The 55,970-nt window shown below is 59.3% G+C and carries 46 protein-coding genes and 1 pseudogene; 24 read left to right on the top strand and 23 right to left on the bottom strand.

The features are described from left to right. Positions 1-62: 62 nt before the first annotated feature. Complete coding sequence (locus C5J26_RS30605; RefSeq protein ID WP_105405192.1) at positions 63-656, bottom strand: hypothetical protein; 594 nt, start codon at positions 654-656, stop codon at positions 63-65. Between the two features lie 264 nt (positions 657-920). On the opposite strand from C5J26_RS30605, the gene C5J26_RS30600 reads away from it, so the two are divergent. Beyond that, on the top strand, positions 921-1,139 hold the full coding sequence (locus tag C5J26_RS30600) for a helix-turn-helix domain-containing protein (protein ID WP_105405191.1): 219 nt from the start codon (positions 921-923) through the stop codon (positions 1,137-1,139). Positions 1,140-1,253: 114 nt separating this feature from the next. After that, a complete protein-coding gene (locus C5J26_RS30595) occupies positions 1,254-1,862 on the top strand; it encodes a J domain-containing protein (protein WP_105405200.1) in 609 nt (202 codons plus the stop codon). 101 nt (positions 1,863-1,963) lie between these two features. Here the strand turns inward: C5J26_RS30595 and C5J26_RS30590 are convergent, their stop codons facing one another. From C5J26_RS30590 to C5J26_RS30565, 5 genes are all read right to left on the bottom strand, one after another. Next, positions 1,964-3,058 carry a GSU2403 family nucleotidyltransferase fold protein gene (locus C5J26_RS30590; RefSeq protein ID WP_105405190.1) on the bottom strand — a complete coding sequence of 365 codons (1,095 nt, stop codon included), beginning with the start codon at positions 3,056-3,058 and terminating at the stop codon, positions 1,964-1,966. 127 nt (positions 3,059-3,185) lie between these two features. After that, positions 3,186-6,443: an error-prone DNA polymerase gene (locus tag C5J26_RS30585; protein WP_105405189.1), complete on the bottom strand. Its 3,258-nt coding sequence runs from the start codon at positions 6,441-6,443 to the stop codon at positions 3,186-3,188. Continuing rightward, positions 6,440-7,951 (bottom strand): DNA polymerase Y family protein, encoded by a 1,512-nt coding sequence (locus C5J26_RS30580; protein ID WP_172746209.1) that lies wholly within the window; start codon positions 7,949-7,951, stop codon positions 6,440-6,442. The genes C5J26_RS30585 and C5J26_RS30580 overlap by 4 nt, the downstream gene beginning before the upstream one ends. Next, the gene (locus tag C5J26_RS30575) at positions 7,872-8,624 is read right to left on the bottom strand and encodes an ImuA family protein (protein WP_105405188.1); all 753 of its coding nucleotides are present in this window, start codon (positions 8,622-8,624) and stop codon (positions 7,872-7,874) included. Before C5J26_RS30575 ends, C5J26_RS30580 begins: the two co-directional genes overlap by 80 nt. Before the next feature lie 408 nt (positions 8,625-9,032). After that, a complete protein-coding gene (locus C5J26_RS30565; RefSeq protein WP_172746208.1) occupies positions 9,033-9,545 on the bottom strand; it encodes an SOS response-associated peptidase family protein in 513 nt (170 codons plus the stop codon). A 51-nt stretch (positions 9,546-9,596) separates the two neighbouring features. Between C5J26_RS30565 and C5J26_RS30560 the strand changes: the two genes are divergently transcribed. The 4 genes from C5J26_RS30560 to C5J26_RS30545 all read left to right on the top strand — a co-directional run bounded on the left by C5J26_RS30560 (position 9,597) and on the right by C5J26_RS30545 (position 14,565). Further along, positions 9,597-10,187, top strand: a complete 591-nt coding sequence (locus C5J26_RS30560) for an SOS response-associated peptidase (protein ID WP_105405187.1) — start codon at positions 9,597-9,599, stop codon at positions 10,185-10,187. A 228-nt stretch (positions 10,188-10,415) separates the two neighbouring features. Next, positions 10,416-13,088 carry a DNA ligase D gene (gene ligD, locus C5J26_RS30555; protein ID WP_105405186.1) on the top strand — a complete coding sequence of 891 codons (2,673 nt, stop codon included), beginning with the start codon at positions 10,416-10,418 and terminating at the stop codon, positions 13,086-13,088. Between the two features lie 57 nt (positions 13,089-13,145). Beyond that, positions 13,146-14,057, top strand: a complete 912-nt coding sequence (locus tag C5J26_RS30550; protein ID WP_105405197.1) for a hypothetical protein — start codon at positions 13,146-13,148, stop codon at positions 14,055-14,057. Between the two features lie 13 nt (positions 14,058-14,070). Further along, the gene (locus C5J26_RS30545) at positions 14,071-14,565 is read left to right on the top strand and encodes a DUF4334 domain-containing protein (protein WP_371681968.1); all 495 of its coding nucleotides are present in this window, start codon (positions 14,071-14,073) and stop codon (positions 14,563-14,565) included. A gap of 145 nt (positions 14,566-14,710) precedes the next feature. On the opposite strand, the gene ligD (C5J26_RS30535) is transcribed toward C5J26_RS30545, so the two are convergent. The 3 genes from ligD (C5J26_RS30535) to C5J26_RS30525 are packed head-to-tail and all read right to left on the bottom strand — an operon-like array spanning position 14,711 to position 17,466. Further along, positions 14,711-15,745 (bottom strand): non-homologous end-joining DNA ligase, encoded by a 1,035-nt coding sequence (ligD, locus tag C5J26_RS30535; RefSeq protein ID WP_105405183.1) that lies wholly within the window; start codon positions 15,743-15,745, stop codon positions 14,711-14,713. Beyond that, positions 15,742-16,554 (bottom strand): Ku protein, encoded by an 813-nt coding sequence (locus C5J26_RS30530; RefSeq protein WP_105405182.1) that lies wholly within the window; start codon positions 16,552-16,554, stop codon positions 15,742-15,744. Before C5J26_RS30530 ends, ligD (C5J26_RS30535) begins: the two co-directional genes overlap by 4 nt. A gap of 12 nt (positions 16,555-16,566) precedes the next feature. Continuing rightward, positions 16,567-17,466: a Ku protein gene (locus C5J26_RS30525; protein WP_105405196.1), complete on the bottom strand. Its 900-nt coding sequence runs from the start codon at positions 17,464-17,466 to the stop codon at positions 16,567-16,569. A gap of 377 nt (positions 17,467-17,843) precedes the next feature. Here C5J26_RS30525 and rpsU point away from each other — a divergent pair, with 377 nt between their 5' ends. After that, positions 17,844-18,098 (top strand): 30S ribosomal protein S21, encoded by a 255-nt coding sequence (rpsU, locus tag C5J26_RS30520; protein ID WP_105405181.1) that lies wholly within the window; start codon positions 17,844-17,846, stop codon positions 18,096-18,098. Between the two features lie 507 nt (positions 18,099-18,605). On the opposite strand, the gene C5J26_RS30515 is transcribed toward rpsU, so the two are convergent. From C5J26_RS30515 to C5J26_RS30495, 5 genes are all read right to left on the bottom strand, one after another. After that, the gene (locus C5J26_RS30515) at positions 18,606-22,361 is read right to left on the bottom strand and encodes a caspase family protein (RefSeq protein ID WP_105405180.1); all 3,756 of its coding nucleotides are present in this window, start codon (positions 22,359-22,361) and stop codon (positions 18,606-18,608) included. Positions 22,362-22,412: 51 nt separating this feature from the next. Next, positions 22,413-22,955 carry an OmpA family protein gene (locus C5J26_RS30510; RefSeq protein WP_105405179.1) on the bottom strand — a complete coding sequence of 181 codons (543 nt, stop codon included), beginning with the start codon at positions 22,953-22,955 and terminating at the stop codon, positions 22,413-22,415. Continuing rightward, the gene (locus C5J26_RS30505; protein WP_172746207.1) at positions 22,952-24,349 is read right to left on the bottom strand and encodes a C1 family peptidase; all 1,398 of its coding nucleotides are present in this window, start codon (positions 24,347-24,349) and stop codon (positions 22,952-22,954) included. The genes C5J26_RS30510 and C5J26_RS30505 overlap by 4 nt, the downstream gene beginning before the upstream one ends. 336 nt (positions 24,350-24,685) lie before the next feature. Next, the gene (locus C5J26_RS30500) at positions 24,686-24,928 is read right to left on the bottom strand and encodes a DUF982 domain-containing protein (protein WP_105405195.1); all 243 of its coding nucleotides are present in this window, start codon (positions 24,926-24,928) and stop codon (positions 24,686-24,688) included. A 193-nt stretch (positions 24,929-25,121) separates the two neighbouring features. Beyond that, positions 25,122-25,769, bottom strand: coding sequence for a hypothetical protein (locus tag C5J26_RS30495; RefSeq protein WP_172746206.1), 648 nt, complete (start codon positions 25,767-25,769; stop codon positions 25,122-25,124). Positions 25,770-26,012: 243 nt separating this feature from the next. Here C5J26_RS30495 and C5J26_RS33460 point away from each other — a divergent pair, with 243 nt between their 5' ends. The 7 genes from C5J26_RS33460 (at position 26,013) to ampC (ending at position 35,990) form a co-directional block, all read left to right on the top strand. Beyond that, positions 26,013-26,252: a helix-turn-helix transcriptional regulator gene (locus C5J26_RS33460; RefSeq protein WP_105405176.1), complete on the top strand. Its 240-nt coding sequence runs from the start codon at positions 26,013-26,015 to the stop codon at positions 26,250-26,252. Between the two features lie 354 nt (positions 26,253-26,606). Next, positions 26,607-28,271 (top strand): class I SAM-dependent DNA methyltransferase, encoded by a 1,665-nt coding sequence (locus C5J26_RS30485; RefSeq protein WP_105405175.1) that lies wholly within the window; start codon positions 26,607-26,609, stop codon positions 28,269-28,271. Then, on the top strand, positions 28,261-29,292 hold the full coding sequence (locus tag C5J26_RS30480) for a hypothetical protein (protein WP_105405174.1): 1,032 nt from the start codon (positions 28,261-28,263) through the stop codon (positions 29,290-29,292). The genes C5J26_RS30485 and C5J26_RS30480 overlap by 11 nt, the downstream gene beginning before the upstream one ends. A 299-nt stretch (positions 29,293-29,591) precedes the next feature. Then, on the top strand, positions 29,592-30,056 hold the full coding sequence (locus tag C5J26_RS30475; protein WP_105405173.1) for a hypothetical protein: 465 nt from the start codon (positions 29,592-29,594) through the stop codon (positions 30,054-30,056). Next, positions 30,053-33,124, top strand: coding sequence for a class I SAM-dependent DNA methyltransferase (locus C5J26_RS30470; RefSeq protein ID WP_105405172.1), 3,072 nt, complete (start codon positions 30,053-30,055; stop codon positions 33,122-33,124). Before C5J26_RS30475 ends, C5J26_RS30470 begins: the two co-directional genes overlap by 4 nt. Then, positions 33,121-33,834, top strand: a complete 714-nt coding sequence (locus C5J26_RS33005; RefSeq protein ID WP_172746205.1) for a hypothetical protein — start codon at positions 33,121-33,123, stop codon at positions 33,832-33,834. Before C5J26_RS30470 ends, C5J26_RS33005 begins: the two co-directional genes overlap by 4 nt. 962 nt (positions 33,835-34,796) lie before the next feature. Then, complete coding sequence (ampC, locus tag C5J26_RS30450) at positions 34,797-35,990, top strand: class C beta-lactamase (protein WP_172746204.1); 1,194 nt, start codon at positions 34,797-34,799, stop codon at positions 35,988-35,990. On the opposite strand, the gene C5J26_RS33755 is transcribed toward ampC, so the two are convergent. Continuing rightward, positions 35,987-36,256: a hypothetical protein gene (locus tag C5J26_RS33755; protein WP_371681969.1), complete on the bottom strand. Its 270-nt coding sequence runs from the start codon at positions 36,254-36,256 to the stop codon at positions 35,987-35,989. The genes ampC and C5J26_RS33755 overlap by 4 nt on opposite strands. 58 nt (positions 36,257-36,314) lie before the next feature. Further along, positions 36,315-37,142: a MerR family transcriptional regulator gene (locus tag C5J26_RS30440; RefSeq protein WP_206051237.1), complete on the bottom strand. Its 828-nt coding sequence runs from the start codon at positions 37,140-37,142 to the stop codon at positions 36,315-36,317. A 154-nt stretch (positions 37,143-37,296) separates the two neighbouring features. On the opposite strand from C5J26_RS30440, the gene C5J26_RS30435 reads away from it, so the two are divergent. Continuing rightward, positions 37,297-38,577, top strand: a complete 1,281-nt coding sequence (locus C5J26_RS30435) for a 4-aminobutyrate--2-oxoglutarate transaminase (protein ID WP_105405169.1) — start codon at positions 37,297-37,299, stop codon at positions 38,575-38,577. A 3-nt stretch (positions 38,578-38,580) separates the two neighbouring features. Further along, positions 38,581-40,059 carry an NAD-dependent succinate-semialdehyde dehydrogenase gene (locus tag C5J26_RS30430; RefSeq protein WP_105405168.1) on the top strand — a complete coding sequence of 493 codons (1,479 nt, stop codon included), beginning with the start codon at positions 38,581-38,583 and terminating at the stop codon, positions 40,057-40,059. Positions 40,060-40,742: 683 nt separating this feature from the next. Here C5J26_RS30430 and C5J26_RS30425 read toward each other — a convergent pair. Beyond that, complete coding sequence (locus tag C5J26_RS30425) at positions 40,743-41,420, bottom strand: hypothetical protein (RefSeq protein WP_105405167.1); 678 nt, start codon at positions 41,418-41,420, stop codon at positions 40,743-40,745. 1 nt (position 41,421) lies between these two features. Next, on the bottom strand, positions 41,422-42,978 hold the full coding sequence (locus C5J26_RS30420; RefSeq protein WP_172746203.1) for a hypothetical protein: 1,557 nt from the start codon (positions 42,976-42,978) through the stop codon (positions 41,422-41,424). Positions 42,979-43,248: 270 nt separating this feature from the next. On the opposite strand from C5J26_RS30420, the gene C5J26_RS30415 reads away from it, so the two are divergent. Together C5J26_RS30415 and C5J26_RS30410 are read left to right on the top strand one after the other, a co-directional pair. Beyond that, positions 43,249-43,713 carry a hypothetical protein gene (locus C5J26_RS30415; RefSeq protein ID WP_172746202.1) on the top strand — a complete coding sequence of 155 codons (465 nt, stop codon included), beginning with the start codon at positions 43,249-43,251 and terminating at the stop codon, positions 43,711-43,713. 278 nt (positions 43,714-43,991) lie between these two features. Beyond that, entirely contained in the window at positions 43,992-44,501 is a 510-nt protein-coding gene (locus tag C5J26_RS30410; RefSeq protein WP_105405193.1) for a transglutaminase-like cysteine peptidase, read from the top strand. Between the two features lie 875 nt (positions 44,502-45,376). Here C5J26_RS30410 and C5J26_RS30405 read toward each other — a convergent pair. Further along, complete coding sequence (locus tag C5J26_RS30405) at positions 45,377-45,616, bottom strand: hypothetical protein (protein WP_172746201.1); 240 nt, start codon at positions 45,614-45,616, stop codon at positions 45,377-45,379. Positions 45,617-45,936: 320 nt separating this feature from the next. On the opposite strand from C5J26_RS30405, the gene C5J26_RS30400 reads away from it, so the two are divergent. From C5J26_RS30400 to C5J26_RS30375, 6 genes are all read left to right on the top strand, one after another. Further along, entirely contained in the window at positions 45,937-47,220 is a 1,284-nt protein-coding gene (locus C5J26_RS30400; protein WP_105405163.1) for a hypothetical protein, read from the top strand. A 113-nt stretch (positions 47,221-47,333) separates the two neighbouring features. Beyond that, complete coding sequence (locus tag C5J26_RS30395; protein ID WP_105405162.1) at positions 47,334-48,974, top strand: hypothetical protein; 1,641 nt, start codon at positions 47,334-47,336, stop codon at positions 48,972-48,974. A 200-nt stretch (positions 48,975-49,174) separates the two neighbouring features. After that, entirely contained in the window at positions 49,175-49,390 is a 216-nt protein-coding gene (locus C5J26_RS30390) for a hypothetical protein (protein ID WP_105405161.1), read from the top strand. Between the two features lie 263 nt (positions 49,391-49,653). After that, positions 49,654-49,830 (top strand): hypothetical protein, encoded by a 177-nt coding sequence (locus tag C5J26_RS30385; protein WP_172746200.1) that lies wholly within the window; start codon positions 49,654-49,656, stop codon positions 49,828-49,830. A gap of 84 nt (positions 49,831-49,914) precedes the next feature. After that, the gene (locus C5J26_RS30380) at positions 49,915-50,820 is read left to right on the top strand and encodes a hypothetical protein (RefSeq protein ID WP_105405159.1); all 906 of its coding nucleotides are present in this window, start codon (positions 49,915-49,917) and stop codon (positions 50,818-50,820) included. A 219-nt stretch (positions 50,821-51,039) separates the two neighbouring features. Then, on the top strand, positions 51,040-51,255 hold the full coding sequence (locus C5J26_RS30375; RefSeq protein WP_105405158.1) for a hypothetical protein: 216 nt from the start codon (positions 51,040-51,042) through the stop codon (positions 51,253-51,255). A 51-nt stretch (positions 51,256-51,306) separates the two neighbouring features. On the opposite strand, the gene C5J26_RS33000 is transcribed toward C5J26_RS30375, so the two are convergent. From C5J26_RS33000 to C5J26_RS30360, 4 genes and pseudogenes are all read right to left on the bottom strand, one after another. After that, the gene (locus C5J26_RS33000) at positions 51,307-51,459 is read right to left on the bottom strand and encodes a hypothetical protein (protein WP_172746199.1); all 153 of its coding nucleotides are present in this window, start codon (positions 51,457-51,459) and stop codon (positions 51,307-51,309) included. 79 nt (positions 51,460-51,538) lie between these two features. Further along, positions 51,539-52,753: a serine protease gene (locus tag C5J26_RS30370; protein ID WP_172746198.1), complete on the bottom strand. Its 1,215-nt coding sequence runs from the start codon at positions 52,751-52,753 to the stop codon at positions 51,539-51,541. Positions 52,754-53,068: 315 nt separating this feature from the next. Continuing rightward, positions 53,069-53,670, bottom strand: a pseudogene (locus C5J26_RS30365) (RHE_PE00001 family protein); the annotation flags it as partial. Positions 53,671-55,157: 1,487 nt separating this feature from the next. Beyond that, positions 55,158-55,841: a glutathione S-transferase family protein gene (locus tag C5J26_RS30360; protein WP_105405156.1), complete on the bottom strand. Its 684-nt coding sequence runs from the start codon at positions 55,839-55,841 to the stop codon at positions 55,158-55,160. Between the last annotated feature and the right edge of the window lie 129 nt (positions 55,842-55,970).

The following is a 55,970-nucleotide window of genomic DNA, read 5'->3' as shown; positions in this document are numbered from 1 at the left end:
CTCTCTTGCACATTTCGGCCTCCCAAAGACAATGACAGGCGACGGTACCACGACCCACACGCTCAGTTGTCAGCGGAGGAGTAAGTTCGTTCAGGGGTGGTCAAGGTGCGGAGACAACAGCGCTTACGCTTCACCGCGACGCCGGCGACAGATTGAGGCACCGCATTCCACAATTCCTTTGCCAAAGCCTCCTCGACATCTGCGATTTCCTCCTCGGCTTTCTTCGCCCTGGTATATCCGGCCCGCTTGTCCGCCGCCTTCCATTCGCGCCGGCGGGCCGCCAATGCGGCCCTTGCTTGCCGCCGCATTTCATCCTGATCAGCGTTCGGCAGGAGACGGTCTATCTCCCGACCTGAATACGCCCAGATGAAACCACAGTCTTCGGAGAACGGGACTTTCGTGCGGGGGAAACTTCTGAATTGCCGGAGCAACTCACTCTCGAGCTTTTGCTGGCGGCGGCAGGCTTCCCCGCAAAGCCTATGAGCGGCCATCCAATCTCTCCAAAGTGATACCACCGGATCGCCTTGCTCCGATCTCTCCGTCCGCACCATTGCACCTGCCGGGGCGGGCGCGGCTGCGATCGAAGCCGCAGCGCGTGCAAGGAAGTTTCTGCGCGTGGTCTCGGGGGAGGCATCCTTATTGCCGGAGGTGGCCATTGGGACCGCCTCCGATCAGAACGAGATCCGTGAGTATCGCGTTCAGTTTTGCCCACGGTAATTTTCGGCGGATGATTGCAGACAAAGTTCTGCTATTCTCAGAATCAGCCATGATCCAAGCTCCAGAAACCAGGTTGTGGTTGAGCCTCACGCTAAGGGACGAAGGCTGGATTAATTCGTAACAGGGATACGATAACGGCAGATGATTTGCATTTCAACACAAAATCGTAGCGGTGATACGAATTGAAGCCGATCCAGTGCAAAATGGCTCGGACAGCTCTAGGCTGGGGCACGCGTGATCTAGCCAGGAACGCCGGGGTTTCCCCAGACACGATTGCGAGACTCGAACGAGGTGAGAACTTGCGCGCCTCGACAATTACTGCTGTCCAGAGCGCCATCGAAGCAGCCGGTATCGAATTCATCCCGGAGAATGGCGGCGGCGTAGGGGTACGTTTCGCGCGGGCGACGGAGCACGAGAAGTAGCGCACACTGTCCGAGAAGCCCCGACGGCAGGTAGATCCCGCCCCGGACGAGAGCCGGGCATTTCGGTCTCCTTCTATCTTGCCCCGTAAAGCGGGGTCGCCCTATAACGGCGCCATGACCTCTGACTCAAAGATCTTTGTGAGCCTGCGGCCAATCCGCAAAATCCAGCCTCGACATCAGGAACCAAGTGGGCCAAATTGCCAATGGGACGGATGCGAACAGAGCGGCACGCACCGTGCGCCGGTGGGGCGTGAAGCAGAAGGGCTATTTCTGCTATTCTGTCCCACGCATTTGGCGGCATATACCAAGGGCTACAACTTTTCACCAAGCCTGTCCGATCCCGTGACCGCCCGTTATCAGCGAGAGGCCGCCAGCGGTCTTCGGGCAACCATTGGCGTAAAGGTCAATCGAGTTACAGAACCCCCTCTCCCATCCAAGGCCCGATCAGGCTCAGCAAAAGCGATCAATGCGCGAAAGAGTGCAGCCGAGCGGCAAGCGGCAAGCGCCGCGAAACGGGTTCGCAAGCTCAAGGTTCTTGAAGCAAAAGCATTCGAGACGCTCGGCATTTCACCCGACGCGACACCTGAAGAGATCAGGAGGCGCTACAAGGAGAAACTCAAGATGCACCACCCGGACGCCAATCAAGGCGATCGCAATTCGGAAGACGAGCTCCGGGCGGCCATAGAAGCTCATAAGATCCTCAAGCTCAACGGCTTCTGTTGAAACTGGCGACGGTGCTTTTTTCTCTTGAGGACCCGGATTCCTGGCACTCCGTTTGTCCGCGACTTCAAATCAACTGCTTGGCTTTCGAGGCGGAAGACAGCCTACTCTCCAAACGGAAGTTCAATTTCTTCGCGATTTTTCTTTGCCCCCTCGATCAGGACCGTCTTAAGCCGCTCGGCATCTTGTGCCGGCAGCATCCCAGCCCCGGCTCGAATGCCTTCCTGCCACGCAGGCCCGCGTTCCCATGCTTCGTTGTAGACGAGCGCCAATTCTGCGGACCGCCTCGTCTGCAGCAGGGCCTCAAAAAGCAGCGCAGCTTGGCGGACGTCCTTCTCCCGCTTCGCTGCCCCCTGCCCGTCAAGGTGCCGGCGGCTGGCGACGATGAGCTTGTGGATCGCGTACCGGGACGGATCCGGGACAACGACCGGGACACCGCTCCGGTGGAGCAGCATTGTCCTGACGGGTTCCCTGATGAGGAAGTCGAGAAAGCGTAGTGGATCCGCGCTGGCGCCACCAAGGGCAGGCATCGTTGCCGGCTGGTCGATGTAGTCATCCGAACCACGGTTCGACGTCAGGAATTCGACCCGGTAGCCGTCAGCATTTTGGAACGCCGACGAGGCCGCAGATCCCGATCGATGGGGAACCGGCCGGAAGCTGGCGTCGACGCCCTGCAGCAGCCCAACGATCGGAGGCAGGCTGTCTTCAACCTCCCGGCTGATGGCATAATCCTGGGCGATATCCGCATCGCCGGTCAGGATCGCAGCCATGGGAAGGCGCACGCCCAGCAGTCCGGAATAGCACTGAAAAGCCACTGTGCCGATGAGAACAGCCCGGAGCCGAAAGAGACCGCCGTCTGCAAGGGCCTCGACGATGTCGCCCGACATGGCGTCAGGGGCGATCATCCCACCGTCGCGGGTCAAAGTGTTGACCAAGCGCCTGCGAGCGCGGAGATCGTCCTTGTCCCGCTTGTGATCGGCTACGCGCTGCGCGATATCCGGATCGTCGGCAGAGCCGACATAGCGACGTTTTGTACCGCCCTGTCCATCGGGTATATCGAAGTACCAGTACTTGCGCCCCTTGATGTTCGCCGGGGTGAACCGGCCTTCCGGAGGGAAGTCGGCCGTCCAGGCGGCATCGAGCGAGCGCTGGCCCAACTCGGCGAGCATCGTCTGGTACATGAGGTCGATGGACTTCATAGGCTCGACTTTGGCGTTATACTGTTTTTCAAAAACAGTATAACCATCGAGAGGATGCCGCAAGATGGGATCCTAGCTCTAGCGCCTATGCCCGGTTTGAACCAAAGACCAGCTCTTAGATTGAATATCAATGAAAATTCCTGCTCTTCACCTTCAGCGTATCGATATGAAGATCAGGCACGAACATGTCGCGCGCGGCTATAACCGGCTTCGGTTGATCCCGCGGATCCGGCCCACCTCCCCGCGCAAATTCATCACCACGGCCGGCCGGCAGCTTGAACTCTTCGTCACGATCGGCAAGGCCCACAAGGTCGCCTGACAGATCAAACAGCTGCTGGGCGACAAGATGCACGACCTCTCCTTCCCGCTGGATCCGGCCATTGATCGCCATCATCGAGGATCCGAGAACGACCCGCCGGCGTTTTTCAAACAGTGTCGGCCAGACGACGAGGTTGGCCGGTCCGGTCTCGTCCTCGATGGTGATGAACATGACGCCCCTGGCCGATCCGGGCTTTTGCCGCACGAGGACAAGACCGGCGGTATAAACCCAGCGCCCGTCCCTCGAATTCATCGCCTCTGCACAGGTGATGATGTTGCGCGCTGATAAATCCTTGCGCAGGAAGGCGATCGGATGCTGCCGCAATGTCAGCCCGGTATGACTGTAGTCCTCGATGACGTTATGCCCGTCCGTCATCTGCCGAAGTGCCACCTCCGGCTCCTGCTGCTCGGCGATTGCAGCCATTTCCCGGTGGGCCGCAGCGGCAAACAACGGCAGGGGTTCGTCGCGCAGCGCCTTGATCGCCCAGAGCGCATCCCGGCGCTCAAGCTTCAGCGACGGCAGAAAGGCATCCGCCTTGGCGAGCTGGACGAGCGCCTCCGATGGCACGCCGGATCGGCGCCACATATCGTCAACCGAGGCAAAGGCATTGCCCATGCGCGCGGCGACGATCCGCGCGGCGTCAGCGACCGCCAATCCCTTCACCTGCCGAAACCCGAGCCGGACAGCATGCCGATCACTGCTCCCGATCCGCTCCAGGGTGCAGTCCCATCGGGACCGGTTGATGCAGACCGGTCGCACCTCGACGCCGTGGGCTCTCGCGTCGCCGACAATCTGGGCCGGCGCGTAAAAACCCATCGGCTGCGAATTGATGAGCGCCGCGCAGAAGGCTTCCGGATAATGGCATTTGATATAGCTCGACGCATAGGCGATCAGCGCGAACGACGCCGCATGGCTCTCCGGAAAACCATAGGAGCCAAAGCCTTCGAGCTGGGAGAAGGTCTTTTCGGCGAATTCCTGAGTGTAGCCATTCCTCACCATGCCGGACACGAGCTTTTCCTTGAACCGCGAAACGCCGCCGGTGAACTTGAAAGTCGCCATCGACTTGCGCAGCTGGTCGGCCTCGCCACCGGTAAAGCCGGCGCAGACCATCGCGACCCTCATCGCCGACTCTTGAAACAGCGGCACGCCGAGCGTCTTGCCGAGCACCGCTTCCAGCTCGGGCGTCGGATATTCGACGGCCTCCTTGCCTTCGCGCCGGCGCAGATAGGGATGCACCATGTCGCCCTGGATCGGGCCGGGCCGGACAATGGCGACCTGTACCACGAGGTCGTAGAAGGTCCGGGGTTTCAGCCGCGGCAGCATCGCCATCTGGGCGCGGCTTTCGATCTGAAACGTGCCGAGCGTATCGGCCTTGCGGATCATCGCATAGGTCGCAGGATCCTCCTGCTCGATGTCAGACAGATCGAGATCGCGATCCTTGTGCTCGCGGATCAGATCGAACGCCTTGGCCATGCAGGTCAGCATTCCAAGCGCCAGGATGTCCACCTTCATGAATTTCAGGGCTTCGACGTCGTCCTTGTCCCATTCGATGATCTGACGGTCCTTCATCGTCGCCGGTTCGATCGGCACGAGATCGTCGAGCCGATCATGGGTGAGGACAAAACCGCCGGGATGCTGGCCGAGATGCCGTGGCGCGCCCATCAATTGCTGTGCGAGCTTCAAAGTCAGCACAAGACGCCGGTCGTCTGGATTGAGATTGAGCTCGCGGACATTGCGATCGCAGACCTCTTCCGACCAGGACCACATGCCAGACGACAGCGCCTTGATCACGTCCTCCGGCAAACCAAGTGCCTTGCCGACATCGCGGATCGCGCCGCGCGCCCGATAGCGGGTCACGGTGGCGCAGAGCGCTGCCTTTTCTCTGGTATAAGTGCGGTAAATCCACTGGATCACCTCTTCGCGCCGCTCGTGCTCGAAATCGACATCGATATCAGGCGGTTCGTCACGCTCCTGCGATACGAAGCGTTCGAACAGAAGATCATTCGTCGAGGGGTCGATGCTGGTGATGCCGAGAATGTAGCAGACGGCGCTGTTGGCGGCCGATCCACGGCCCTGGCAGAGAATGCCCTGTGACCTTGCATAGCGCACGATCGAGAAAACGGTCAGAAAATAGGGCGCGTATTTCATGGTGCGGATGAGATCGAGCTCGTGGCGCACGACCTTCAACACATCGGGCGGCAGACCTTCGGGATAGCGATCGGGCACGCATTGCCAGACATAATGCTCCAGCGATCCTTGAGCATCCTTGCCCGGTACGATCGCCTCCTCCGGATATTGGTAGGTGAGCTCTTCGAGCGAGAAAGTGCAGCGACGGACGATCTCCATGGTTCGCGCGAGGGCTTGCCGGTATCGCGGAAACAGCCGCTCCATTTCTGCCGGCGGCTTGAGGTATCGGTCGGCATGGCGCTCGCGCTCGAAACCGACCTCGTCGATCGTGGTGCGGGTGCGAATGCAGGTGACAATGTCCTGCAACTGCCGGCGGCCTGGCTCATGGAAGAGGACATCATTGGTGACGACCGTCTTCACCTTGAACCGCGCCGCAAGATTGGAAATCTCATGCAGGCGCAGCTGGTCGTTCTGCCGGCGCCGCAGACAAAGCGACACATAGGCCCGATCACCAAACAGCTCGGCCATCTTGCGCAGCTGGATCGCGCAGACGTCATCCGGCAGGTCCGGCACAAGAATGCCGATCATGCCGCCATTGTATGCGACGACGTCGTCCCAGTGCAGGATACAGTTGTTCTTTCCGCCGCGCGACTTGCCAAGCGTGATGAGGCGGGTCAGCCGGGAATAGGCAGCCCGGTCGGTCGGATAGACCAGCACCGACATGCCGTCGGCCAGATCGAGCCGGCAACCGACAACGAGGCGTAATCCCGTGGCGCGCGATGCTTCAAGCGCCCGCACGATCCCGGCCAGCGAATTGCGGTCGACAACGCCAAGGGCTTCGATGCCAAGAGCCTTGGCGGTTTCGAACAGTTCCTGCCCCGAGCTTGCACCGCGCAAGAAGGAAAAATGGGTCGTGACCTGCAGCTCGGCATAGCTCATGCGAAGATCCCATGGCAGAACCAGCGATGGCTTCCGGTGTCAGGATCGATGCCATCACCGGAGCGAAACACCCAGAGACGCTCGCCCGCCTCGTCTTCGATGACGAAATAGTCCCGCACAGCCTCCATCTCGGCGTCGCGCTGCCACCACTCGCCAAAAATCCTCTCGGGACCATCGGCCCGCTTGACCTTCCGCCGCTTGCCGCGCCAGGTGATCGAGACCGGCGGGCGGTCCGGCAGCAAGGCGATGGCCTCGATCAGCTCCGGACGCGCCAGCAGCCGAACCGGCCGGCGCCAATGACTGACCCAGGTGACCTCTACCGGATCGGCAGCAGGACCGATCCGCTGGACGGAGCGCTCGGGCACGTCGGAGGCAACCGGTGCTACCCGATACACACGCTGGCCGCGGTTGCCGTAGATATCGATCAGCGGTGTGACGTCCTTCACTTCCTCCTCGACCAGCGAGGAGGATTTCTGGCGCTCCTCCAGCGGCTCGGCCATGACGGCGGCCAGGGTCAGCTTCTCGATCCCGAAGCCGGGTTCGATCTTTTCCGTCCGGTCGCGGAACAGCTTCGTCAGCCAGGCGACATCGCGCACCGCCTTCACCGTTCCGGCGCGGATTGCCTGCCGCGAACCGTCAACTTTTTCGACGATCAGGTCGGCGCGCCGAACACCAAGGCCACGCCTTTGCAGCTCCTCGATCAGTTGTACGACCAGCCGGCCGACATATTTGTTGATGGTTTCGGCAGCACCGATCGGCTCGGCGAAGGCTCTGGAGACCTCGATAGTTTCGGCGGTGCGGATCGGATCGATCGGTTCGGAAGCGCGGCCGAACATCTGGTCGAGCCGCCGGCCAATCTCCGGACCAAAACGAAGCGTCAGCGGCGCGCGCGGCGTGTTCGCCAATTCGCCGATCGTCTGGAAGCCGAGCGTGCGCAGATCGCCGACGACTTTCCCCGGAAGGCGCAGCAACGATATCGACAGCTTTTCGACGGCGCGGACGGTCTCACCGGTCGGCACGATGACCGTTTCGCGGCTGATGGCACGGGCGCAGGCATGCGCTGCACCCCAGGTGTCGGCGATCGCGACACGGGCGGTGAGTTTTTTTGCCAGGAACTGATTAGCGATCTTGGTCACCATGGCGAGCTCGCCGCCCTGCAGGTGATCGGCACCCTCGGTGTCCATGACGATCCCGTCGATCCCATCGACGGCGACGATCGGCGAATAGAGCGTCAGCGCCCAAAGGGTAATGCGCTCAAGCGCTGCGGCATCCTTTACAGGATCCGCATCGACCAGCATCAGGCCGCGGAACAGCGCCTGTGCTTTCGCCGCCGGCATGCCGACATGCACGCCGGCTTTTCGGGCGGCGGCGTCGGCGGCCGACACCCAGCGTTTCGAGCCGCTCCTGGCGATCACGGCTATTGCCTGTTCAGGAGGAATAGACGGATCGGCGCGACGAATGCGATCCGTCGGCAGATCCGGAAGATAGATCGAGACGACCCTTGTCATCGCACGCCCTCACGAGAAACTCAGCACATTCACCCGCTTTCACGCGCATCAGTTCCAGCAACCATTGGGCCCTCCCCACACCCGGCACCGGCAATTCCTCCGACGGCATGACGCTCACCCGCCACCGCGTGGCCGACGCCGTCGGCTGCCCGAAATCATTCGCCTCCGTCTGCCGTCGCCAGCGTCGGACGGCAAGCGCCATCGTGCCCGTCCGCTCGGCCGCCAGCTGCAGCCGGCGCGAGCTGACCATCGGTAGGCGGACGAGTTCACCGACCACAGCGCCGAGCCCACCAAAGGACAGCCCCTCCTCCATGTTTGCCAGCACGTCTTCCTCCTTGTCGGATTCGACAAAGATCACCCGGTCGGGATGGAGACCGACCTGGGCGAGTGCAGGAAAGAACAGGTCTGGCCGCGTCAGGCACCAGACGATCGGGCCTTTGGTGCGGGCCGCGATGCCTGCGGCACAGAGCGCTGCTGCCGCGCCATCCACCGTGCCCGATCCGCCACCGGCAAATTCATGCAGGGCGCCATAGGCCAGGCCACCTCCCGGCAGGACCGCATCGATTTCCGGCACCCCAAAGGACAGACAGCCCGCCTTTCTGGCTGACACGCCCTCCAGCGAGGCAATGCGCTCGCGCAGATCGGAAATCACCCTTTCGCGGGCAGCAGTCATCGTTCACGGCTCCCTTCAAGGTCGCGTTGTCGGCCGACATCATGTCAGACAGAATGCAGATGTTCTCTTTCTGTTCCGCCCCAACAAAAGAGTCAAGCAACCGGAGGGATGGGAATATTATCCTGAACATTAGGAATCGGAAGAATACTCAGAAGAATCAGCCCAATAACGGCTGGCAGACTTTTTTGGAGCGCTGCGTGCGCTCGCTACTCCTTGGTGTGAATTGCGGGGACAAGACGGGATCGTCGTAGTGTCTGCAAATTTCTTCTCGATCCCCGCGCATGAGGGCACCCCGCCGACAAAACGTCGCGGATCAAGCGGCCGGACGGTCATGGCCCCCCGCCCGAAGTGTTGCTGTCCTCACTGGCGCAACGCAGGTGATAAGGCGCCGCAGTTGCGGCTCGCGCTTTAGACCGCCAATCTTGACTGGAACGAAGCGTTCGAAAGAGGCTTGACGCGGAATGTACCTGCCGGGAGTGGCCGCAGGATTTCATCTTCCGGTACGACCCCATCGAGCCAGTCCATCCGCCGATCGCGCGTCAGCACCGCCATCTGCCGGTCATGGTAGGGTGCGATGTCGACATTCGCCTCGATCGTCAGGACGGCATAGGCCTCCGGCCAGCCATGGGACGCCTGCCGCCAGATACCCGCGAAATAGAACCAGTCACCGTTCTTGAACGAGAAACAGAAGTTCCTCGCCCCACTGCGATGGCGAAACTCGGATGCCGGCACCAGACAGCGGTGGTGGGTTGGAAACGTCCTTCCTTCAGAGCGGACGACATTGGCCGCGCGTGGGCCGCCATCGAGCCGACGCAACCCCCAGGGCAGCTCCACCATCTCCACATCGCCGTCATGCCGTCTTATGATGACGCGGCGCTCGTCGAGCGGGGCGTCGGACTGGAAAACCTCCGCGTTCATCATATGTAGAACATAGCAAGAACCACGCTTCACAACAAGAACTGCGAGGAAAGCATGTGCAATGATTATCGGCTGATGGTGGACGTGGCGTCGATTGTGGAGGATTTCGCCCATCTCAAGATCAAGATCCGCTTTGGTGAAGGTGCACCGAACGTTGAGGCACGCGAAGACATCAAGATCACAGATATGGCGCCGATCATCCGCACAATCGAGGGAACGCGCGACGAGGCGGACCTCGTCCAGCGCCGATGGAGTTGGCCTGGCCAGAACAAGCGGCCGGTCTATAATTTCCGCTCCGATGGACGCGAGTTCGATTCCAACCGATGCCTGATCGTCGCCGATGGTTTCTACGAGTTCACCGAACCAACCGAAAAAGGCAAAAAGCGCAAGGACAAGTGGCTGTTCACCAAGAAGGACGAACCAATTTTCTGCATCGCCGGAATCTGGCGCCAGACGGATGACGTCGGGCAAGCCTTCACCATGCTGACGATGGAGCCTGGCCCGGATCTCGCGCCTTACCACGACCGGCAGATCGTCATCCTCGAACGGGACGCCTGGGCCGAATGGCTCGATCCATCTGTCTCGGCGAAGTCTCTGATCAGGCCGCTTCCCGCCGGCACCCTCAATGTCAAGCAGGTCGGCTGACGCGCTTTCTGTTTCCATCACCGCATCTCAACGGGCTGAGTTGGAACAAAATGCGGGCTGGATGCTTCTCAGTTCCGAGGTCGCGTGCCGTGTCAACTGGACGTGACAGGGATGATGAAAGCTCTCCTTGCGGCCAACGAAATGGCAGTCGAGCGTCCCACCTCTCCAGCCCGCGCCTCAGTTCCGTCGTCATTCGACGCGGATGGCGGAAGTGTACCGGGGAACGCGATGGCCAGCGACAAGCTCTCAAAATACAAGCAGAAACGCGATTTTCTAAAGACGCAGGAGCCGAGCGGAAAGGCGAAGCTGAAGGCGTCGAACCGCCGTCGCTTCATCATCCAGAAACATGACGCGACGCGGCTGCACTACGATCTTCGCCTGGAACTAGATGGAGTATTCAAGTCCTGGGCGGTGACCAAGGGACCGTCGCTCGATCCACACGACAAGCGTCTTGCCGTCGAGGTCGAGGGTCATCCGCTCGACTATGGCGACTGTGAAGGCACGATCCCGAAAGGCCAGTATGGCGGTGGCACGGTCATGCTCTGGGACCGTGGCTATTGGGAGCCGGAGGGTAACAAAAGCCCGGAACAGGGATTGGCCAAAGGAGATCTCAAATTCAGGCTGGAGGGCGAGCGTCTGCATGGCAGCTTTGTGCTGGTGCGGATGCGCAATGACCGCGATGGCGGCAAGCGCACCAATTGGCTGCTGATCAAGCATCACGATGAATTTTCCCTCGAGGAAGACGGCGCGGCTGTCCTTGAGGACAACCCCACCTCTGTCGCCTCCGGTCGGACGATGGAGGCGATCGCCGCCGGCAAGGGCAAGAAGCCCAAACCGTTCATGGTCGAGAGCGGTGACGTTCAGGCGGATGCCGTCTGGGACAGCAACCACGGCCTCGCCGCCGAAGAACGCAAAGCCGAAACCAAAACCAAAAGGAAAGCCGCGCCGGCCAAAGCTTCCAAGTCAGCAAAGTCAACAATGCCGGGGTTCATCGCTCCGCAGCTCTGCGAAACGCTTGAGCGTCCACCCACGGCGGACGGCTGGATCCATGAGATCAAGTTCGACGGCTATCGCATCCAGATGCGCATCGAAAACGGCGAAGTGACGCTCAAGACTCGCAAAGGCCTCGACTGGACAGCAAGATATCCGGCAATAGCCGCATCTGGTTCCGCCCTCCCTGACGCGATCATCGATGGCGAGATCTGCGCTCTCGACGAACACGGCGCGCCGGACTTTGCCGCGCTGCAGGCGGCGCTGTCGGAAGGCAAGACCGATGCGCTGGTGTATTTCGCCTTCGACCTGCTGTTTGAAGGCAATGAGGATCTCCGACAACTGCCGCTGACCGAGCGCAAGGATCGTCTGCAGACCCTGCTCAACGACGCAGGCGACGATCCACGCCTGCGTTTCGTCGAGCATTTCGAAACCGGTGGCGACGCCGTCCTGAAATCGGCCTGCCGCCTGTCGCTCGAAGGCATCGTTTCGAAACAGGCCGATGCGCCTTATCAATCCGGCCGCACTGAAACGTGGGCCAAGTCCAAATGCCGGGCCGGCCATGAAGTGGTGATCGGCGCCTATGCCAAAACGAACGGCAAGTTCCGCTCGCTGCTCGTCGGCGTCAACCGGGGTGATCATTTCGTTTATGTCGGCCGGGTCGGGACGGGTTACGGCGCAAAAGTCGTCGATACGATTTTGCCGAAGCTCCGCCAGCTGGAAACCACCAAGTCGCCGTTTACGGGGATCGGCGCGCCAAACAAGGATCCTAACATCGTCTGGCTCAAACCGGAACTCGTCGCCGAGATCCAGTTCGCCGGTTGGACAGCCGATGGCCTGGTTCGGCAGGCGGCATTCAAAGGCCTGCGCGAGGATAAGCCGGCGGGGGAAGTCGTCGCTGAGAAGCCTGTCTCACCCGTAGCAGCCGATGTGCCTGATCCGGAGGCAGAGGCCGAAAAGCCAACTCCCGCTAAATCTTTCCGGAAGGGCGGCAAGGCGAACGTCATGGGCGTGTTGATCTCCAATCCGGAGAAGCCGCTGTGGCCCGACGCTGGCGACGACAAGCCGGTGACCAAGGTCGATCTCGCCACCTACTACGAAGCCGTCGGCCCCTGGCTTATCGACCACATCAAGGGCCGGCCGTGCTCGATCATCCGAACCCCCGATGGCATCGGCGGCGAGCAGTTCTTCCAGCGCCATGCCATGCCCGGAACGTCGAACCTGCTCGAGCTGGTGCAGGTGTTCGGCGACAAGAAACCCTATCTGCAGATTGATCGCGTCGAGGGCCTCGCCGCGATCGCGCAGATCGGCGGCGTCGAGCTGCATCCCTGGAATTGCGAACCGGAACTACCCGAAGTGCCGGGTCGCCTGGTGTTCGACCTCGATCCCGGTCCGGACGTCCCCTTCTCCACCGTCGTCGAAGCCGCTCGGGAGATGCGTGACCGGCTGGAGGAACTCGGCCTTGTCAGCTTCTGCAAGACGACGGGCGGCAAGGGCTTGCATGTGGTCACGCCGCTTGCGGTGGCGAAGGGCAAGAAGCTCGCTTGGCCGGAAGCCAAAGGCTTTGCCCATGACGTCTGCCAGCAGATGGCACGCGAAAACCCTGAGCTCTACCTGATCAAGATGGCGAAGAACCAGCGCAACGGTCGCATCTTCCTCGATTACCTGCGCAACGACCGCATGGCGACCGCGGTCGCACCACTATCACCGCGCGCCCGGCCCGGCGCCACGGTATCAATGCCGCTGACCTGGGCCCAAGTGAAGACGGATCTCGATCCGAAGCGGTTCACGATCCGCACCGTGCCGGCGCTGCTGGCGAAATCGAGCGCCTGGCAGGACTATTGCGACGGGCAGCGATCGCTCCAGCAGGCGATCAAGCGGCTCGCCAAGTCGATGAAGCAGGCGGCCTGAGTGATCGGCCGCAGCATGGCGAGTGAACCCGAATTCGTAATTCCGCGTTACAGCACGATGGAACCGGAACCGGACAGCGATGCTCCCTCAACGCCGCGTGCTGGCGCGACGACAGAGCTGCCTCATGATCGCATCACGGTGCAGCGCTTTCGCGAAGCGTTTCCCCGCGCGCGATGGAGCGATCGTCTCAATGCCTGGTTCGTGCCGGGACGGACCGCCCAGAGACGTATCGGCCGCTGGCTCGCCGAGATGGAAGCGGAAGCCGAGGCCTTCGCCGACGAGAAGGGCAGAGATGCCTTCGCATTCGATCCGATCGAAAGCCACTATCTGGACGCGGGGCCTTCTTCCCTTCAAATTCGGACGCCCTATTCCCGCACCATCGTCAACGAGATCCGGGACATTCCCTTCGCGCGCTGGGATGCCGACCGACGGCTGTGGACGGTGCCTTACCGGTCGTTGGACGAACTCCGCCGGCGGTGGCCGGCAATTGAGACGGCCGCCGAACGCAACGAGCCTGAGATGCGGAAGGCGCGGCGTGAAGCAATCAAGGGTACAGAGGAAGACGAGGCGTCGAAGGCACGGACCAGGGAGCGTCGACGGAAACGATATCCCGTCCCGGCCAATGATGGCCCGCCGCTGGAGCGCGCTGTCAGCACCCATGTCGGAGTCCTTTTCTTTACTGGCACGCACGGCGAATTGGCAGATACGGCGACTGTCGATACGTTCTACTTCCCCGCAAATCGCGATAAGAATTATGTCTGGGCATCGTGGCGATCAGGCTCGCTGGAAGAATTGGTGACCACCTGGCCGGCGCGGACATCTCCGGGACCACAAGAACTCGATCGCGGCTGGTGGCTTCCGACGCTGGAGGAACTGCGGACCGCGCGGCGGGACGCCAAATCCAGGAGGCGGACGAGGGAGCGCAGGGAAAAGGAAGCGTCCTCTGAGCGAACAGCAGAAAACCCTTGAGAAGTTTCTAAGCTTGCCGCCGATCAAGCCCAGCGAGATGATCGGGCTATGGCAGGGTCGCGGCATCCCGTCCGGCCATCCGTTCGACGGCGTGTTGGAAAATCTCGGCTGGTTCGGCAAACGGTTTCCATCGGAATTGCGCGCGGACGCGCTCTTGTTTCGATCCGGTCAGCACAGGCTGACACCAATCGATCCCGCGAGGATCCCGCTGCGTCTGGCGCTTCGCTTCCATAAGGTCGGAAGAACACGTCCCGTGAAAAACCTGTTTTCGTACCTTCAGCGCGGGCTGCGGGCAAAAGGGCCGGTTGCGTCGCTGCAGACGATGTCGTTTCACGGAGTGACAAGCGCTGCGATCATCTATGACGAGCAACCGATCGTAGACCACCTTCGCAGGATTGACGAGCACAGGATGATGGGGGCGATGGTGATTGAAGGCGACGAGCGGATCTACTTCTTCGAACTTGAACGGGTCGAGCCGCCATCAGGCTCGGCACGAGCAGACCCTTGAATTCTCCGGCTCGGACGATCATCTATCTGCTGCCACCCGTCTTCGATGATCGCCTGCGCAGCAGCTTGTCTGTCTGCGCGATCGTCCGGGTGTGGCAGGGCGCTCCCCGCAAGGGTCGAGCTCCCTGCCCGTTTCAGCGATCCGGTCAGCCATTCATTTCGAATACAGCCGCATTGTCCTGGATTTCCCGAAGGCCTTTGTAAGATGCATGCCGCAGATTGCCGTCGTCCGTCCAGCCGCGGAATTCGATCTCCGCGATCAACGTCGGCTGCGCAAACACGTAGTTCTTGCCTTTGATCGGAACGGCCGGCGTCCTCGTCTTCAGCTGATCCAGCGTCTTCTTCAGATAGATCGCATCTTTTTCCTTGACGCCGGTGCCCACGGCGCCGACATAGACCCAGTCATGGCCGCGACGGCCAGCAAGCAGCAAGCTGCCGATACCGCCGCGCGCAGCGGCGGATTGCTCGTAGCCGACGATCATGAAGCTATCGCTCTGGACGCATTTGATCTTTAGCCAGTCCCCGGTCCGACCGGAGCGGTACGGGCTGTCGCGGTGCTTGGCGATAATGCCCTCCATTCCAATAGAACAAGCGTTGGCCAACAACCCTGTTCCGTCGCCTTCGATTTCCTCTGAAAGCTGAATGGCGCCGACGGTGCCTTCCAGCAGATCTTCGAGAAGATGCCGCCGGACAGACAGCTCGGTTTTCGTCAGATCGTGCCCGTCGAAATACAGAAGGTCGAAGGCAAACAGGATCGACTCCGTCGAGGATCGTTTGCCGCCGCGTCCGCCGAGCGAACGCTGCAGCGCTCCGAAGTCGGATTGGCCCTCAGCGTTGAGAACGACAGCCTCCCCGTCGAGGATCGCTGTTCCGACCCCGAGTTTCTTGGCCGCCGCGGCAATCGCGGGAAAACGGTGTGTCCAGTCATGGCCGCCACGGGTGATGATCCGCACGCCCTTCGGCTCGATATGGATCGCGAGTCGATAGCCGTCCCATTTGATTTCGAAGGCCCAGTCCGGCCCGACAGGCGGAGCTGTCTTCAGCAAATCCAGGCATGGCTCAACGCGATCGGGCATCGGGTCGAATGGGAGGTTGGGTTGGGCCGGATCGCGCTTGCGCCTCGGCTTGGATTTGGCGGTGAACGCCTCGTCTTGAAGCAGAGGCTTGGCGCGTTTGCTCATTTGCTTGTCCGGGTTTCGGCTGCGACCGACTTCTTCAAGGCATCCATGATGTTGATGACGTTGCTCGGTGCAGGCGCTGAGGCCGGCGTTTTGGCCTTGGCCTTTGACGGCTTTTTCAGGGCCTTCTTCTTTGCTGCGATGATATCGAGGAGCCGGTCCTGAACCGGGTCGACGACCATCTTCGGGTTCCAGTGCTGGGTCTGCTTTTTGATCAGTTGCTCGATCAGCGGCAGCATGTCGGAATCTGCTGTCTCATCACCGATGCCCTCGAAATAGGTCTCTTCATCCCGCACCTCGTCACCATAGCGCAAAGTCCACAGAACGATACCCTTGCCGCGTGGCTCCAACATGACGGCGCGCTCGCGCCGCGTAATAACCAGCCGCGAAATGCCGACCATGTCCTGGGATTCCATTGCGTCGCGTATGACCGAGAACGCCTCCTGGCCGACCGGATCGTTCGGTGACAGATAATAGGGGGTGTCGAGCCAGACCCACTCGATCGTGTCGCGCGGGGTGAAGGTGGAGATATCGATGGTCTTGCTGCTATCCAATGCGACATTTTCGAGCTCATCATCTTCCAGAATGATGTATTCGTCCTCACCGCGCTGATAGCCTTTGACCTCGTCCTCTTGCCTGACTTCTTTCCCTGTCACCGAGTCCACATAGTGACTGACGACGCGGTTCTGGGTTTCGCGATTGAGCGTGTGGAAGCGAACCTTCTCGTTCTCGGAGGTCGCGGGCATCATCTGCACCGGGCAGGTGACCAGCGACAGCTTGAGATAGCCTTTCCAGTAGGGACGGACAGCCATGATATCCTCCGATCAGCTTGCGCGGCGCGCTGGCGTCGTCGCGGCCTTCGATTTCGCTGCACTGGCAGGTTTGGCGACCTTTTGGCGACCGGTGCCTTTGTTGGCGTTGGCGGCTGTGCGTTTCGGCTCGGCCTTGGCTCCGACCCCCGCGCTTTCGCGCAGTGCCTGCAGCAGATCGCTCGGTTTCGATGCGACCGGCGCCTTCTTCTTCGGCAGCGACCGGCCTTCGATCTTGGCCTTCACCAATTCGGCGACCGCGGCTTCATATCGGTCGTCGAAGGTGCTGGCATCGAAACTGCCCTTCTTCTTCCCGATGATATGTTCGGCGAGATCGAGCATCTCGCCCTCGATCTTCAGGTCAGGCAGCTCCTCGAACGCTTTCTCGGATGAACGGACTTCGTAGTCGAAGTTCAGCGTCGAGGCGATCAGGCCCTTGCCATGTGCGCGGATCAGGACCGTGCGCATCCGGCGAAAGAGGACGGTGCGAGCGATAGCGGCGACCTTCGCCGTCTTCATCCCGTCGCGCAGAAGGACGAAAGCCTCCTTGCCCATCCTGTCCGGCGCAAGATAATAGGGCTTGTCGAAATAGACGTCGTCGATTTCGTTGCAGGGAATGAACGCGTCGATCTTCAGGGTCTTGTCGCTCTCGGGTACGGCGGCGGCGACTTCATCGGGTTCCAGAACGATGTATTGGCCGTTTTCGATCTCGTAACCTTTGACCTGATCATCGCGTTCGACGGGATCGCCGGTTTCGCTATCGACGAACTCCCGCTTTACCCGATTGCCGGTCTTCCGATTGAGGGTGTTAAACGCGATCCGCTCGGAGGAGGATGCCGCGGTGTAAAGCGCCACTGGGCATGACACCTCTCCGAACTTGATGAAGCCTTTCCAATTGGCCCTTGGGGCAACCATGACGCTGAACTCCTGACGCAACTTAGGCGATTCAAGCGAATGAGCGGGCAATTGTTCCGAGTCGAAACGAATCATTTTTCAAGGACTTAGCCGTTCGGCCGTGCCCGTTTCGCGAGTCCCGGTTAGCCTGCTGATTCGCATGCATCTTTTGGACGTCGGGTGCGTTAATGGAAAGCATCAACCAGGAAGGAGTCTCGCCATCACCACACGCGAACTGATCGATACCGAAGCGACAAACGGTATGTCCGCAGGGACTCGATGACGGATAACTCTAGCGGCATCTACTAGCATGGTCATCCCTGCCTCCCTTGCTGCAATATTGGCAGAGACCGGCCGTCCGCCTATGAATGGTCCAGAAGATAACATAGGGGTTCGGCTTGCAAGTTCTGGTGCGGGATAACAATGTTGATCAGGCTTTGCGCTTTCTGAAGAAGAAGTTGCAGCAGGAGGGCGTGTTTCGGGAGATGCGCCTCCGGGAACATTATGAAAAACCTTCCGTGAAGCGGGCCCGCGAAAAGGCGGAGGGCATCCGCCGGACGCGCAAGGTGGCGTTGAAAAAGATGAACCGCGAACTTGGAATAACTGCGCCGAAGAAGGCGAAGCCAGCCATCCGTCCGAAACCTGCCGGTTGATTTCCGGCGAGATGTCTAGCTAGGCCTGCCTCAGGTGTTTGCCGCGCCGCACATTCGCTCCGCGGAACGAACTCGCAGACGTGGCGCATGCCTGCAATACGTTAGCCCTCCCCGACTTTCACGCCCGCGGCCAACAGCAGGATCAGGCCCTTCAAAGAGGGCCTGGATTTCGCTGACCTTCTCAACTACGTGCCATCCCTTCCCACGACCTCCCCTCCGCGGAGTGCCGCATGCGGGAGCGTAGCCACTTTCCCCAGCCAGCTTCCAACCGGTTATATGAACCAAATCCGCGTTGCCCTTCGTCCCGATCAATGGACCGATCGACTGAGAATGCGATGAGGATAGGCGGCCTTGAACTGCGATATCATCGCGCACGCCTGCAACACCCGCTCGGCCGTCTCGGGCGTATGCCGTGCAAGTTCGTCGGCATTGACAGGGATTGCCTCGGCCATGTTCGCAGACAGCACCGCAAAGCCTTTGCGGCCTTAGGCGTACGGCCACTCGTGCTCAATGCATCGGAGCAAGGCTGGTCGTCGGGACGAAGCCAATACGCTTGCCGGCGCGGGCGACTTCCGAGCGCCCGCCCGCTTCAAAGACGACCCGGAGCAGGGCGCCCGGCGCGAGTGTTTCGCCTGTTGCAGATGCCTTAGCATCGGTGAGGGGAGCGAGGGAAACGACCACATGGGTCGGCTGCGCCGGGACGAAATCGTCTGCTACAGCCGAGAGGGCGCTCACCGCCTTGCCGATGGCAAAGTCCTCGCCGATCAGCTTCATCTGAGGGACCTGCCGGATGCCGAACTTGCCGTAGGATAGGTCCGGCACCCGCGCGCCGACATGAGACGCGAGCGCCGTCACCTGGATCAGGCCAGTGCGGTTTGAGTCTGCGACGCCTAGCCCCTCAAGCACGCTGTAAGCGAAGATGCCGTGCCCCTGGAAACCTTCCAGTGCAGGACCGTCGTCACTGGAAGCGGCAAGGATTGAACGGCCGGTCGCCCTCGTTAGCCGGTCCAGCGCGGCGAGCCGGTCGAAGCCGCGCGTGGTGCGCTCTTGCGTCAGCGTTCCACTCTCGCAGGTGTCGAACATCAGCAGTGACTTGCGAGTTGCGACACGCGTCATCCAGGCCTGCCAGTGATCCTGCCCGATGCCTTGCGCCGCGATGGAGGCTTCTCCGGAATATTTGAAATCGTGAGGCAAGAAAAAGTACCGGCCATCCAGTGTTTTGCCATGGCCGGCGACGAAGAGGACGAAGACGTCGGTAGAGCGGATGCTCCTGGCGATATCATCGAAGGCGAGACCTATCCCTTCCCGTGTCGCCTGCTCATTGGTGATCAGCCAGCTCTTGACGTCGTCGAACAGGTCGCCGCCTGCGAGCTTGAAGCCCCGTACGATCTCGCTGGCATCGTCGGTCGCGAAATTGAGGCTCAGCCTGCTGTCCCAGTAGCGATTGATGCCTACCGCAAGGACGAAAAGACGCGGCGGCGCCGATGAGGCTGGATCGCCCCAGTTCACATTGATCGTTGCAGGGATCGATGCGATGCCATTCGCCGCATTGAATACGCTCAGCTCGACAAGGTTATTTCCTGGTTCCAGAAGTAGTCTGTCCTCGACAGCGATAGGTTCCCCTTGGCGTACCGCGGCACCTGAGGTGAGGTTGCGGGCCACCCGAACGATGCCGTTGACCCTCCACTCGATACGGCCCACACCGCCAGTCGACGGAATGATGTTTGCCTTGGCAACAATGCGCTCATCGTCCGCGGTTCCGTTGTTTGATGGAGATACAATGGCCACGGTAGGCGGCAGGCCGTCCTTCAGGAGCGTTTTGATGCCTTCCCCCGGATCCGCCTGCCGGTCCGGGGCAACGCCTGAAGCCGCATTCACCACGAGATCGGGCCTGTACAGCGTGTCGAAAAGGCTGTCGACCGTGATCGTCTCATGTACGCTCGGCGCGAGAAACAGGTTTTCCGCCGCGCCCCTCGTCCCGGCGAAATAGCCACCGTCGATGCGGCTCAGCCAGTTTCCATTCTCGCTCAGCACAGTCGTCATGATCGGAGCTGCCCTCTTCGGGTCGTAGAGGAGTATCCCACCGATGTCGGTAACCACAACGAAGCGGCCCTTGTTCTGTGCCCCAAGCGCAAGGACCTCTCCGCCGACCGGCGCGTGCCGTGAGGCCCACTGGTCCGCACCCAGGCGGCCGATTGCCGGACCACCCGCCCCTTGCACTGTGACCAGCTTCTGGTCAGCGAGCGCTATTACACGCCCCCACCTGGCAAAACCTGCGACCGAATCGTTGCTGGCCCAGAGATTCCCTGCTCGTAGCGAGAACTTTCCCTGAGCATAGCTGTAGACGAGCCCTCCGGTGCCCGTGGCGCTGAACAGTGTGTCGTCGCCCGTTTCTGAATCGGGAATGACCCAGCCGACCGATCCCCAATACCAGCGTGTGGTCCGGCCGGACTTGGTCATTTCTAGCTTGAGCTCCTGGCCCGCCACCCGCTTTCCGGAGTCGATATCGATCACGACGGCGAAATGGCCTTCTCCGTAGAGAACGCGCCGGCCGGCATCGGCAAAGCCCAATCCGGAAAGCCTCTCGGCAGTCTTCCTGCGCAGGATCACGCGGCCGGTACTGCGCTCAGCCACGATTAGCGTGTACTCGCTCTTGCCGTCACTATGATCCGAGTAAATGGCGGCCAGGTAGAAGCCGTCGGGCGATGTTACTAGATGAGCTGGGCCATCATCCGAGAAGTTGCCGACCGGGAAGACCACCCCGGTCTCGATATCCATATCCTTGATGGATCCATCCTCGCAGCCGAGCGCGAGGCGCCGGTTGTTGGAAAAGCTAACCGGCGATGTGCTGTTGGAAAGATCGACAGAGCTTCCTATGGTGCAGCCGGAGATCGTCAGGTGGCGGACTTGTCCACTCTCCGTATCGAGCACATAGGCGGAGTCCAGACCTATTCCCACGGCCGTCTTGCCGTCCGGGCTGACGGCCGCCGCAACGAATTCGATGCGGTCGACTGCTCTTGGCGGCGTCAATGCTTCCCCGGTCTGGAGGCGATAACGGAACACGCCGTCGCTACCGACCGTGTAGGCTTCGCCTCGTTGTTCATCGAAACGAACGTGTTTCCCTGTCTGCCCGATATGAGAGATCGTGGTGACGCCGCCGCTCGCGAAGTCCCACCTCAGGATGGATCGGGTTTCTTCGTCGTCATAATGGGCAAGGAGAACACCCGAACCATCCGACGTGAAGACCATTCCCTCTTCCGGATTAATACCTTCGAACTTCTTCGAAAAGAGCCGCTTGCCGGTGCGGGCGTCAAGAACCTGGTAGACGTCCTCCTTCTCGGCGAGATAACGGTCGCCTTGCGGTGCAAGCGTTAGACCTTCCACATCGAAAACCGCGGACAACTGGCGCCCCGTCGTCGCATCGTATGTCCGTATCTCCTTCGGGAAGCCTTTCTTTCCGGATTTCATGCCGTAGGTGAACTCGATCGCCACTAGTGATCCGTCATCCGAAACGGCGATGTTCTGAGGCAGGTTGTCCGGCAGCTTCGAAACCACCCGACGGGCCTCGCGCGTCACGAGATCCACCGCCCACAAGCCGTTCGTCCCGAAGACCCAGACGGCTGTGCCCGTCCCGTCGACTTCGAGATGGCCCAAGGAGAAACTGTCCATTCCGGGCAGAAGGATGAAATCCTCAAGCATGCCCGTGATGGCATCGATGACGACCAGACCCTGCGCCTTGTCGTCCCAGGCGGCAAGGCAAATGATCTCGTCCATGCTGCTGCTGTAGGTGAAATTGAGTCCCGGGGCTCCGGGGAAACTTTTAGCCGGCAATCCGGTGTCAAGGCGGAAGCGTGCAATGTTCGAGCAGCTTCCCGCAAGTACGACATTGTCTTCGGCGTCGATCACGAGCTTGGCCACCCAGTCTCCAGAGAAGGATGGGCGGTCGAACGGGAGGGGATCGTCATAGGGTCCGGCAACCTGCCGCGTCTTCTCATCGATGGCCCGGTCAAGTAGCGATGCCGCCTCGTCGTCATTGCTTACGCGCAGATTGCGGGTCGACGCGAAGCGCGCAAGGCTATCGCGGTAGCCACGGTCCTCCTCGCCGTCGAGGTTGGTTCCCGAGAGTTCGCCTAGCACCCACAGTTTGCGTTTGATTTCGCGGATGTTGTCGGCGGGAAGCGCATCTGGCGCGGCCAACGCGAATGCGAGGCCGATCAGCGCGTATGTCCACAGGCCGGAACCGATCCAGGCTCCACGTTTCATCGCCTCACCCTCCCAACCTTACTAGCGTAAGGCGATAAGCGCACTGTGCCACTACTGGGCGTTGGCGCTTAGATTGATCACCTGTACCCGCCGGTTGATCTGATCCTCCGGCCTGCGGGCATCGAAGAGTTCGCTCTCGCCGAAGCCCGCCACCTCCAGCTTGCCAGAATCTATTTTGAACTTGTCGGCCAAATAGCGCGCCACCGCGTCTGCCCGGCGCTCGGAGAGCCTCTGGTTGTATTCGTCTGTGCCACGGGAATCCGTGTGCCCTGCGATCATGAAACGCGCCGACGCAAGGCTCGGATCAACGAGTGCCGTGCCCAAGGCATCGAGCGTGATGAGGGAATCGTTGAGCAGCTCTGCCGAATTATAGGCAAAGGTAACGTGCAGGCTGACGGCGTTGGGCTTGTCCTCGGCTGGAGCCGGATCGACCGTGACGCCCCTCTTGCCGAAGGGCAAGGAGCGGAAACCCGGCTTGACGCAGGTGGGGTCAAGCTTGCAGCGAATCTGGTCCGAGCTGAGATCCTGGGCCAGCGCCCTTGTTGGGAGGCACGAGAGGGCAGCGGCCAATGCCGCCAGCGGAAATATCTTCATGGTGCTGCCTTCGTTTCAAACTCGATCGTAGACGCCGCGATGACCCGTTCCGGGAGATCCGCACGCGGACGGTAGATCAGCGCCTTGCGCAGCAGCGACAGATATTCGCGCGCGGTCTGGACCTGAGGGAGTGTCTTTTCGAACAATGGGCTGCGTGAGGTCACGACCAGCATCATCTCGCGGCCGAGCGGCGGAGAGACGGTAAATTTAGAACGCCCTTCCTTCCCGTCGCCAAAGCGCAGTTCCTGCCCCGGCTCTAGCTGGCTTCCGGGCCCCTGCGGTTGCGCCAGGTGAACGATGGTCTGGTCGGCCTGGACGTAGCTGACATAGGCATAGCTGAAATGTTGCGGCGCGCGCACTGTCACGTCGAGCAGCCGCCCAGAGTGGAGTGCAGTCACATCCGCGACCGTGACGCCAGGCTTGTCAGGCTCCACAGCCGCCCGCGCGAGGATCTGCTTGAGTTCGCATTGCGGCCAGGACGCAACGGCGAGGCCGTCAATGTTCAACACCGATTTCGTTGCTGCCAGATCCTTGATCCGCTTAAGATCCTCCTCGCTGCCGACGAACCCAGAGACGATGACACTCTCGCCCTCCTTGCGGAACGCGACGTTGGCGCAGGTCCGAGTATTGACGTCGGTTACGAGCTTGGCCAGTTCGACGGTATCGACCGGTTCGACGGGCGGTGTCGGAGTGAACCCTGCGACCCTCAATACCACGGCCTCGACGGCCATGGCAGCGTAGGCGTCGTAGGACAGCCACATATAGCCGCCCTCCCCCCACTTCGTGCCCCAGGAGTTGACGACACGCAGCGCCTGACGACGATCGTCATATCCGGTGGTGACCACAGCGTGGTAGTTTATTTCCCCACTTGTCGATCCGACGCGATAGATCCCGCCGCGATAGTCGTGGAAGCTGGGCCAGATCCTAAGAGACAAGATCACCGGCTCCCCCTGGGCAAGTCGCCCGCGCACATCGTCGACGCGCGTATGGTCGAGCCGTGCTAGGTCGTCTACCTTGAAGGCTTTTGCACGGTTGGCTAGTTCTGGGGCAATGGTTTCGCAGCGATCGGAGTATGGATGATCCGCCAGCGAAAGAGCCCCTTGCCTGAGCACACGTACATTATCTGCCACGCTCGAGCCTTCGTCGCAGGCGCCCCTGCGTGCGCGGTGATAGAGATAACTGGGGCTGACGATGTTGGCATCGGTCAGCGGTTTCCGTTCGGAAGTCGAAGTGTAGTAGCTGCGCGTCGCATAGCCCACTGCCCACGCCGCGCAGGAACCCAGGGCCCCTTGTTGACGAGGGCGCGGAAATCGGGCCGATAGCTCTGCGAATTCCGGCAAGAAAGCTCGAAACCGCGGCAGTTCCGGCACGCCCCGCATCTCTGTATTGGACATCGGCCTCAATCCGGTCGAATAGCGCGTCCCAGGCGGATCGGAGCGTTCAGTCGCGGGCGGTCCTGACTGCGTTTCCTGCGCAAAACAATCTCCCGCCAGTAAGACGGCGATTGCGCATCCATTCAAGAAGCGCAGCCCAGCCTTGCGTTCCGGTCCCATGGTTTCTGAACCCCCAAGCCCAAGTCGAGTAAAACACACCCCCGACGACAGCTCAACATCTGCCGCCTACTCATATCGGAGGCGCTTGCGCAGCGATCGGCAAAAGATACCAAGGTCATGGTCAAGCCAGCGCCGCAGGTTTTGGCGTCACTGAAGGCGGCGACGGCCTGCGGACGCTCAACGAAGAATGCCCGCGTCGCTCGCGGCCACTCTGAAAGCTGACGCAGCCGCGGACGGATCACCTCGACCTTCGGCAGCTTCAATGCAGGCGCGCTTGGCTAAAGCAAAGGAGTCTCCTCCTTTCTGGGGCCAGCAAGTCATCAAGTATGCCAAGGCGTCTCTGCTGCCGCCAATGCTCTTGAAGTGGTCGCCCGGGCCAACAACGATCTCAATCGGCTCATCCCAGAGATCATGGTCCATAACGTGCTCCATGGGTTCTGATTTTTGATGAACGCAAGTGGTCAGGGCTCGTTCCTGGGTTAGGGCTTTGGTCCCAGGTGCGGCCTGGATCACACAGCGCTACCGGCCGTTCCTCGGTTGACCTCGAGCTGATGATCCGGATGCTGATGATCGGCCACTCCATGTGCATATACTGGCCGGGAGGTGGTATTACTCATATCGCATTCGGGCCTGCGCAAATCCGCACAAGATCGGCAAGGATTGTGCGAAGCTCCGGCCACGGCGCTTCCTGGAGGGCAGAGCGTGGATCCTCCATCTCCAGGAGAGAATGCAGCTTCACCGCGACGCCGGCGACAGATCGAGGAGCCGCGCTCCACAATTCCTTTGCCAACGCCTCCTCGATATCTGCGATTTCCTCCTCGGCTTTTTTCGCCCTGGTATATCCCACCCGCTTGTCCGCGGCCTTCCATTCGCTGCGGCGGGCCGCCAATGCAGCCCTTGCTTGCCGCCGCATTTCATCCTGATCAGCGTTCGGCAAAAGACGGTCGATCTCCCGACCGGAATAGGCCCAGATGAAACCACAGTCTTCGGTGAGCGGGATTTTGGTGCGGGGGAAACTACCGAGCTCTCGAAGCAACTCCGTTTCAAGCTTTTGCTGCCGACGGCAGGCTTCCCCGCAGAGCCTGTGGGCGGCTAGCCAATCTCTCCAAAGTGATACTACCGGATCGTCTTGCTCCGAACTCTCCGTCCGCACCATTGCACCTGCCGGGGCGGGCGCGGCTGCGATCGAAGCCGCAGCACGTGAAAGGAAGTTTCTGCGCGTGGTCTCGGGGGAGGCACTCCTATTCGCGGAAGAGGCCATTGGGACCGCCTCCGATCAAAACGAGCTCCCTCAGGATCGCCCGCAGTTCTGCCCACGGTAATTTTCGGCGGGTGATTGCAGACAAAGTTCTGCTATTCTCAGAATCAGCCATGATCCAAGCTCCACACAGCTAGATTGTGGTCAGGCTGCAGGGGTGCTACCAACACCCGTGCAGCCGCTAGTCCGAAACAAGATACAGGCTCGTACGACTATGCGCAATCAAAATCATCATGGCATGGTGATATGAAGGGGATCCAATGCAAATTGGCGCGCGTCGCACTTGATTGGGGGGTACTGGATTTAGCGAACGCAGCGAAAGTTTCAACGCAGACCATCACTCGTCTCGAAAGGGGCGAAGAGTTACGCAAAGCGACACTTCTCAAGATCAAAAGCGTCTTAGAAGACGCGGGGATTGAATTCATTCCAGAGAATGGCGGCGGCGTAGGTGTACGTTTCGCGCGGGCGACGGAGCACGAGAAGTAGCGCTACTTTCTATACGGTCCTAGGCCTGGCGAGCTCCGGGCGGCCATAGAAGCTCACAAGATCCTCAAGCCCAACCGCTTCTGTTGAAACGGGTGAAGGTGCTTCCGCCTTAAAGGGTCCGAATCATCGACCCGAGACCCTGAGCACCTGAATTCAATATGATAGGCCCCCTACCGACCCCACAGCACATTATCGCTCTGAGCTGGGAGTAGGCCATTGCTAGGCGCGGCTTGCTGCAATTCCGCTAGATCGGCAGATTGAAAATAAGAACAAAGAGTAGACAGAAATTCATCAGTATAGGATAGGTATGCGGCAAGAGAGCGAACCCATGCGTGCACGATTCGGGAGCTAGCCGTGACTTTCGTTACCCATCGCGACCCTATCGACACTCCCGTCCTCCGCAAGGAGAGAGGTGCGTTCTTCACGCCTCCAGCGATTACCCGTTTCATTTCGAACTGGGCCATTCGCGGGCCTGAGGATCGCGTGCTCGAACCCGCCGCCGGCGACGCTGCATTCCTGGTTTCCGCGGTCGATCGCCTTCGTGAACTCACTCCCCGCGGGCGATCGTGCCCGATGGTTCATGGCGTGGAGATACACGCCCACAGCGCAGATGTTGCTCGCAAGCGGGTCTCTGATGCCGGGGGCGAGGCCGATATCCTACTGTCCGACTTCTTTGCCGTCACGCCTGATCCCGCGTTCAACGCCGTCATCGGAAATCCTCCCTATATCCGATACCAGGACTTTACCGGGGAGGCCCGTGCCCGTGCCCGGGAGGCGGCCATCAGGGGCGGGATTTCCCTGACGGGGCTCGCATCAAGTTGGGCTGCATTCACCGTGCACTCGGCGTTGTTCCTTAAGAAAGGCGGCCGCCTGGCCTTCGTCTTGCCCGCCGAATTGCTCTCGGTGAACTATGCCGCGCCCGTCCGCAAGTTCCTGTTCAGTCGATTCCGCGACGTGCAGCTCGTATTGTTCGATGAGCAAGTGTTCCCGGAGGCGGAAGCGGATGTCGTGCTTCTTCTTGCTGACGGCTATCTGGAGGGGCCGGCGGATTTTGCAACGATCCGGCAAACCAAGAACGCTGCAACCCTCGACACTTTAGGCCCGGGACTGAGCTGGACACCGGCCGACCCAGCGGGCAAGTGGACCAGCAGTCTCGTCGATATCGACGCAGTGCATCTTTTGCACGCTCTTTCGACAGCAGGCCTCTACACGAACCTGGAAACCTGGGGCGACACAACGCTCGGAATGGTAACCGGAAACAACAAATACTTCACGCTTTCCCCCCAGCGCGTAGCCGAGCTCGGACTGCGCCCAGACGAGTTGCTCAGCCTTTCGCCACCCGGAAGCTCGCATTTGCGAGGCCTCTCGCTTTCGAGTGCCCAGCTGAAGAAACTTGGTGAAGAGGGCAACGCGATCCACCTGTTCTATCCAAATGACCCGCCTTCCAAGGCTGCCGCGGCATATATCGCCGACGGCCACAGGACAGGCGTCGACACCGCCTATAAATGCCGGGTCCGCAAGACCTGGTATCGGGTGCCGCTCGTTTCACCCGCGGACCTTTTACTGACATGCATGAATGCGGACACCCCCCGGATTACGGAAAACTCGGCCAAGGCGCGTCACCTTAATTCGGTGCACGGGGTTTACTTGAACGAGGCATATACTGCCTTGGGCCGCGAGCTCCTCCCTGTCGCCAGCTTGAACTCAATCACCTTGTTGCATGCCGAAATGGTAGGCCGCGCCTATGGAGGCGGGATCCTGAAGATCGAGCCAAAGGAGGCAGACGTGTGGGCCATGCCTTCCCCGACCCTGGTCGCCTCTCGCGCCGATGAGCTTCGCAAGATTAAGCGAAGCGTTGGAAAGCTCCTAGACAAAGGGCGGCTGCTCGATGCCGTTAGTCTGGTTGACGAGGTACTGCTGGTTGACGGCGAGGTTTCGACGACACAAAGGGCAGCCGTCCGGAATGCACGCGCGGAACTGGCGAACCGTCGAAATGTGAGGTCAGCAAGTGGCCGCTAAACCAAGTTCGAAAGCGGAAGCCTGGGAAATATTCGATCATATCGTCGAAGCTGCCGCACCTAGCGGGGAACACAACAATCCATGGGTTCTTGGAACTGATGGCCAGCCGTTCATCAATCCCGATTACGACACCCTTGCGCTATTGCTAGGTGTTCCGCTCCACCTGAAAGTAGGGACGCAAACGGGGGTGCCTGCCCTCGCACTTGATGTTTGGCTCAGCTATGAACTCCGAAGGGCTGGTTTCGGGACGGACCAGGTTTGGCCGCGGCCTGCTAATCCGCGGGTTCTTCCCGCGCCTGTCTCGGCTTTCGTCAAGTCGCTTCCCACAGCGATACGAGCCAAGGCCCAATCCTATCTGACATCGAACACGTCCATTCCCGGCGTGACCTCCTCCTCTGCTTCAATTCTGGGCAAAAACTATCTGAAGCAAGTCGACGTCATCATCACGGATTGGGTGACCGGCCCAGAATTGCTGATATCGACGAAGCGAATGGATTCCTCTTATGGAAAAAATGCGCCGAACCGCATCGAGGAATCCTATGGCGACGCCAAGAATCTCCGCCTACGCCATCCGCTTGCGGCGCTCGGGTTCCTGTTTGGACTAAGGTCCGATATTCTGGAAAAGGAACCCAAGACGGCAGAGTGGTTGTTCGACCTTTTGTCCAAGCTTGGCCGTGAGGACGATGCGTACCACTCCACCTGCCTGGTGTTGATGGAATACTCCACTGATCCGGTACAGCCGGCGGTCGACGAAGAAGAACCCACCGACGGCATTTTAGAGCCAGGCCCGCAGCCGATAACAGATCCGGCCGAGGGTGAAATAGCGCACCTTGCTGAAAGCACGGTCGAGAGCATCGTCAAGGCCCTGCCGAAGGTATCGATCCTCGCAGAACGAACTCCAGATGACCTCTCACCGGCCCGTTTTCTGACGTCGTTGGTTACGCGCGTTCTCGCGGCTACGCCCGTCAACATGCATGAGGAGGCGAGGAGGCGCCGCGCTTCCATCTTATCGAGGAAATAGAAACGACTGCTCAAGTTGCCTGGTCACATGACGATGGCTTTCCCATGCGCAATATGTCCAGCGCCTTGATGGGAGTCGAACTCTCGACCTTCTGTATCGGTAGAAACCAAGTCACTGATTTGTAACAACTTCCTCTTTGACAGATAAAGAGAATGAATTTTCTGGCGCGGCGGAGCTAGTTGTCACCGTCACGGGTCCGCCTTTGGCCGAGCGGCAGATTAGAGGAAGGTTACCGAAAACGTTTGGCAAATCGCTAAAAATGCGGTAAGAATTTTTCTTGTTGTTAGCCACAAGAAAAAATGTCACCAACGACTATACAATATACCAGCGAACAAGCCAGAAGCTTCGCTGATGTCAGTCCCGAGGCTTGGCGCCATTGGCGCAAGGTGATCCCGTGCCTTGCCGCGAAGTCTGGCAAGGGAGCCCGGTTTACCGCTGGCGAATTGGTCGCTTTAGCGGCGCTATCTTCAGCAGTCCGCACCTTGGATATTGGGATCGCAAAGTTTGCTTCGCGCTGGGATGACCTTTTTGTGCTTTGTGCGCAGCACAGCGCAGGTGCGTTACGATCGGTGGTCATTGTTGTGACGGCAGACAGCCTCGAACTTGCAGTCGCCGGATTGAGCTTGGCCGAGCTGCCTGCGATCGTCATCCCGTGCGCGCCTATTGTCAATCGGCTGTCCGATGCCGCGCTATCGCCGGGCATCGCACAAGCGCAGATACCACTCCCATTCGCACCGCAAGCCGTTGGCAGGAAGCGTCAATGAGCGAGCTGCTTGAAAGGGTCGTCGACCTTCTGGGGTATCGGGGTGATGCTGGCTTTCTGCCAGCGAACCTGTTTGCCAGCCAGCCAAGCCATCGACATGCCCTTCGGCTTGCCGCAGAGCTAATGAATGTTCGCGCTGCTTTCGGCCTTTGGACCGGCGCTCAGGGAACGCTGCTTGGACCCAAGCACGCAAGATTTACGCCTCTTGTCTATTTGGCCGAAGTCCGTGATGCCGCTGATGCCATGCGGGTGCATCGCAGCGTCTGGAGCCAGGGGCTTGCGCCCTATCTCGTGGCGGTCGCGCCCGATCGCCTCTGGGTGTGCCAGGGCTTTGCTTTCTCTTCTTCACGGTGGGAGCGGCATGCAACAGAAGTAGTGGTCGCACCGGCCGATGCGCATTTGGGTCTTCGTGATCAATCGGCGTTGGCGCCGTTGTCAGCGAAGGTAATGCGGAGCTCGCTTGCCTGGCGCGACGAAGCGCGTACGGCAGATGAGTTTGTTGATGAACGTCTGCTTCGATCTCTGGCGGAGCTGTCGATTGTTTTTTCAACTCAGACGCAATCACGGCGAGCATTAGCGCCGACCGTTATCAATGCGCTGATTGCTAGACTGCTATACTTTTATTTCCTTGTCGATCGTGGCTTCATCACTGTCGAGCGGCTGTCCGAATGGGAACTAAAGGGGATAAGTCTGGCCGAAGACGGAGAATGGTCGCCTGAGGAGATCACCACCCTTTTTGAGCGTCTCGATGACGTATTCAACGGCAGCATCTTTCCAATGCCCAAGGACTACTTGAACGCCTATGATGCCGAGCATTTGAACCTCTTAAGACGAGTGCTTCGCCATGGCGCTCAACTGGGCGCGAACGATGCGCTGCAGCTGAGCTTTCTCGATTACGATTTCGCGAGCATTCGCACGGAGACGCTTTCAGCGATCTACGAAATGTTCTTGAAAAACGAGAACAAGGAGGCTGGCAAGCGCTTCGGAGCTTTCTATACGCCGCCCTTCCTTGCCGACTATACGCTCGATCGCGTTGAAGAAGCGACACCGCTGAACGCAGATACGAGCGTGCTCGATCCAGCGGCAGGCTCCGGTGTTTTTCTCGTAGGTTCCTATAGGCGGATCGTCGAGTCGTCCCTGCCCGCGGGCCGCGCGTATCTTCCACTCGACCATCTTCACGAGCTGATGACCAGTCGGATCTTTGGCGTTGAGCTCAATGCGACTGCCTGTCATGTCGCAGCGTTTAGCTTGTACCTGACGATGCTTGACTACGTCGAACCGAAGGAAGCGGCCGATTATTCTCGGTGGCCGGTCCGGGTCGGCCGAAGGCGTCTGTTTCCTCCAATGCTCAAGGCGACGGACGGACGGGAAGCCAATATCAGGGTTGGAGATTTTTTCTCCGAAGTATCGAAAGGGATCGTGTGCGACATTGTCGTGGGAAACCCGCCGTGGGTACAAGTCGGCACGCTCGATAGCGAGGACGCCAAGCTATACTTGAAGCGTTCGAAGGTTCCGATCGGTGACAAACAGGTCGCCGAACTGTTCCTCTGGAAGGCTTATCACGAGCACCTTCGCAACAACGGCATTGTGGCCCTGTTGCTTCCACAGAAGAGCTTGGTGAACACGTTCTCCGACAAATTTACTCGAGCCGTTCGAAAGCAAACGCAGCTGATCGGCATCGCCGATCTAGCTCATTTGCGCTATGCGCTGTTTCGACGCTCCGCTGCGCGTACTGCCGGAGGCACTGATAAAAAGGCCGAGCGAGGCGCGCGCCAAGCGACGGCTGCGGTAATCTTACGAAAGGCCGCTCCCGATCCAAGTCTGCCTTTCTGGATTTATCGGCCGTTGCGGTCCACACAACCCGCAAGCCGCAAAGGGCGCCTTTGGACTTTGCTTCAGGACTGGACGCAAGTTCTTTGGCAAAATGCCGATGATCTCAGCGACGCGGGATGGCGCCGGTTGTTTACCTGTTCCCCAGTTGATCGGCGAGTGCTTACGAAACTCGATCGTCAAATCGCCTCTGGGCGGTTGACGTCGATGCGACAGCTCGAGAACCTGATCGGTCTTCAGTTCAAGATCGAGGTCGACCAAAACCTAGACGGCAGTTTTGTCTTGGGTAACGATCCGAAGCGGGATACATTCTGGAAGTATCAGCTTGGGCAAGAGCCAAGCTTGTTTCCGGTTCGCAGCATTGTTCCCCTGCCCGCGTCGCAATTGGAACGGGCGCATCCCAGCTCACAACCGTTCCTGATGGGAAACGTGGTCCTTCTGCCGCGCAATTGTGAAACGGCGGTTTTCGTCGAGCCGCCCGTTGCCACGAGTTTCTTCATCGTCGCATGTTTTGCGAAGTTTGCGGGCAAACAGCTTCCTCGGCGGCATCGAGACTTTCTTGAGGCTTTAGCGGCCTATATGGCTTCGGACACCTTTCGTTACCTGTGCTTTGTCAGCGGTCGTCGGATGACGATTGATCGAGCGAATATCGAATTGAGCGCCGTGCTCGATATTCCATGGCCTTTCGGCGGGTTCGATAGCAATAACTGGATCGAATTTCTGGCAAAAGCTCCTACGGAACGCGAGGCAATGATTTGCAAGATGCTTGGCTTGCCGCCGCTCTACCAAGATCTGATCGCAGAGTTCGCCTCATTTCGAGAAGGATTTACGGATGGGGGGACACCAGCGGAGGCATTGCATGAAAGCCAGGAAAGCGAACTCGAAACTTACACAGCCGGCCTTCTTCACGAGATAGATGGCGGAAGAAACCGCTACAATGCGAGTGTATTGAAGCTCGATGGCGAACTGGTCGCTGTTGTAGTCGAATATAGGATGGCAGACGCCGTTGCTGGCGGCCGGGCCAAAGACTTCGCCGATAGGGCGTTGAGCAGCTATACCGACGACAGCGCGAGCGCCGTGACGCAAAGCCGCTTCCTGTGGCAATCGCGGGAGGCGATGGCGAGCGTACTCATTAAACCACGCGAGCGGATGCACTGGACGCTGGAACGGGCGTTTGCTGATGCAGATCTGATCACCGCGGCTGCAATGGCCGGGTACGACAGCAAAGAGGCTGTATGACTACGGCGATATCGTTACAGCAATGGCTCGTCGAACGTGGTTTGACCTACCAGGAGGCGGACCTGTGGAGCGAGTTCATCTCAGACGCGCTGCTTCTCCTGGAAGACGGGCACAGTCTGTTGCGGACGCCACAGGAATGGCGTTCGTTTCTTGGCGGATGCAAAACCACTCGCCCGACGGAGCCAGAGATTACGTCCGGCCTTGGTGACCGGATGCGGCGCCTGAGAAACGATGCCGAAATCGACAGCAATCGTGACCGCATCCACGTAAGCTATGAAAGCCCGACACCCGGTGACGAACGGCATGGCAATCGTAAGTCCAAGGCTGATTTCCGCTTTGAGCGGAAGTTCGAGGCTGGACGCGCAGTTGCCTTCGTTATGGAAGCAAAGCCCTTGCGAACACCTGGTGACATCACAGGACGATATCTGGCTACTGATGGCCTTGGGTGTTTCATCGAACGACAGCCACCTTACTCGAAGGAACTTGCGGCTGGAATGGTCGCCTATGCCTTCACCAATCCATCGACTTGGCTGACTGCGCTGATGACGGCACTGTCGGGGGGCGTTGCAGCCAGCAGAATGGCGCCCATCGAGCTTGGACTACAGCGGACGTCCCTCGCTTCCGACCATGGCCGGCCCGGTCTAGGATTGGACGCGCTCACGGTCCTCCATGCCGTGCTTGATTTTGCGGATGAGAGCGTGGCTGACTGAAGCGAGTTGCAAGTTGGCGAGCCGCGCCAGCTTGTCAGGCGTACAGGCGAACCTGTCTCCGGAATATTCAAAGGTAGCTGTGAGGGGAACCGCCGTGTCGAGCCGATGTGGTCCGGATCCTCGGTGATTGACGAGAAGATGGCAATCAACCCAGTTGCCTTGGTAATCCCCCCGCAGATTAACGGGCTTCAATAAAGCTATTTGTCAATATGAGGCTGGGTTAAATTGAATGAGCGGTGTACGCCTCCAAGTCAGAGCGGCCCGACAACGACAGCGTTGTGCACACCCATTCGGCCTTTGTGCACCCGACCAATCGACTTGGGTCGGTCGGCGCGATCGGGTGCTGCTCCTCACAATGCTCCAGACGGGGTTGCGTGTATCTGAATTGATTGGCCTGCTAGATGATGAACAGTAAGCGATAAGCTTGGGCCGTTCAGGCTGTATAGTTCGACAGCATGACCAAACGACATGAATCCGTGGCATCCGATTGTCCTCGTTCGCCATTGCGAAAACCAACGATGCTACCGCCTTGATGGGAATCGAACAGCCGACGGACTTAATGCAGCTTCAATCAGGGTGACGTCGTGCCGTTTATGGAATTTTCGGCTCCGCTTTCAACTGGGTGAGATGGAAGGTCGACCACCCGCCTGTCAACACCGATCGAGGTCGTCTGCCCGCCGCCTTCTCCTTGGATCCGGTGGACGGGTGGATGTCCGTGAGCCGCAGGATCTTGGTTCGATGTGCCTGCGCAGTTTTGCAGAACCGGATGGTCATATCTTCGAACCCGCCTACATGGACATGAACGCGGCAGGTTGAAACTGGGTCGAAGCGGCGCGGGGAAGGCCAAGAATTTCTCATGCCTCGACCGAGAAGTCTTCATTTGCTCGATGCAGCAGTGGCCGGTAAATCGACTTCAGGTCGAGGACCGGCCGACGCCACTCTTACGGAGAGAGCCTCTAGCTATGAGATTTTCTGGTTCGGCAAACCGCACGGTCGCTGCCGGCCATGCCATTGCCCTAGCATTGGTCGCCACGGTCAATCCTGTCGGCGCGAAGGCGGATGAAACGGAGCGGCGGATTGCAACCGTCGTTGACAAGACCATAAAGCCACTGATGTCAGAAAATGACATCCCGGGAATGGCCGTCGGCGTCACAATCGATGGACGCAGCTTTGTCTGGAACTATGGGCTCGCCGACCGGGAGAGGTCAGTTCCTGTCGGTGATGACACCCTGTTCGAAATAGGCTCTGTCAGCAAGACCTTTACCGCTACTCTCGGCGCCTACGCGCAGGCAGAGGGCAAGCTTTCGTTTTTCGACAAGGGCAGTGACCATATGTCTGTCCTTCGGGGCAGCGCCTTAGACCGCGTCAACCTGCTCGACCTCGGCACCTACACTGCGGGCGGGCTGCCACTCCAGTTCCCAGACGAGGTAGCCGACAATCGAGACATCACTCGCTTTTATCGTGGTTGGCGTCCCAGCTACGAGCCGGGCACGCACCGCGTCTATTCAAATCCCAGCATCGGGCTGTTCGGGTATCTCGCAGCAGAAAGCCTTGGAGAGCCATTTCCGTCATTGATGGAGGAGAAACTTCTGCCGGTCCTCGGGCTGAAGAGGACTTACCTGAACGTACCAACGGCAAAGATCCAGAGCTACGCCTTTGGCTACAACAAGGCTGGCAAACCGGTTCGGGTAACGCCTGGGGCGCTCGACGCACAGGCCTACGGCATAAAAACCACGGCCGCGGATCTGCTCCGCTTCCTTGAGGTGAATATCGATCCCTCCCGGTTGGGGCCTTCCCTTCAAAAGGCCATGGAATCGATGCAGATCGGGTACTACCGAGTGGGCGACATGTACCAGTCACTCGGATGGGAGCTTTACGCCTGGCCCACGACGCTTGACACCGTGCTTAAGGGCAACTCGTCCGATATGGCGCTTAAACCCCAACCAGCTGTCAGCCTAAATCCGCCGGAAAAACCCGGGGATGAGATCCTTCTCAATAAGACGGGATCCACGGGCGGCTTCGGGGCGTACGCCGCTTTTGTGCCAGAGCGGCGGATCGGAGTCGTGCTCTTGGCAAACCGCAACTTCCCCATTCCGGCTCGCATCAAGGCGGCTTTCACGATCCTCAAAGCCGTCGAGACCATACAGGAGCATTAGAAGCCGGGAGCAATAGGCAGGCGCCATGGGACCTCCCTTTCCACGCAGATTGTCTGTGGAGGGTCTGCAGGCGGCTTCAGAAGTTCTTCCGTCACTGAAGGCGGCGACGGCCTGCGGACGCTCAACGAAGAATGCCCGCGTCGCTCGCGGCCACTCTGAAAGCTGATGCAGCCGCGGACGGGATCGCCTCGACCTTCGGCAGCTTCCATGCAGACGCACTTGGCTAAAGCAAAGGAGTCTCCTCCTTTCTGGGGCCAGCAAGTCATCAAGTATGCCAAGGCGTCTCTGCTCCCGCCGCCAGGGTTGTTTGGCAGCACGAAGCACTCAGAACGTCGGCGGCGTATTGACCCAGATCAGAACTGTCTCGCCGTCATTGCTGTTGCGCCAACTGTGTGGGCGACGGCTCTCGAAATAAAAGGAGTCGCCTTCTCTGAGCTCGAAGAACTGGTCGCCGTCGAGAATAAGCTCCATCCTGCCCACGAGCACATGGAGAAATTCCTCGCCCGCATGGCTATAGGCCCCTTCGCTCGAAGCGCCGGGCGCGAGTTGGAAGCGATGACATTCCATTTGCCGGCGATCGATGGTCAGGTTCTGGACGGTCACGCCTGACGACGTCGGCGGCCATGCCGTCCAGTCGCCGTTTCGCACCAGTGACTCGCGTGCGCTTGTTTCGGCCTGCCCGGTCAGCACTGCAATGGTGGTGCCGTAGAATCCGGCGAGGTCATGCAGCGCCTTGACCGAGAGCCCTTGCGAGGTTCGCTCGAAGGTCGAGAGCAGCGACGATGCGATGCCGGTCTTGGCGGCCACTTTCTCCAGCGTGCACCCCATCTCGCGACGAAGATGACGCAGCTTGGCACCGATCGTCCTACCACCTGACGAGGAGCCGATCTCGGCTGGCGTTTCCACCGTCCCGTCCTGTTCCTCCGACTTCAGCGACTCGCGGATTGCCGCCGGATTAAGGCCTTTGTCTGATCTCAGCCAGCTGATCCGCTTCAGGCGTTCGACGTGGGCTGAGTCATAAAGGCGCTGCCCGGAATCGGTACGAACGGGATCGACGAGGCCCTGGCTTTCCCACAGCCGAAGCGTCGATGGCGAGACGCCTGCCATGCGGGCGGCTTCTGCGATCTTATAGCGAATCCTGTTATCCATCATGCGACTTCTGCTTGGTTTTGGCGTTTGGGATTTTCATGAAAGTCATATTGTAGCTCTACAGAAAAAATGCAAAGATTATTCTCGAGGCCGTTGGAGGAGCGCTCTTCACTCCAGCAGGTAGATCATCCGTCAAACTCATTCTCAGGGGACTTCCATGTTGAATTCTGACATTGCGGCTCGCCGTACGGACGCGATATCGCGTGGCGTCGGCGTTACCACGCAGGTTTATGCCGAACGGGCCGAGAATGCCGAACTCTGGGATGTCGAGGGCCGCCGCTATATCGATTTCGCGGCCGGCATCGCTGTCGTCAATACCGGTCATCGCCACCCGAAAGTGATCGCTGCGGTGAAAACCCAACTCGATCAGTTCACCCACACCTGCCACCAGGTCGTACCCTACGAGAACTATGTGACGCTCGCCGAACGCCTCAATAAGGCAGTGCCGGGCAATTTCGCCAAGAAGACGATCTTCGTCACCACCGGCGCGGAAGCCGTCGAGAACGCCGTCAAGATTGCGCGTGCCGCCACCAATCGCTCTGCAATCATCGCCTTTACCGGCGCCTTCCATGGCCGCACCTTCATGGGCATGACGCTGACGGGCAAGGTCGTTCCCTACAAGACCGGTTTCGGCGCCATGATGCCCGACGTCTTCCACGTGCCTTTCCCGATCGAAATGCATGGCCAGACGATGGAGGATTCGCTCGCCGTGCTCGATAAGCTGTTCAAGGCCGATGTGGATCCCAACCGCGTCGCGGCTTTCATCATCGAGCCGGTACAGGGCGAAGGCGGCTTCTATGAGGTGCCGCGCGCCTTCATGACCAAGCTGCGAGAAATCGCCGACAAGCACGGCATCCTCCTGATCGCCGACGAGGTGCAGACCGGCTTTGCCCGCACCGGAAAGCTTTTCGCCATGGAGCATTTCGGCGTCGTCGCCGACATCACCACCATGGCCAAGGGCCTTGGCGGCGGCTTCCCGATCGCTGCGGTCACCGGCCGCGCCGAGATCATGGATGCGCCCGGCCCCGGCGGCCTCGGCGGTACCTATGGCGGCAACCCGATCGGCATCGCGGCCGGCAATGCCGTGCTCGACGTGATTGAGGAGGAAGGCCTCAACGAACGTGCTGAATCACTCGGTAACCGGCTGAAGCAGCGCCTGCATTCGCTGATATCGGAAGTGCCGCAGATCGCCGATATCCGAGGCCCCGGCTTCATGAACGCCGTGGAATTCAATATTCCCGGCACCAAGGCGCCGAATGCGGATTTTGCCAATGCGGTGCGCGCCAAGGCGCTCGACAAGGGCCTGATCCTGCTGACCTGTGGCGTCTACGGCAATGTTATTCGCTTCCTGTCGCCAATCACCATCCAGGACAATATCTTCGCCGAGGCGATGGATATTCTCGAGGACACCCTGCGCGAATGCGCCAAAGAGGCCTGAGCTATGACGATTTCAGATGCGCTGCTTTCCAAGCTGAAGGATCCTTCGCTCGCAACCGACAGGGCCCTGGTAGCAGGCGAATGGATTGCCAACAGCGATAGCGGCAAGACCTTCAACGTCACCAACCCGGCCAATGGCGACGTGATCGCTGTCCTGCCCGACATGAACCGCGCCGAGACGGCCCGTGCCATCGACGCTGCTTACAAAGCCCAGAAGGAATGGGCGAAGAAAACAGGCAAGGAGCGCGCGGCGGTCCTTCGCAAGCTCTATGACCTGATGGTCGCCAATGCCGACGACCTGGCCACGATCCTGACCATGGAAATGGGCAAGCCGCTGGCCGAGGCCAAGGGCGAAGTCCTCTACGGCGCATCCTATGTCGAATGGTTCGGCGAGGAAGCCAAGCGCGTCTATGGCGACACGATCCCCGGCCACCAGCCGGACAAGCGGATCATCGTCATCAAGCAGCCGATCGGCGTGGTTGCCGCGATCACCCCTTGGAATTTCCCGAACGCCATGCTGGCTCGAAAATTCGCGCCCGCTGTGGCCGCCGGCTGCGCGATGATCTCCAAGCCCGCCGCCGAGACCCCGCTTTCGGCGCTGTCGCTGGCCCTGCTCGCCGAGCGTGCGGGCCTGCCAGCCGGTGTGTTCAACGTCGTGCTTTCCAAGGATTCGCCGTCGATCGGCAAGGAATTCACCGAAAATGACAAGGTTCGCAAGCTGACCTTCACCGGCTCGACCAATGTCGGCAAGATCCTGATGCGCCAGGGTGCCGAGCAGATCATGAAGCTCGGCCTCGAACTCGGCGGCAACGCGCCCTTTATCGTTTTCGACGATGCCGATCTCGATGCGGCGGTCGAAGGGGCGATGATCTCCAAATACCGCAACAGCGGCCAAACCTGCGTTTGCGCCAACCGCCTTTATGTCCAATCTGGTGTCTATGATGCGTTCGCCAAAAAGCTGGCCGAGAAGGTCGGTGCGATGAAGGTGGGCGATGGTTTCGAGCCCGGCGTGAATGCCGGGCCCTTGATCACCGACAAAGCGGTCGAGAAGGTAAAGGAGCATATTGCGGACGCGCTCGAAAAGGGTGCCAAAGTGGCCATCGGCGGCAAGCCGGATGCCCGTGGCGGTCTTTTCTTCCAGCCGACCATCCTGACCGGCGTCACCACGGACATGAAGGTCGCGCGCGAAGAGACTTTCGGGCCTGTCGCGCCGCTCTTCAAGTTCGAGACCGAGGAGCAAGTGATCGAGATGGCCAACAATACTGAATTCGGCCTCGCCTCCTATTTCTATTCGAAGGATGTTTCGAAGATCTTCCGAGTGGCGGAAGGGCTCGAATACGGCATGGTCGGCATCAATACCGGCCTGATCTCCACGGAGGCGGCGCCATTCGGCGGCATCAAGCAATCGGGCCAGGGCCGCGAAGGCTCGAAATACGGCATCGAGGACTATATCGAGATCAAGTATTTGTGCCTGAGCATCTGACACAGCCAAAGTGCATCTAAAATGGACCGCGGACGCATTTCCGCGGCCCATTCTATCCAAGAATGATATCGACGACGATCTGGGTGACGACAAGTTCGCAGCAATAGCAAAGTAAATCGTCGGACTTGTAGGCTCGCCGGACATCGTGGCGCTGCAGGAGGTCCAGAATGACGGCGGCGCGAGTACAGCGACACTGTCGGCGGAGACAGAACCCTCGGCGCGCGTGTAGCTGCGATCGCGGTGGAAGGCGGGCATAAATATAAGACAATCTGCCGGCATGATAGGGGCCGAAACCGGATCGAGTGCGTAGGTCAACGTCAGGAGCATCGAGATCGTCGCAAGCGGCCCCGACCCGGGGCAGAACGCATGACGAACGGGAAGTATTTCTTGCCGGATTCGATCTGGTCCCTGCCCGGGGGCGAAAGCCACTGCGCAATGCTTCGAGGCAGCTCCCGGAATGAATGAGGAGTCGGGTGGTTTTTACGGCGCTACCACGGCCTTGAACAGCACTCCCCTGAACTGTTCGATCGGTCGTGGCGATCGATCGACCTTCATACGCATCATGGCGCCCTCCCCAGGAGGCGTTTGAGCCGGACAGCGTAGTGTTTGCAGGTCAAACTCAGGGTCCGCTCATGTCCGCCGCGGCTACCGTCGTCGTCTGGGTGCCTCGAGCGTCGCTCGTTTCAGTAAGGGCAGAATTGCAACTTCCCTCCTCTGGAAAGAGTGGTGGAACCGATCGAGGGAACGGCAAATGCGGGAGCATTGACCGATTTGCTTTGCCCGCCTTCAATGCTGCCCAAATCCATACGAGTTTTGCGGGCGGCATTTGCGCTATCGACGATTTCGACCAGAAACCCGAAAGAGGTCGGGCAGGAATTGGATACGATATATCCCGCTCCGCCGGGGATGATCGACACGCACGAACAATCGGCGGCGGACGGAGGGGACATCGGGGGCTTGTTAAGATAGGCGGATATGAAGTCCCGGCATCCCTGAAGCTGGTTCATGACTCGCGGATTGTGCTGCTGCGCCTCGATGACTGCCTCCTCTGGTTCAAGTCCTTTCCGAAGACCGCGCGCATAGGTCTGTCGCGCGCCGGCATCCCGGAAAACCCAATCGATATTCGCCCTCATTTCGCTCATATCGCACGCGTGGGCGGCGCCCGGTGTGGGGCAGCCGCGCAACTCGGCATGACGCCGGCACTCGGCGGCCTTCGTCAGGTCGCCACCCATGCAGGCGGCAGTCATCTGGATCAGTTGGTCGCTACAACTCATGGCCGAGGCGGCAACTCGCGGAAAAACCGACGACAAGCCGATGCCTGTTGCGATGGCAACCAACAACGTGGTGGGACGATAAGACATTTCAGCAACCCAGACTGATCATCGCATTGCGGTTGACGTCCATGCATGCCTTGAAGCTGCCCGCCTGCCCAGAGGATCCTCCCCCGATATTGCGCCAACTTCGTTCACATGTCGCATAGGCAGATCTGAAATGAGCGCATTTGCCCCCGCCGCCACTGCCGCTGCCTCCGCTGGATCCCACACTCGATCCGGCACCGCTGATCGTGGCCCCGATATTGGCACCGATTAGCGCGCCCTCCGCGATACTACCCGCCGCGCCGAGAAGGTCATCGAAGAGGCTTCCGCCGTCATCGCTCTGAGCGACGGGAGCCGACGGCTGCCGGCGGCTCTGTTGGTACTGTCGGTATTTCGCTTCCCGACCGCCATATTCCGCATCGTTTCGTGCGTCCTTTGCCCATTGGCTGAGCTCATCGCCCAGCGCAAACAAATGGCACCTGCTGGCATTTTTCTTCTTGCATGCTTCCTGGACCGCCGACCTCGCCGCGGCCAACGTTGCCTGCCGCCATTGGGAGGAGCAATAGACCTGCTTGCCAACCTCGTAGACGGCCATGGCCTTATTGGCCCGCTGCCCGTGGAAGTTTAGCTTGTTCCAGCTAGCGGCGCAGGCATCGTACAGGCGGTCGCGCTCGCTCAAGGCCGGTGTCGTCGCCAGCGGCATTTCCCACTCGCTTTTGATATAGAACGCGTGAGTGAAATTGCCCTGCACGGGTTCCGCCTGAAAATGCTTGTAGAAGGCCTGCAGCCAGTCGACTTTCGCGGCGCTGGGATATTGGAAGATGAACCTCAGGTAGTGTCCGTCACAGCAACCGGCTGTGGCAAATTCAACCTGTCGATGCGAACCATCCGGGGACTGGGCGGTTACATAGGCATAAGCCGTACTCTTTCCGACTTCCGACTTGATGATCTGGAAGTCCTTATCCCCGCCGTCGGCGAGGTCGTTGCCGGGATATTCGCCTTTGATCGTGTTCAGCAGATCTTCGGCGGTGGTCGATAAGTCCACCTGAATTCTGATGTATTGCTCGCCGTCGCGGAAAATCAGAACGCCGTCCTCGCTTTCCTGCTTTTGAAAGCGCAGTGGAATTTTCGTGATTTCATAGGTCTCCTCGTACCGGTCGAGCGACCAGGTGATAAAGTCTTCCTCCGGCGCCTTGCTGGCCGCAACCTGCGCCGACCCGCTATCGGTCCAGGCAACAGAAAGAAAATTCTTGCCCAGGGCGAGATACGCGTCATTTGGGATCGAAGGGCCTTGAAAACCACCTTTGAATTCGCCGATGTCCTTGGCTCGATAGGGCCCCAGAACGACCGCGAACCAGCCATTCTCGGAATTCATTATCTTGACCTGGTGGCCCACATAGGTTTTCGCGATCTCGATCGCTTCGCCGAGATCGGCCCGGCTCGCAAGCACCACCCATTTGCGTCCATCCGACAAAGTCTGGTTGCTTGCCGCCGAAGACATTTGCGGAGTCAGCGTAGAAATACATAAAGCCGCGCTGAGAAACAGCGTGCGAACAACTCGTGCGGCCTCGAAAATCGACGCAAAGAAATGCCCTTTCCCCACGTGAACACGCCCCCTTTTAACTAGCCCTCAAAAAGGCGAAGATATACTCGTGATGCAGGACTTACGCGAAATCCATATCAATTTGCATCATTCGCTTATTCCAGGCCACCGGAGAAAGAATGAACAACAGAATCGAAATATAGTCAATTTTGCTTGTTTCATTCATGAGACGCCGATAACGTCATTTGCCGGCGCGAAGTGCCGGCACACATTAGCTTGGTTAGCCTACGCCGGACTGTCTGCATCTATTCAATTACTGAGGGAGGGGGGATGACTCGCGCGATCTGCATCAGATGCGGTAATGAAAAACACGGCTGCTGGACCCCGTGCCAGAAATGCCAGCACCAACCATTTGGTATTTCGGAAGTGACGTGGTCGCTCGTTCTATCTGATCACACAATGACGAATGAGGGCTTGGCCGAGATCGGCGAATTTATCTCAGAAAACAAGCGGCTCCCCAATTTTAGTGAAGAGGTCGAAGCAGCTTTTCGACAGTGTGAGGAAACGGTCAAAGGCTCTGCGCGAGGATTGGTGAAAAAAGGACTGCTTCCGATAGAAGATGCCCTTGAGGCGGAAACACCACTTGTCGAGAGCACGGCTAATATATCGCTGTCGCCTAAGGTCAGGGAAGCCATAGAGGATTTCTGTCTAAATCAAAGCCCGCCTGCGAGACCGGAAGCCGTCCTTGAATGGATCATTGAAGATTGGCTGGAAAGGGAAGGATACTTCAATTAATTTCTTCGCGACCCCTCGGGATCAGCAAGACAGAACTCGCATCAGTTCTCGCGTGTAAAGTCTCGTTAATTGGCGCCATCAACCGGGCACGTGAGCTCATAGACACGGAATTCGAGAGCATGCGAGTGGATCTGACTAAGCAGCGGGAACGTGCTCGGAGCGAATGAGACTATGTTTCAGATGTTGAGGTTGTAACAGACATGGGGCGGATCTTCATAACCGCGAAAATGTGGTTTGCAGCGACATCGGTGGCCCTAGCCGACGAGGCTGGGCCCACGATGCTGATCCAGGGCGTGGCCAATCCTCCAATTGGACACTACGAACAATGCAAGCGCAGCCCTACCGAGTGCGGCGGTCCAATCAAACCTATGGGTCCGCTGAAACTGACGCCCGAGGTAATGAAACTGCTCAAGGATGTTAATAGCCGGGCGAACGCCCGAACTACATCGAAGACGGACGTCGAACTCTATGGAGTTGAGGAATACTGGGCTTACCCGACGGGTGCCGGCGACGTAGAAGACGTTGCTCTTCTAAAACAACGGGAGCTGGCAGATAAAGGCGTCCCGCTTTCCAACCTACTCCTGACAGTTGCAATTACGAAGGAAGGCGAAGGCACTGCGCTGCTCGTGGTGATAACCGACAAAGGCGACTTCATTCTAGACCAGCTGACCGATGAGGTGAAGCTTTGGCGTGATGTGCCTTACACCTTTCTGAAGCGGCAATCTGAAAGCGATTCTAGCCGCTGGGTCAAAGTAAGAGATGTTCGTGACATTAGCGGTAAGCCTTAAAAATGGCGAAGGGATCGTCGGGAGGGTCATCCATGCAATTCAACTTAAGGACGGCGGCCGCCGTCATCTCCGTACTCTTTCTCGCGCACGATAGCTATGCCTCCAATGTCTCTGCTGCGGGTACATGGAGCGGATCTATTAGTTGCAGTTACGGATCCGGCTCTTTGGAAATTATAATCTCTGGATCGGGCACAGTATCAGGAAGCGTCACTAACGGGACGATATTTGAGGGTCGCGTGTCTGGAGGATCCGCGTCCTTCTCGACGCGGAACTGGATGGGTAATATTGCGCGGTTTTCAGGGAATATAGGTGGGAATAGTCTGAGTGGCACATACAAGCAGACCGCCAACTCGGAAGAATGTCGGTTTCAGGCTTCAAGGGTCGCAGGTCCTACTGCCTCGCCAGAAAAGCCGATAACACCGGCAAGAGAGCAGACACAAAACCGTCCTGCAAAACAGGCTAAAGATGATCCTAGGGCCTGCCGGACGGTGATCGAGACTGCCGCAGAACTAGAACAGTTATCGCGAAAGGATAAAGAATTTGGCCCTTGTGACTTAGGCCGCAGAACGGTCTCGGAGAGGATTAATCGGCTTAGCTCAAGCATAAGGGGCGCCAACTGCCCTTCGAAGATGGTCGAAATCGATCGAGCGCTAAAGGGTCGGGGCATGACCTGCCAGCAATACTACCACATGAAAAATGCGCCGTCAGGCGACGGCGGCGTGCGCGGATAAGAGTTGCTAGAATGGGGTCAGAACAAGGTAGTTGCCGTCCTCCCCTCACAGCATTGCAAAATGCCAAGGTGACGTGGTTGTAGCCCCCAGGACGGAGAAGACGGCAAAATGAAAGACAGGGTGATGAATGGCGGAGGCGGGGTCTTACGATTGACGCTTGGCATTGGCGCCATCAATGTTGCAGGCCGTGAAAAACGCCATTTTGCGCTTGGCATGCACGACCAGGCTGAAGTGATGAGATTTTAGCTCGAAGGGATCATCGCCCGATTCTGCCACCTGGTTCTTGGCGGCAAGCGCCTGCTGCTCTGCAGTCAGTTTCGGCAGCGGAATATCGAATCCGTTGAGGAATCCGCGCTTGTAACCGCTACGAACGTGTCGCTCCAATGCCGCATCCAAAACGTCGCGACCACGACCCCGATTTTTCCGTTGATAGCGTTAGCGCGGGCGCGTGACGCATTCATGAAAGGTCCCGTCTTGCGACAACCATTCCCATCGAACCAGCCGGCGCCGCCACGGCTGGCCCCAGTTTCCGCGCGACAGGCGCACTGGTGGCGACGAAAAATCGCCCGCTCAACGCTGCGTTGTCAGCACGCCGAAAAAATATTGTGTTGGACTGCAAAGAATTTTGCAGTCCAACACGATGTTTCTGTTGCGAGACGCCGGGCCCGATTGTAATCCGGATCCATCATGCAATCGGAGGGGATATGACCGACTGGCTGGAGGGCGTGAATCGGCAATTACGATTGGCCGGGCAAAAGGATGCAACGACGCTTCGCGGGTTGAAGGAGATCATCTTCGGGCTCTGGAGCGTCATGCAGGCTTCGGATGCGACAATCCGCGACTATTTCCGATCCTATCCCGAAGGTGACCTCGTCAAGGCCGCCTCAGTGCTCGACCTGGCCGGCTGCCTCGCCGAGATCACGGCGCCGGCCGACAATGCAAGGGCGACCAGAGCCGTCTTCAAGGACCTTGCCGCCCGGCTGCGCGCGCTGGAAAACCTGTTTTACGCGGAGCATAATGGCGCCACGGCGAAAAACTCGGCAGCCTACGAGGTCGAATTCGACGGCCGCCGCGGTTATTTCCTCGATTGGGCTCCGAAAAACAGGACGCCTGGAGAAAAAGGCACCTTCGCCAAGCGGGCACTGGCCCGCTCCCGCATCCTGCCGCGGGCGATCGGCAATGCCGAGGTCAAGATCCACGTCCTGGATGACCCGCGCGGTGCGCTGCGGGCGTCCGCTGGGGCGACCAAGCTGCATTTCGGCGCCGGACTGTTCCAGGATCTCAAATTCCAGATGCAGTACAATGACGATGGCTTCATCGTCGACGGCGTAACCTGCGCCGGCCAGGCGCAGACGATCGGCAACCAGCTGGTTGCGGCGACACAAGCCGGCTGCTCCGGCGTGGTCTATCCGGAACTGACGATCACCGGCGATGTACTGGAGGGCATCTGCGCCACGATTGCCGGTGGCGAACTGCCGATCGAGCTCAGTCTCGTCGTCGCCGGATCCCGGCATAAGAAGTGCGCCGACGGCCTCACCCGCAACACGGCAACCGTTGTCGACGGCTATGGCGAGCCCAAGGTCGAGCAGAACAAGTTCTTTCGCTACTCGGAGGGACCGAAGCCGTCGGAATCGATCGAGCCCGGAACCGAGCTCTCGATCGTTGTGCTGGCCGACGCTGTTCTTGCCTGCGCCATCTGCCTCGACTTCTGTCACCGGACAGAACACCCGCCCTATGACGACCTCGACGTCGATCTGATCGTCGTTCCCTCCTGCGGCGAAGTCGTAACAATGGACAGTCATCTGCGCAAGGCGCAGGACATCCACCTGAACCGCAAGGTCAACACACTGGTCGTCCAGCAATTTCATGACGGACAGGAGCCAAAGGACGCCGATCCTCTCGGCTACATCCTCGCGCCGCACGCGCTTCAAGCCGCCGCGGCATCCGAGCTTGGCACCAGGGAACCGTGGTCAATCGTCGCGGTGTGAGGGAGAAAGCCTTGACTCCGGCCCGATCGATACGATGTAAATGATTGTAAATTGTTTTGGCTCAAGATACACAACTGATCACAGTCACAGTGGCCCAGAAGTCGGGAAAAGAGATGGATAAAGTGCTGGACGAGGTGTCGAGCGGAGAGCTCACCCCTCAGGAAGCCTTTCAATCCCTGCGCAATTTTCTGTCGCATCACCAGGGACGGGCGCCGTCCGAACAGGTTTACGAGGCGGTGCGCGGCGTCGTCTGGCAACTGGTCTCAAGCCGCGAGGCTGGCGACCACATCCTCGAATGGCAGAACACGCTCCTGAAGGTAAAGCAACTCGTTCGCCGCAACGATGCCCATATCGCCGAACGTTTCGTCGTGCTTGCCGATTTTCTTGGCCAGAGCGCGCGCTTTCGCGAGATTCATGCGCCGCAAGAGATCCGGCAGCGCAAGCATGTCATGGAGATCCTGAAGCTTTTGGCCGAAGCCCGTGGTCCGCTCGACCGAAAGACGATCGAGGTGAGGACGAAGCTGAAGACTGCCAATCTGTCGCGTGTCCTGTCGAACCTTGCCGCCGAAGGGCTTGTCAGCCGTCACTACCACGGCCGCGACCTGGAGATATCGCTGACGGTCGAGGGCCGCAAGATCTACGCCGACCATGCCGGCTCGCTGCCGGCACCGGCGCCGCAGCGGGCTGCGGCTTCGATCTTCCCCGAGCAGGTATCGAAACATTGGCCACGCGATGTCTGCAGCGCCGCGGTTTCTCGTTTCGATGAAATCGTTTTTTGCCACGACGAGTTCCGCGACATCTTCTTCCAGCCTAAGATGGCCCGCGACATCCCCTGGAATGTCCACGGACTGCGCAGCTGCATTATGCGCTCTGGCGACTCCTCCGACGAGTTCATTCCCGACGAGGTCGCCACATCGGACGGGCGGACCTATCGGATCCTGGAACGCCCCGCGCAGGACGGCTGGTCGGTCTGGCTCGGCATGGATGTCACGGACTATCGGAGACGCCTCGACATCTATGAACGCCGGGAACGACTGATGAAGAATGAGCTGGATGCTCTGCGACAGCTCGTCAGCGGCAAGATCAACGCACATATCTCCGTCCCGGAAGAGACCTTGCAGATGCTGACGACCGTCAAACGCGATCTGCTGACGCCGGCCAATGCCGTGTTCCATGCGGCCTCCTCGTTGATGGAGGCGCGGCCGGTCGGGCTCACCCTGCAATTCATCGATACCGTCTCCGACATCGTCAACCTGTCGCGCAAAGTCCGCGACATGACACGCGCCTTCGTCAAGATCGGCGAGGCCAGTGCGCATGCCATCATTCCCGTCGATCACTTCACGCCCGACGAGATACTGCAGCGCGTGCTTCAGAATCTGGCCATCACCCTGAAACACGCCGCCGTCGTCGTGCGTCAGACACGCAAGGTGCGCGATCCCGTCGTCGGCGACGAGATCGCGATCGAGCGTGCGCTGATGACGATCCTCGCCGGCTTTGTTTCAAGCGGCCCCGGCGCTCCGGTCTCGGTCAGACAAAAGCTGTCGACGACGAAGCTGCAGTTCGTCGTGTCCTGTTCGTTCGATCGCCATGACCTCGAACTCGCCGAGGCCGTGAATGCGTCGATGCGTTCCTGCGACGCAACGATCAACCAGATGGGTATGGATTTCCAGTTCAACAGTACCACCAACGGCTATGATGCGTCCTTCGTCGCACCAATCACGCCGGCCGAGACGGTCGAAAGAGCAGACGCCTGAGGCCGCGGCCGGCATGCGCTCGCCGGCCGACAACGTTTCGAAGGTCTGTCGCGATGGACTGACCACATGGGGGACCTGCCTCTGGGCATAGCTTGAACGTTTCACGCATGCAGCTCGCCTGTCGATGCGCTCGGCGGGTATACGCACGCAGTCGCCCATGGCTCGAGCAGCCTATACTCTGGAGTGAGGTCGTAGGCAGCATGCTTCGCCTCGATTTTCTTTCCGACCTGATCGGCCGATTGGAAAAAAAGAAGCTGCTCTCGCGGAGGCCTGCGGCTGATCTCCGCACTGAAGTGAATATGTTCGTGCACACCCGAGATTCTGACTCGTGGGCGAATGCCAAGGCTCGGCTGATTGAGGTAACGGGCCTAGAAGGTAACGTGATGGCGCGCCTGATTTCGAATCGCCGAGGGTGACAGTGCGCGCTACACGCATCTGGGAATCCCGACCTGCTTTGTATCACCGACAAAGATGCTCTAAACGCTTCCCAGCCGTGAGACGGATAGTGCCAACTTCCGGGTCAGGGCGGTGGCTTGAAAGGCCTTGATTTGATCATCCGCGTCTAGGACCGTTCCCGATTGGCCACGACCACCCTCTGTTCCAAGCGATCGGTCGACCGTCTCTTAAAATCTGTGGCGATAGATAGCACATCGTTCGCAAGCTTCAGTTGGGGTTGTTCGTGTCGCAAGCATATTGGTGGCTGGGAAGGCCGGGGGAATATTACTGGCTCGAGTCGACGGACCGGGACGATATCGGCACCGACCTGCGTGCTCCCCAGCGAAACGGCGAGGACAGGGAGGACTGGCACTATTCGCTGCTCAAGAATGCGGTCGAGGGAGACATGGTGTTTCACTAAGACAGCAACCAATCGGCGATAACGAGCGTCTCACGCGTTGCTGGTCGATGGGATCATCGGGAAATCACCTGGGCTGCCCACGGCATGAGCGCGCGCGAACGCGGCGCGGTCCCAATTCCCGTGCCGGGCTATTTCATCCCGCTCGAGGACCACACGATCCTCGACAGGCCGGTCACGCTTGAAGAGCTAAGGCAGCAGAAGCCCCTCCTCGAGGGAATACATGCTCGGATTCCCGCCGGCAAGGGCGGCTCGGTCTACTTCCCTTTCGAGCTTTCCGGCCGCCCGGTACGGCCATTGCAGGGCTACGGGTTCAAGGTGCCCGCTGAACTGGTCCGTTCCTTTCCAGCGATGGATGCAGCCGCACGCCTCCTCCTGAAGTTTCCGGAACCGGATGAAATCCAGGCCGCGGTCAAGCAGGCCGTGGCGTCAATCGAACGAGAGGCCGGGCCGTTCGAGATTTCCAAGCTGCAGAAAATGCGGGCACGCGTGCTCGGACTCAGTCGCACGGCGAGGACCATCTTCAACACCGACCTCAAGGGGCGCGACTTTGCATTCCACCAGGGTGGAAGAAGCGAGCTGCAGTTCAATCTCGGCCACGACCGGCTGACAAATGGCCTCTCCGCAATCCGGGTAGGCGTCGCCTTCTCTTTCCAGGCCAGCCGATCTTTCCCGAAGATCGACGCGCTCTTGCCAAAAGTGGCACGGTTCAACGACTGGCTTCGCGAAAACGCCGACGGGCTCGGCGACCTGGAGATGTGGTCATGGCAAAAAAGCGGTCGTAGCGTGAATGGGCGGCCTGCTCCCATTACCGAAGCACTATTCCAGGAGGGCAACTTCGTTTTCCTCGGCGTGGCACAAGCGGTCGGGAAGTTTGATCCGCTTGCCGCGCTCCGGGTGTTCGATCGGCTCCTACCGCTCTATGAAGCGTGGAATTCGCGCAATTTCCCCGCGACGCTGGCCAAACGACCGGCGCCAGTGGCGTATCGATAGAGGAAACGCTGCAGATCGAGAAAGGCCGGGAGGCCGCTGGCGGTCGATGGATAAACGCCTCGACCAAGGAACGGACCCTGGACTTCTACCTTCGGCACGCCGAGATCCAGCGGCGCCTGAAGGAAGCGCTGACGAAGGAAGGCTTCGAGAGGGTAGTGCGAGGTCCCGATCGGCCTGCGCTCGGTCGACCTCGTCGCCTTGAGGGATGGGGCACTTTGGATGTTCGAGATCAAGACCGGATTGACGGTCCGCAGCTGCTTGCGCGAGGCGCTAGGCCAGCTTCTCGAATACGCCCTGTGGCCTGGAGCGACCAAGCCGGCGCAGCTTGTCGTCGTCGGTACGCCTCCGCTGGAAGGAAACGCCATCCGCTACATCCAGGAACTCAACAAGGCATTTCCGGTCAGCGTTTCCTATCGCCAGGTTTCGTTAGACTGAGGGTCGCTAGTCGCATTGAAGGAAGGCAGGGCAGCGTCAGCCATGGCGGTCTCAGGCCGTCTTCTTCAGCCTTCGGACGGCGGCGGTCTGGAAGACCGTTTCCGCGAACTCCTCAAGCTCGCTGTCGAACGCAAGCATCGCCCTGAAATAGATCCGCTGCACGAGTTCGAGGGAAACAATCCCGCCGGTGATGTCGATGTTCATGAAGTGCCTCAAATACTCGTCTTCGTGCTCTCGAAACCGGTCTTCGGGCATCGTGACATTCCAAATGATGCAATGAAGGCTAAAGAAAAGGTCGATGCGAAGAGTGTCCGGGCCGTCCTGCTCCGCAGAAATGATTTCCGGGTCTTCGACGCCTTCGAAGTCCTCGACCGTCAAGCTGCCTATGGGCTCGAGAAGCTTCGGCGGTATCTCCGACACTGCCAGCAAATCGCGAAGCTTGGGAAGCGCAAGTCCCTCGAGCAGTTCTACCGCGGCATCTCCGGCAGCTGCCTCCATTTTCCCGGCCGAACTCGTCAAGGAACGTATCGACATCGTTGCGGACAAGTTTACGCCGCATCTTCTCCGCTGCTTCGCCAGACAGGGAACTCGCGAAGAGCTCACTTTCTTTGTCGGAGAAACTGAAAATAACGTCGCCCCACGGCTTCTCCTCAACATTGCCGAGCAGCCTGGCCAGCCCTTTCGAGGCAGCAAATTTAAGGCTGACCTTCTTGCGCGTCTGCAAATCGGGAACAGCACCGGCGATTTCCAGGCGCAGCGCCTCCCAAATTAAGGTGATGTAGGATAGACCGCCTTCGAAAGAGGTAGAGACAATCCCGACGACACGAGCTTCGCTATTGACCACCGCCCCGCCGCTCATGCCTCCGAGGGTGTCCATGTTGACCTCCACACACGCCGAGGCCAGAAAACTTCCTCGTCCGCTTGGAAAAACGGCGGTCACCAATCCGGAGGAAACCATAGGCGCGACATGGGCTGCGCCGTTTTCAATGCTATGGTGCCTGAAACCAATGGCCCACAACCGTTCCCCGAGAAGCGGCAGCGCCACCTGCATGGCAGCAAGGTTCAAGGGAAAGTCATCGTGCGCATCGGAGTTCAAGGTAACCCCAACAAGTGAAAGATCGGAGACGATTTTCCGCCTGTCGTCGAACTTGTCTTCGCCGGAGATCGTGACGACATCGTGCGGCAGCCACGCCCGGGCCTTGCCAGGCAGGAAGGTGAAGAACAGGGGTGAGCGTCCCTCTTGGGCAAACTCGTCCAGAACGTGGGTGGCGGTCAAAAGCATGCCTGGCGCAACCATGACGCCGCTGCCGAGTATTGTCATTCCGTCCTCGTTCATTTGACCCACGGCAACCAATGCATCGCCGGCCTCATACATTGAGGATAGTGGGCCAATCCCGTCCTCGGCGGAAAACTCCGCCCATCCCCATGCGAGTTTCAATGACGACAAGGCAGGGTTATCAGTTGTGATTCGAGCCGAGTGGCCGTCGAGGTCTGTCACGCGCGTCACCTTCTTCGGAACAACTCAACGTTTTTGCACCGCCAGCTGGAGATCCGCTAGAAAATTAGCGTTTAGACAGCAGGATTAGCGCCTGCGCGTCTCGTTTTGCGGACCCCTGCGTTCGGCTATATCCGTTTGCCCAATCAAGAAAGCGAAGGTGTCAAGCGTTGACGGGCGCAATTGGGATGCCCGCTTTCGCGCATGGGTTGAAACATACTGGGCCTTAGCGGTGGCAATCCGACATCAGAGAAAACTGCCCGGGCGTTTCAGCGACAACCTTTACTTATCCATTCATCGACAACGAGCGAGTCAATGCTCCGCCACCATCCCGGCCGAGACCAGCGGTATTGCCATGACGAGCTCGACCAGTCCCGGCAATTTCGAGGAGGTCCGGCGCCCTTCCAGCTTTCGCTCCAATAGCGTGCGGGCAAGCGCCAGCCGGTCATGTTCTTCGAGCCCGACCTCGGCACCCGCCAAAAACCCGTGGGCGATGGCGAGCAGCCGGGTTTCGCGATCTCGATGCCGGCGCCGATCGACGGGAATGGTTTTGAGGCCGAGATTGATGGCCGCGAGATGGGCGCCAGTCGTAATGCCGGATTGGCGCAGGATGGACGCGGCAAACAGGCGGCCGAGCCAGGGCGCGTGCTGAAGCATGGACAGCTCGTTCCAAGCATCGAGATGCGATGATCGCCTGCAGCACGGCGGCAAGTGTTCGCCTGTCGCAACACGCCGCGCCATTCGTCCAGCCGCGCGTCTTCGTCCCAGTCGAGATCATATACCAACGGATCTCGTTTGCGGGAGCCGGCGCGGCCTGTCGCTTTGCTTCTTCAATGGCCGCGTCCGATCGCGCGAGAGACCGCATCGATCGCGGCAAGCTCAGCGTCGAGCAGACCGGCGCCATCATCGCCGTCCTCCTTCCCTCCGACGTCGCCTACCAAATGTGGTGCAGGGGCGCCGTCACGAAGCGGGCTCGAACAGGAGCGGCAGCCGTCGGCGGACAATCCCTAGTCGCTGGACCGTCATTTGGATGAGGCGCCTGGTTGCTCCAAGAAATTCCGATTCATCACTTCCATTTTGCGGCGTGCTACTGAGTTCGGCATCAGCCTAAAGCTATCAGAAGAAGATCACTTTCCAACCATCAGCGGCAAAGCTCTCCCCAATGCTATTCTCCTATGCGTCTAACTGCGAACTAATCAATCTAATCTACTTTCCTTTTTATAAGCAGACGCCTAGATTCTATCTCAACGAGCAAAAGGGGGCATAAATGTTTATGCGCGCCTGGTTGATTTCAGTTGCGTTGTCTGTCGTGACCTTGCCTTCCCTCGCCGCCGATCCCGCGGTTGAACCCGACGATGGAGTTACTGTTTTTCGCAACTACGGTTACGATTTTGGGTACGTCGACTACGACACTCTCAGTCTTAGAGGAGGTGATTTGATCGAGGGGCACTATTCGCCATCTCTCGTCGCTGCGTGCGGTCTATCATCTCCCCGAACGACCGTCCCGCGAAACGAACTTGGGCTCCGCTACACTGTCAGATGCCCCGGAAGCTCAAAGCGAGTTTATTATATGACCGCTGGGCCAACCGGCCCTCATTCATACATCAAACTGGAACGCGGCATTCCGGCAGATTGTGGTGCTTTCGCTAATCTCGACATCGGCAACAGTCATCCCAGCCGCCCGATACGGGTGTGGATCACTTGGCAGCGCCCGAGCGACGGGCAGCTCCTGCACTACGGCCCGTACACAGTTGCCGCAGGTAGCACCAGACAAAGCGTACTGCGGTGCGGTTTCGGAAGTAGTTGGCTGAAAGACGCGAGCTATTAAGCGAACTCCTCGGTTTGCTGATCGCGTCTTCTGCTTCCGGCTCGGTCTGGGAGCTATCCCCGCGATGCTCGGACCGGACGAAGCCCCACGCCCCTGCTGAGGCTTTTACTTTGTGATTTCAAACCGCAAAATGTCATAAGCCTGATAGGCTTAGGCGCAGAATGTCGGTCGATTTTTCACTGACGATTTCAATGAAGGTCCGTCCGCGCCGGCTGCACAAGAGATCGCGGGCATATTTTCAGCCCATGAGTTGGTGTTTGAATCGTCGAACGCAAGCTTGTTGCATCCTGCCCAGTCGGGATGGCCGAGACATCAGTCAAACGCGCAGTCTTGGCGGCTGGCGTCCGCCGCGATGAGCGAGGCCGAGTGCACCTTGAAGCTCTCGGGCGGCCCGTTATGTACCGGACTCGCTTCGGCAACGGAGGCGGGCAGTAGGCGGGCCATCTGACCAAAGCTGCAGGCTTTTAGCGTTGGCCATCGAGCTACATTTCGTTAACATGTTGCAAAAAATCAGATTTCTGCGACGTCGCAGAAGTCAGACGCAAAACCGGAAATAAACTTGGGACTTTTGCGAATTTGTCAGGCGGTGGCTTTCAGCAGCCATGCGTCATGGTTCTTCAGGAAAGTCTTGAGGCGATCAGCGTAATCATGTGTGACGGCCTCGCGGACGCTTTGGCGCGCTGCCAGTGCCTTTCGCCATGCCGTCACGCGGGGCAGCGCGTCGAACGCGCCGGTCGGCGCAATGGAGTCGAACACATCGAAATAGCGGAAGATCGGCGCAAAGACCGCATCGACCAGACTGAAGGCCGCGCCGGCGAAGAATGGACCGTCGCCCAGCTCGGCTTCGACACGGCCGAACTTGTCGATCAGGGCGTTGCGCTTGACCTTGTAGTTTTCGGAATCCTTGGCGGTCTCGAAGCCCCAGAGGTCCGAGAGGATCGATGAGCCGAATTCGATCCAGCCACGATGCCTCGCCCGCGTCAGCGGATCGGCGGGATGGAGGCGCGCGCCGGGCTGCGTTTCTTCAAGATACTCGCAGATCACGGCGCTCTCGAACAGCATGATGTCCGTGCCATCATCCTGTTTGACGATCAGCAGGGGCACTTTGCCCAGCGGGGAAATGGCAAGGAACCAGTCCGGCTTTGCGGCAAGATGGACGTAGCGGCGCGTGAACGGCACGCCCTTCTCCGTCAGGGCGATCGCGGCCCGCTGCACGTAGGGGCAGAGGTGATGGCTGATGAGGGTCAGCTTTACGTCGGACATGATGAAATCTCCTTGGGCAGATCAGCGAAGGGAGGGGGAGGGGCGGAGTGCATGGCGGCCGTCGCCAAGCAGAAATTGCGCGATAGACAGGACGATGAGGTAGAGTGGATATTCCCAACCGCCGTTCGG

It is taken from the genome of Neorhizobium sp. T7_12, assembly GCF_002968535.1.
Classification (GTDB): Bacteria; Pseudomonadota; Alphaproteobacteria; order Rhizobiales; family Rhizobiaceae; genus Neorhizobium; species Neorhizobium tomejilense.
This window is presented reverse-complemented; position numbering and strand designations above follow the sequence as displayed.

Excerpts from the sequence above, each read along its gene's own strand:
- C5J26_RS30390 (WP_105405161.1), top strand. The coding sequence starts at position 49,175 with ATGCTTCGCCTCGATTTTCTTTCCGACCTGATCGGCCGATTGGAAAAA.
- C5J26_RS30500 (WP_105405195.1), bottom strand. The coding sequence starts at position 24,928 with ATGGACCATGATCTCTGGGATGAGCCGATTGAGATCGTTGTTGGCCCG.
- C5J26_RS30475 (WP_105405173.1), top strand. The coding sequence starts at position 29,592 with ATGTCACCAACGACTATACAATATACCAGCGAACAAGCCAGAAGCTTC.
- C5J26_RS30595 (WP_105405200.1), top strand. The coding sequence starts at position 1,254 with ATGACCTCTGACTCAAAGATCTTTGTGAGCCTGCGGCCAATCCGCAAA.
- ligD (WP_105405183.1), bottom strand. The coding sequence starts at position 15,745 with ATGAGCAAACGCGCCAAGCCTCTGCTTCAAGACGAGGCGTTCACCGCC.
- C5J26_RS30495 (WP_172746206.1), bottom strand. The coding sequence starts at position 25,769 with ATGGCCTCTTCCGCGAATAGGAGTGCCTCCCCCGAGACCACGCGCAGA.
- C5J26_RS30525 (WP_105405196.1), bottom strand. The coding sequence starts at position 17,466 with ATGGTTGCCCCAAGGGCCAATTGGAAAGGCTTCATCAAGTTCGGAGAG.
- ampC (WP_172746204.1), top strand. The coding sequence starts at position 34,797 with ATGAGATTTTCTGGTTCGGCAAACCGCACGGTCGCTGCCGGCCATGCC.
- C5J26_RS30380 (WP_105405159.1), top strand. The coding sequence starts at position 49,915 with ATGAGCGCGCGCGAACGCGGCGCGGTCCCAATTCCCGTGCCGGGCTAT.
- C5J26_RS30505 (WP_172746207.1), bottom strand. The coding sequence starts at position 24,349 with ATGTCCAATACAGAGATGCGGGGCGTGCCGGAACTGCCGCGGTTTCGA.
- C5J26_RS30565 (WP_172746208.1), bottom strand. The coding sequence starts at position 9,545 with ATGATGAACGCGGAGGTTTTCCAGTCCGACGCCCCGCTCGACGAGCGC.
- C5J26_RS30590 (WP_105405190.1), bottom strand. The coding sequence starts at position 3,058 with ATGAAGTCCATCGACCTCATGTACCAGACGATGCTCGCCGAGTTGGGC.
- C5J26_RS33755 (WP_371681969.1), bottom strand. The coding sequence starts at position 36,256 with ATGACTTGCTGGCCCCAGAAAGGAGGAGACTCCTTTGCTTTAGCCAAG.
- C5J26_RS33005 (WP_172746205.1), top strand. The coding sequence starts at position 33,121 with ATGACTACGGCGATATCGTTACAGCAATGGCTCGTCGAACGTGGTTTG.
- ligD (WP_105405186.1), top strand. The coding sequence starts at position 10,416 with ATGGCCAGCGACAAGCTCTCAAAATACAAGCAGAAACGCGATTTTCTA.
- C5J26_RS30395 (WP_105405162.1), top strand. The coding sequence starts at position 47,334 with ATGGATAAAGTGCTGGACGAGGTGTCGAGCGGAGAGCTCACCCCTCAG.
- C5J26_RS30605 (WP_105405192.1), bottom strand. The coding sequence starts at position 656 with ATGGCCACCTCCGGCAATAAGGATGCCTCCCCCGAGACCACGCGCAGA.
- C5J26_RS30575 (WP_105405188.1), bottom strand. The coding sequence starts at position 8,624 with ATGACTGCTGCCCGCGAAAGGGTGATTTCCGATCTGCGCGAGCGCATT.
- C5J26_RS30440 (WP_206051237.1), bottom strand. The coding sequence starts at position 37,142 with ATGATGGATAACAGGATTCGCTATAAGATCGCAGAAGCCGCCCGCATG.
- C5J26_RS30585 (WP_105405189.1), bottom strand. The coding sequence starts at position 6,443 with ATGAGCTATGCCGAGCTGCAGGTCACGACCCATTTTTCCTTCTTGCGC.
- C5J26_RS30550 (WP_105405197.1), top strand. The coding sequence starts at position 13,146 with ATGGAACCGGAACCGGACAGCGATGCTCCCTCAACGCCGCGTGCTGGC.
- C5J26_RS33000 (WP_172746199.1), bottom strand. The coding sequence starts at position 51,459 with ATGAACATCGACATCACCGGCGGGATTGTTTCCCTCGAACTCGTGCAG.
- C5J26_RS30600 (WP_105405191.1), top strand. The coding sequence starts at position 921 with ATGGCTCGGACAGCTCTAGGCTGGGGCACGCGTGATCTAGCCAGGAAC.
- C5J26_RS30510 (WP_105405179.1), bottom strand. The coding sequence starts at position 22,955 with ATGAAGATATTTCCGCTGGCGGCATTGGCCGCTGCCCTCTCGTGCCTC.
- C5J26_RS30560 (WP_105405187.1), top strand. The coding sequence starts at position 9,597 with ATGTGCAATGATTATCGGCTGATGGTGGACGTGGCGTCGATTGTGGAG.
- C5J26_RS30470 (WP_105405172.1), top strand. The coding sequence starts at position 30,053 with ATGAGCGAGCTGCTTGAAAGGGTCGTCGACCTTCTGGGGTATCGGGGT.
- C5J26_RS30530 (WP_105405182.1), bottom strand. The coding sequence starts at position 16,554 with ATGGCTGTCCGTCCCTACTGGAAAGGCTATCTCAAGCTGTCGCTGGTC.
- C5J26_RS30515 (WP_105405180.1), bottom strand. The coding sequence starts at position 22,361 with ATGAAACGTGGAGCCTGGATCGGTTCCGGCCTGTGGACATACGCGCTG.
- C5J26_RS30415 (WP_172746202.1), top strand. The coding sequence starts at position 43,249 with ATGACTCGCGCGATCTGCATCAGATGCGGTAATGAAAAACACGGCTGC.
- C5J26_RS30425 (WP_105405167.1), bottom strand. The coding sequence starts at position 41,420 with ATGTCTTATCGTCCCACCACGTTGTTGGTTGCCATCGCAACAGGCATC.
- C5J26_RS30435 (WP_105405169.1), top strand. The coding sequence starts at position 37,297 with ATGTTGAATTCTGACATTGCGGCTCGCCGTACGGACGCGATATCGCGT.
- C5J26_RS30580 (WP_172746209.1), bottom strand. The coding sequence starts at position 7,951 with ATGACAAGGGTCGTCTCGATCTATCTTCCGGATCTGCCGACGGATCGC.
- C5J26_RS30375 (WP_105405158.1), top strand. The coding sequence starts at position 51,040 with ATGTTCGAGATCAAGACCGGATTGACGGTCCGCAGCTGCTTGCGCGAG.
- C5J26_RS30400 (WP_105405163.1), top strand. The coding sequence starts at position 45,937 with ATGACCGACTGGCTGGAGGGCGTGAATCGGCAATTACGATTGGCCGGG.
- C5J26_RS30360 (WP_105405156.1), bottom strand. The coding sequence starts at position 55,841 with ATGTCCGACGTAAAGCTGACCCTCATCAGCCATCACCTCTGCCCCTAC.
- C5J26_RS33460 (WP_105405176.1), top strand. The coding sequence starts at position 26,013 with ATGAAGGGGATCCAATGCAAATTGGCGCGCGTCGCACTTGATTGGGGG.
- C5J26_RS30430 (WP_105405168.1), top strand. The coding sequence starts at position 38,581 with ATGACGATTTCAGATGCGCTGCTTTCCAAGCTGAAGGATCCTTCGCTC.
- C5J26_RS30410 (WP_105405193.1), top strand. The coding sequence starts at position 43,992 with ATGCTGATCCAGGGCGTGGCCAATCCTCCAATTGGACACTACGAACAA.